This is a genomic window from Anaerococcus kampingae (assembly GCF_046365475.1).
Lineage (GTDB): Bacteria > Bacillota > Clostridia > Tissierellales > Peptoniphilaceae > Anaerococcus > Anaerococcus kampingae.
The window spans coordinates 1-57,671 of the sequence record NZ_JBGMEF010000023.1; the positions used below are offsets into that span (position 1 = coordinate 1).

Genomic DNA, 57,671 nt, shown 5'->3' on the forward strand with positions numbered 1-57,671 from the left:
CCTCCCCTTATTACGAAGATTCAATAGTATATAAATATTATTCATTATGAGATTAAGGTACGAAGAAAAATACCATATGATATTGTATCACTAAAATAAAAGACTCTTGGATAATAAGCCTCCAATAGTTTTCTGGAATAAAAAAACCAGAATTTATAAAATCCTGGTTTTCACATAAAGTATGCTAATAAAAATATTGGCGCTAGAAGTAGGAGGACGAAGGGCATGAAGACCCTCATGGCTGCTAGAAACATTGCTAGCTTGTCTCCTCTTTCTAGGTTGTCCCTATCTAGGAGGTCTTCTTTTGCTTCGATTTCCTCCCTGGACTTGCCTTTAAATCTGTCTATTGGTCTTTTCATATGGCAGATATTTCTTCTAATTCTTCGGCTTCTTTGGCTCTCTTGGCCATGTTTTTCTCATAAGCTCTTTGTTTTTCTTCTTCTGATACATCCATTAGGTGGCAGGCTATAAAGTGGCCGTCGCCATTATCTTTTAGCTCTGGCTCGAAGTTTGAGCAGATATCCATGGCGTATTCGCACCTTGTATGGAACCTACATCCCTTTGGTGGTCTTACTGCTGAAGGTATATCTCCCTCTATTACTGCTAGTTCTTGACCTTGCTCTACGTCTGTCCTTGGTATGGCTTGTAGTAGGGCTTTTGTGTATGGGTGAAGTGGGTTTGCGAAGATTTTTTCTGAATCTGCAAGCTCTACCATTACTCCTAAATACATTACCCCTATCCTGTCAGAGATGTATTTTACTACTGATAGGTCGTGGGTGATGAATAGGTAGGTTAGGTTGTTTTCTTCTTTTAGGTCTTGAAGAAGGTTGATGATTTGTGACTGGATAGATACGTCTAGAGCTGATACTGCCTCATCACAAACTATGAAGCTTGGTTTTAGGGCAAGGGCTCTGGCTATACCTATTCTTTGTCTTTGTCCACCTGAGAATTGGTGTGGGTATCTGTGAAGGAAGTATGGGGCTAGACCGCATTTTTCCATTGTTTCTTGAATATACTCGTTGTAGCCTTTTTCATTTCTAGATTTGAATAATTCGTGGCCTAGAACGCCTTCACCGATGATGTTCCCTACTGTCATCTTTGTATCAAGGGATCCGTATGGGTCTTGGAAGATCATTTGTAGGTCTTTACGGAGCTGTCTCATCTCTTCTTTTGTTAGCTCTGATAAGTCTATACCATGATCTATTTGACTTTCTAGCTCATTAAATTTATCTTTATCTTTTAGGCTTTGTCTGTAAACTTCGATTTCATCTCTTTTTTCTTGGACTCTCTTTGAGATTTCATCAAGCTTGTTTGTTAATTCTTTATACTTTGGATCTTCTGCCAAGATCTTGTCGTACTCTTCCCAAGTCCTTACCATCATTTGAGATTTTTGTTCAAATTCTTCGATGGCTGTAAAAACTTTGGCTCTTTCTTTTAGGATTTGATATTCCTCATTTAGCAGGCTTGCTACCTTGTTTAGATCATCTGATGCAAGAAGTCCTCCTGCTATCCTTATCATATTTAGGTATTCTTCTTCTATTTCACGGCGTTTGAACATGGCTTTTTCGTTGTTCATTGCCCTGTCTTCGTCTGTTTCTGCCTTTTCTAGGTCCTCATAGATTTTGTTTAACTCATCTAGTTCCTTGTGGTAATTTGGGAATTTTGATGGTATTTTTGAAATCATCTTGCCCATATATTCTGGGGCTAAATCTTCTAGAGTTTTGCCGTAGTATAGAGTTGTTCCCTCTGTTTGTTCATATATTTGTAGAAGGGTCCTACCGAAGGTTGATTTACCACAACCTGACTCTCCTACTAGACCAAGTGTTTCACCCTCATAGATATCTATTGATATAGATTCATTGGCGTGGACATATTCGCCTGGACCTCTGTTGAAAAAGCCCTTTTTCTTAAGAGGGAAATATTTTTTGAGGTTTCTTATCTTAAATAAGACCTTCTTGTCTTTATTTTCCATCTTCTTCTCTTTCCTTTCTATTTGGGTAGTGGCACCTGATTAGTTGGTTCTCGCTTACCTTTCTAAGCTCAGGCATCTCTTTTACACATCTTTCTGTAGCAAATTTACACCTATCGGCGAATTTACAACCCTCTGGTAGGTTGAGTGGGTGAGGTACGCTTCCTGGTATGATGTCTAATCTCTCGTTTCTATCTGATGTGATAGATGGGATTGAGTTTAGAAGAGCTACTGTGTATGGGTGGTTGAAATCTGTTATGTCACGTTTGAAGATAAATTCTACTGGTGATTGTTCTACGATTTGTCCACAATACATTACTGCTACTTCATCAGCCATTTGATTGATTACACCTAAATCGTGGGTGATAAAGAGGATTGATGTGCCAGCCTTATGTTTTAGGTCATTCATTAGTCTTAAGATTTGGGCTTGAATTGTTACGTCAAGCGCTGTTGTAGGCTCATCTGCTATTAGTAGCTTTGGTTCACAAGCAAGGGCCATGGCTATCATTACCCTTTGGTTCATACCACCTGATAATTCAAATGGATATTGCTTAGTTACTACGTGTGGGTTTGGTATCTTAACAGCTGCTAAGAGTTCTTCAACTCTTTCAGCTGCTTGTTTTTTATTCATTCCCTTATGGAGCATTAGAACTTCTGAAAGTTGCTTTTCTACTGTAAATACAGGGTTTAGGGAGCTCATTGGCTCTTGGAAGATCATTGAAATCTTATTTCCCCTGATATGCTCCATTTGGCTTGTATTGTATTCTGAGATTTTTTCTCCATCGAAGTATATCTCACCACCATAAATCTTTTGGTTTGATTCAAATAATTGGAGAATACTCATAGCTGTCTGGCTCTTACCAGATCCAGACTCGCCTACAAGTCCTAGGGTTTTTCCTGCGTCAACTGACAAGCTTACGTCGTTAACTGCCTTTATTAGACCACGTCTTGTAGAAAAGTAGGTATGGAGATTTTTTATTTCTAGTAAACTCATATTTTCACCTATCTTTCGTTTGCTCTTGGGTCGATTGCATCTCTTAGGGCATCACCTATAAGGTTAACTGAGAAGGATGTCAAGAATACTGCTAGGGCTGGGAATACCCATCTCCACCAGTAAGTGTTAAGTACATCTGAACTTTGGGCTGCTGTTAGCATGTTACCCCAAGATGGTGTAGGCTCTTGAACACCGAATCCTAAGAATGATAGACCACTTTCAGTTAGGAGGTTGCCCGCATAACCTATGGTCGCATTTACTATAACTATTGATAAGACGTTTGGTAAAATGTGTTTGATCATGATTGACCAGTCTTTTACACCAAGTGCCTTGGCTGCTGTAATATAATCTCTTTCACGTTCTGCAAGGATTTGTCCACGTACAAGACGGGCAAGTCCTGTCCAACCTAGGACACCTAAAAGAATCATAACCATGGTTATTCTTTGTTCTTGGCTTGCTCCTGGTGGAAGAAGTGCAGATAGGGAAATAAGCATTGGGTAGAATGGGAAGGATGCAACAATCTCTGAAATTCTCATTAGCACGTTATCAACCCTACCACCGACGAAACCTGATACCATACCTATTAAAACACCAAGTCCGATTTGGATGATTGATGAAATAAGTGAGATAATCATGGTCATCTTTCCACCGTGGATTAGTCTTGTAAATATATCACGTCCTTGGTCATCTGAACCAAATCTAAAACCATTTAGTCCCCAAGTATCGATTTTTCCATTTTCATCTACTGCATAATTGTTGAAGTAGTTTGCAAATACTTGCTTAAATTTGCCGTCTGGAGTCTTAAGCTCTCCGTAGTTTTCTATACCCCATTGGTAGATTTTTCCATTTTCATCTAGGGCTGTTAGAACTGAATCACTTGCTTGAATGTCTACAAGTTTTCCATCAAATTTTGGAACATTGTCTCCAGATAATTTATCTCTTGATGGACCCCAAACAAAAAGCTTGCCATCTTCTGTAAGGGCTGCTGCAGAGTTGGCTGTAAGAACGGCTTTTTTGACCTTTACCTTACCATCTCTTAGCTCAGCAGGCATAGCTGTATCATTTTCAGCTCCTCTTACACCTAAAAGGTCGATTGAGCCATCTTTTTTAACTACTATTACGTTGATTGTGTTTGTATCAAAGTCGACTATTTGACCTTGAATCTTTGAAGGAATCATATCCAGTCTTGATGCAAGGGTTGAACCCCATACTATAAGGTTGTTCTTATTTGTAAGAACTACTGAATATTGACTACCACCGCCAATTTTTGCAATACCCTCTTCTTTGATTTGAGCTTCTTGCATTGGAGGTGTTTTTGTTTGGTCAAAGGTCTTGTTACCCCAACCATATATTTCATTATCATTTGTAGCAACTAGGATGTGTCTATCACCTGCTGCCACATCTTTTATATTACCTTGTTTAATCTTATCCTTTATATTATCTGGAATAGTTAATACATTATCTTCGTTATTTGAACCCCAAACATAAAGGTTATTTTCTTCTGTAAGGCCTACTGCAAATGTGTTACCTATAGAAATTTTAGCCACACCTTCCTTTTCCATTTCACTAGGATAATTCATATAACCTGCTCCTGGTGATACGTTTGTAAGGTTACCTTGAGAATAGTATTGGTCAAAAGGAAGCATTTTTGATCCGACAAAGATTACAAGAACTATAGCTATAAACATAGCAAGTCCTATAACACCAAGTGGATTTCTAAAGTAGTTTCTAACTGCTACCTTGCCAGGGCTCATGATAGCTTCTTCTTTTAGCTTATCATTTTCAGGGCTCTGTTTTGGGCCGCCCTCAAGGTTAGCATTAAGGTCACTTTTTGGACCTTCATTTTCTGAATTTTGCGAATTTAAATCGCTATCCATGCCATTTGCAAAGGTAAAGCCTCTTAAGAGATAAGCTTTTAGGAAGCTAAAATAAGATTTGAATGGTTTATTTAATTTTCTATTCATATTAAGCCTCCAATTTTACTCTTGGGTCTACTAGGGCATAGGCTATATCCATTAGGAGGTTACCTAAAAGTGTAAGTATAGCATAAAACATTGATAGGGCAAGGATTACATTGTAATCTTGAGCCATTACCGCAGAAATAAGCTCATTACCAATTCCCCTATAAGAGAAGATTCTCTCTGTTATAGCAGAACCTGAGAACATTCCAAGAACCGCCCATGTCAAAGCTGTTACTACTGGAATAAGAGCATTTCTAAAGGCGTGAGAATATACAACTGTTTTTTCCTTAAGACCCTTTGATCTTGCTGTTCTTATATAGTCTTGGTCAAGAGCATCAAGCATTGAGTTTCTTACATATCTAGAAAGAGATGCAAGAGAACCTACTGTAAGGGTAAGGGTTGGTAGGGTTAGATATTTAAGCCATTCAGCGAAGGTATTTTCTCTAGGCATACCATTAGCTGGGAACATCTTTAGCCTAAAAGCAAAGAAGAATATCATAATCAAACCTATAAAGAAAGTCGGAATTGAGAGACCAACTAGGGTTAGGGTCTGACTCGTCTTATCAAAGACTCCTCCCTTCCTGGTCGCCGACCTAATTCCTATGAGCACCGAAAGCACAAAGGAAATTATTGTAGAACCAATATTTAAATAAACTGTATTTTTAAGTGGTTCAGACAAGTATTCCTTAACAGGTCTTCTAACTCTGGTAGATTCACCAAAGTCTCCCTTAAGGGTTCTGCCTAACCATCTGACATATTGTTCTGGTAGTGGCTTATCATATCCATATCTTGCTTGTAAGTTCTTATACATTTCTTCTTTTTGTGCCTTAGTAATCCTACCTGTAGTAGGTATCATCGCCTGGATTGGGTCACCTGGCATGGCCTTTGAAAAGGCAAAAAGCATGATAGATATAATAAGAGCTACTGGTATTAAGTTTAATATTCTCTTAACTATATAACGTAACATAAGTTTCCTTCCTATTCTCGCCTAGTTTCTGCTGCCTATGTATTATTACTTTAATATATTAGTAAAATGAATTTTGGGCATAGTCCTAGACCATTATAATTTATACATACAAGTTTAATATATTTAGCCATTTTTGTCAACCTTAATTTTCCTACAATCCCTTGGACTGATTAATAAAAATTCTTCCAAAAAATTGTATGCTTGTTAACAATTGACTTTTTATGTATATTTATAAAGTTTTGTAAATATTGATAATCATACTTCCTAATGAGTAATTTTTCAACATTCTTTATCTTAATTCATTGCCTATATTAAAAGGTCCACCTAGGAGTAAACTTAGTGTTTTAGTATCTTGTATATAGCATTATAAAAGCTTAGGATTGAAATATAAACTTAATATTCATGGTTTCTCCATAAAATATAAGCTAAATTCCAATCCTTTATTAAGAAAATTTTACAATGTATAATTAGATATTTTCTTCACTTTTTTTCATCCTAGGTGGACTTTATTTTATTCTAGGGTCATGGCATTGATCTGATATTCAGATTCCCAAATTGGAGTATTGATATCAAAGCCCTTAACCCTTGTTGAATAGCCTGTATGGTATTGGTTAGAGTATAGTGGAATTTCTGGTAGGTAGTCGTTATACCACATCTCAAATTTCTCCCAAGTATCTAGGTAGGCTTCGTTATCGCCTGGTTTTGTTTGGCGAAGTTTGACTGTTAGCTCATCTGCTAGAGGGTCATTTGTTTTTGTCCTATTGTCAAAGCCTTGGCTGTTGTATTGGTAGTAAGGGTCAAATGGTGTACCAAAGTCTGTTCCCATGTTGAAGGCTGTGTATTCTGCATCTTCTTTTGGGAAGTTGTAGTATTCAAGTAGGGTTGCAAATGACCCACTTGTTACGTTATATTCCATTCCTACTTGCTTAGCATTTACTGGAACTTGATTAGATATGAGGGTTGTGATTGGCGAATCATCTGAACCATATTGGTTGACTTGAAGTTTTTTGCCATTTTCATCGTACCTATAGTAATCAAAACCATCTGCATTTTTAGCAAATTCTTCATCTGCCTTTGCCTTATCCCAAGGAGTTTTACCATCTGCTTCAAACTTGTATGGGGTCTTATCAAGTAGACTGTTAGCCTCTTCTAGGTTTAGTTGGTATTTCTTAAATTCTGGATTTAGTTCAAGGTCTGCTCCTCTTTCCTTATACATCCATTGGCTGGTACCATACATACCATTTGTTACTACTCCGTAGCCGCCAGCGTAGGATTGAACGAAGTTATTTCTGTCCATTAAGTGGGCTATAGCTTGTCTTACTTCTTTATATTTTGTAGATCCCCTATCTGTTAGGAAGGTCACATTTCCGTAACCATTTCTTTCAAAGGTATTGTAACCACCTATTTTCCCTGCTTCAGCTGCTGATCTCATCTGGTCAATTTTTGCTCCGTCTGCTTCAGATTCCCAAATATCGATATCACCATTTTCTAGGAGGTCTACTGCTATTTTCTTGTTGACTGTTTGAAGGATTATATTTTTGATTGTGGCCTTATCGCCTTTGAAGTTGCCAGCATAGTTTTCATTTAGGCTTAACTTAACCATGTTGTTTTCAAAAGATTCAAATTTATAAGGTCCTTCTGTTACATTTGGTTTTATCCTGTATTCGTTGGCATATCTTAGCATTGCATCTTCTATTAATAGCTCTGTAGGGTCTACATCGCCACCTTTTCTAGCTTCAAGCTCTGCTATATTCTTGTCTAGTTCTACCTTGGCTTCTTCATATTCTTTCTTTTCTTCTTCTGTTACATCTTTTTCCGTTTCTATGAAGGACCAATTTTCCTCAAAGTCTTCCTTAGCCTTGGCTATTGATGTATCAAGGTTTTTATAATATCTTTTCTTATCCTCATCTGTTACTTGGTAGCCTTCCTTGGCTACAAGCTTTTTGCCATCTTTGGAAACTTCTAGATTTTCTGTGATGGCTGATATTGGGAATGGACCAAAGCCTCTTAGGGCTGCTTCTTCAAAGTATGGAAGGTATTCTGCATCTACTGTTGCCTTGAAGGTGTAGTCATCTACTATTTCAAAACCTGTAAATTCTGGGTTTTTGCCTGCAAAATAATCCTTATATCCTGCTACAGAATCTGAACCTACATTTGTTGAGCCTGTTACAACTTGGTATTCTGGGTGGGATGTGAGTAGGGAACCAAAGATATAGTTAGCACTTGTAATTGGTGTGCCATCAGAAAATTTTAGGTCTTTTTTGATGGTGTAGGTGGTTGTTTCTGATCCATCATCATTTTTTACAGTTTCTGGCTCTTTTTCAAGAACTGTCATGTTATTAATCCACTTGCCACCTTCATCTTGAACTACAGTAGAATAGCCATTGTTACCTTCTATACCCATTAGCCTACGAGCCTTGACATCTGTCTTGTTGTTAGTCCAACCTCCGACAAAGTCTCCATTTATCTCTTCCACACCTATTACTAGAGTATCATCAGATGTTTGCTTGTCAAAATTTCCTATATCTTGACTTTCATCACCAGCTTCTAGACCATCTCCGTTAGCATTTGTATCTTCTGTAGATGCTCCATCTACCGGAGCTTTTGTGCTGTCTGTACTAGATCCACACGCTGCAATCGTTACCATTAGGCCTAAAGCCATCATTGATGAAAAGACTTTTTTTAACTTCATTTTTTCCTCCTAAAACTAATAGGATTTTGATTTTATTTTGGAAAGGTTTTTTATATCATTAGATAATATAATTTTTTTAAAAAATTATATTTTATTTTCCCGCTTACCTTTCTTGCAAAATCCTCATTACCATGTGTTTTATACAATAATTGTAAAATATCTTCATGTTTTTGTCAAGGTTTTCCTAAACTTGTTAATCTTTGTCCTATAATTATTAATCATCTTTAAAAGTTTTACATTTTTTAATAAAATCTTATGTATTTTATTATATATTTATCCAGTATCAATGGCTTTTAAAGGTGGAGATTGGAAGCTATAATTAATTTTTATTTATAATTTTTCTTTCAAGGAAAATTTCATTATGAATAAATATTATATTGCAATAATAAAGATCTCCACATAAAAAGACAAGACTCCTAAGAGTCCTGCCTTAAATGATTTTCTTATTTTTCGATGCTCATGGCATTGATTTGATATTCAGATTCCCAAACTGGTGTGTTGATATCAAATCCTTTTACTCTCTTTGTGTAACCTGTGTGGTATTGGTTAGAGTAAAGTGGGATTTCTGGTAGATAGTCGTTGTACCACATTTCAAAAGCTTCCCAGTTGTCTAGGTATTCTTCCTTCTTTGTTGGGTCTGTTTGACGTAGTTTAACTGTGATTTCATCAGCCTTTGGATCGTTTGTCCTTGTTGTGTTGTTTGATCCTTTTGAGTTATATTGATACCATGGATCAAATGGTGTACCAAATCCTGTACCCATGTTGAATGCTGTGTATTCTGCATCTTCTTTTGGATAGTAGTAGTAATCAAGTAGGGTTGCAAATGAACCAGCTGTTACGTTATATTCCATACCAACTTGTTTAGCATTTACTGGAACTTGGTTTGAAATTAATGTTGTGATTGGAGATTCATCAGAACCGTATTGGTTTACTTGAAGTTTCTTACCATCTTTGTCGTATCTATAGTAATCGAATCCGTCAGGATTTTTAGCAAATTCTTCATCAGCTTTTGCCTTATCCCATGGAGTTTTTCCGTCAGCTTCGAATGTATATGGACTTGCATCAAGAAGTTTGTTTGCTTCATCAAGGTTTAGTTGATATTTCTTGAATTCTGGGTTAGCTTCAAGATCAGCTCCTCTTTCTTTGTACATCCATTGGCTTGTACCATACATACCGTTTGTTACTACACCGTAACCACCAGCAAATGATTGTACGAAGTTGTTTCTATCCATTAGTGAAGCTATAGCTTGTCTAACTTCTTTGTATTTTGTAGCTCCTCTATCTGTTAGGAATGTTACGTTACCATAACCATTTCTTTCAAATGTGTTGTAACCACCGATTTTACCTTCATCAGCTGCAGCTCTCATTTGGTCTATTAGTGGGCCTTCGCCTTCAGCTTCCCAAATATCGATATCGCCATTGATTAGTAGGTCGATAGCTATGTTTTTGTTTACGTATTGTAGGATTACGTGTGGGATGGTTGGTTTTTCGCCTTTGAAGTTACCAGCATAGTTTTCGTTGATGCTTAGCTTAACCATGTTATTTTCGAATCCATCGAATTTGTAAGGACCAGCTGTTACAGTTGGTTTAATTCTGTATTCATTGTATTCTCTTTGCATAGCTTCTTCTATTAGCATAGAAGTTGGATCAACTTCACCAGTTTTTCTCTTTTCAAGATCTGCTAGCTTTTCTTCTTGAGCCTTTTTAGCTTCTTCATATGCTGCTTTTTCCTCATCTTTTGCATCATCTTTTGGAGCTGGGTTGTTTTCATCAAAGTCTTCTTTAGATTTTGCTATTTGATTGTCGATATTTTCGATGTATTTTTTCTTATCTTCTTCTGTTGGCTTATAACCATCTTTAGCTACGATTTTATTTCCTTCTGGTGCTACAGCAAGGTTATCAGATACAGCGTGGATTGGATATGGACCAAATCCTCTAAGAGTTGCTTCTTCATAGTATGGTAGGAAGGATGCATCTACTGTTATAGAAAATGAGTAGTCATCAATCTTCTTAAGACCATCAAATGTGTCTTTGTCACCATTTTTGTATGCTTCATAGCCCATTAGTGGGTCATCACCGATTGATGTTGAGCCTGTTACTAATTGGTATGATGGATAGGTGTGTAGAAGTGAACCAAATAGGTAATCATCAGCCTTGATTGGTGTTCCGTCTGACCATTTTAGGTCTTCTTTAATCTTGTAGGTTGTTGTTTCAGAACCATCTTCATTTTTAACTGTTTTTGGTTCTTCTTTAAGAACGGTCATATTGTTTACCCATTGACCAGCTTCATCTTGAACTACTGTTCCATAGCCGTTGTTACCTTCGATACCCATGTATCTACGAGCCTTAACGTCCATTGAGTTGTTTGTCCAACCTTGTAAGAAGTCGCCGTTGAATTCTTGAACAGCACCTACTACTAGGGTGTCATCTGATGTTTGTTTGTCAAATGAGTCTAGTTCAGCCTTATCATCAGCTGCTTTTTCTTCACCATCAGCTGGAGTTTCAGCTTTGTCAGTAGATTCTTTTGAATCTTCTGCTTTTTTGTCAGCATCTTTTGCTGTGTCTCCACCACAAGCAACTAGAGTTGTTGCTAAGCCTAGGGCCATAAGTGATGAGAATACTTTTTTCATTTTCATAGTTTTCCCCCTAAAAAATTAAGTAACTTTTTTATAGTATAATATTTTATTCTATTAAACCGATTTTGTCAAGTTTGTTAGCGTTTTACTTTTCGCTTTTGTGAATATTTATTCTATTGCTTTGTCATGTTTTCAAGGAATTTGTTATTTATTATTGCAAGTTCTTTCATTTCCGGTTAGTTCTTTACCTAGCTAAACGCATTATTTTAAGCTTATCTTAAGCTTGGCTGGGAAATGTTATCCCCTTGAAGGAATTAGGATATTATTGAATATTATACAAGAAAATTCCCACAACAAAAGCAAGGATTAATCCTTGCTTTCGTTGTGTACTTAATTTTATTTGGGTTTTCTATTTGTTGCTATTATCTAAGCTCATTGCGTTGATTTGATATTCAGATTCCCAAACTGGTGTGTTGATATCAAAGCCTTTTACCCTCTTAGAGTAACCTGAGTGGTATTGGTTTGAATATAGTGGGATTTCTGGTAGGTAGTCGTTGTACCATTTTTCAAATTCTTCCCAAGTATCTAGATAACCTTCCTTATCATCTGGGTCTGTTTGACGTAGCTTAACTGTTAGTTCATCTGCCTTTGGATCATTTGTCCTTGTCATATTATCAGAACCTTTTGAGTTGTATTGATACCAAGGATCAAATGGTGTACCAAAGCTTAAGCCCATGTTGAAGACTGTATATTCAGCATCTTCTTTTGGATGGTAGTAGTAATCTAGGAGGGTTGCAAAGGATCCTGCTGTTACGTTATATTCCATACCAACTTGCTTAGCATTTACTGGGACTTGGTTTGAGATTAGGGTTGTGATTGGTGATTCATCAGAACCGTATTGGTTTACTTGAAGTTTCTTACCATTTTCATCATACCTATAGTAATCAAAGCCATCTGGGTTTTTAGCATATTCTTCATCTGCTTTTTTCTTATCCCAAGGTGTCTTACCATCTTTTTCAAATTTGAATGGTGTTTTATCTAATAATTCATTTGCTTTTTCTAGGTTTAGGGTGTATTTATTAAAGTCATCAGAAGCTTCTAGGTCTGCTCCTCTTTCCTTATACATCCATTGGCTGGTACCGTACATACCATTTGTTACTACTCCGTAGCCGCCTGCAAATGATTGAACATATGAGTTTCTGTCCATTAGGTGGGCAATTGCTTGTCTTACTTCCTTATATTTTGTAGTTCCCCTGTCTGTTAGGAATACTACGTTACCATAACCATTTCTCTCAAAGGTATTGTAACCACCGATTTTGCCTTCATCAGCTGCAGCTCTCATTTGATCTATTAGAGCACCTTCAGCTTCTGATTCCCAAAGATCGATGTCACCATTTTCAAGTAAGTCAACAGCTATCTTACTGTTTACATATTGAACTATTACATGTGGGATGGTTGCTTTTTCACCCTTGAAGTTGCCTGCATAGTTTTCGTTTAGGCTTAATTTTGCCATGTTATTTTCATAAGAATCAAACTTGTATGGACCACAAGAAACTGTTGGCTTTATCCTATATTCGTTGAATTCTTTTTGCATAGCTTCTTCTATTAGCATGTTTGTTGGGTCTATATCACCTGATTTACGGCTTTCAAGGTCTGCTACCTTTTTGTCATTTTCTGCCTTAGCTTCTTCGTAGGCCTTCTTTTCATCTTCACTTGCATCATCTTTTGGTGCTGGATTTTGTTCATTGAAGTCCTCATTAGTCTTAGCTATTTGAGCATCGATGTTTTCTATATATTTTTTCTTCTCATCTTCTGTTGGCTTATAGCCATCTTTTGCAACTATCTTGTTTCCTTCTTTAGCTACTTCGATATTATCAGCTATAGCGTGAATTGGGAAAGGTGACACTTGTTTTAGGAAGGCTGATTCATAATATGGTAGGTATGAAGCATCAGTTGTAACCTTAAATGTATAATCATCAACTTTTTCAAGACCTTCAAACTTGTCATCATCTCCACCCTTATAAGCCTCATAACCCTTTACAGAGTCTGCACCTATAGTAAAGGCTCCTGTTACCAATTGATAAGAAGGATAAGCGTGGAATAACATATCGAAAAGATAGTTATCTGCTGTTATAGGTTGTCCATCAGACCACTTCAAGTCTTTTTTGATTGTGAAAGTTGTTGTTTCAGATCCATCTTCATTTTTAACTGTCTCTGGTTCTTTTTCAAGAATAGTCATATTGGCTTTCCACTGGCCGCCTTCATCTTGTACCATTGTTAGGTAAGCATTATTACCTTCTGTACCTATGTAGCGTCTAACCTTAACATCGTAAGAGTTATTTGACCAAGAACCGTAGAAGTCCCCGCTCATCTCAGATGTACCTACTACTAATGTGTCATCTGCTGTTTGTTTGTCGAAGTTATCTAGTTCTGCTTTTTCATCATCAGAAAGAGCATTTTCATCAGCATCTTTAGCATCTTTGTCGTCTTTTTTATCTGCTGCTTGATCTACTGCTTGATCATCTTTCTTATCAGCAGCGTCGTCTTTTTTAGCGTCATCTCCACCACAGGCAGCAAGGGTTGCTGCAAGGCCAAGGGCCATCATGGTCGAGAATATTTTTTTCATTTTCATTTTTATTCCCCCATTTAATAACTTTTCTTGTTTAGTATTTTATCCTGATAATATAGTTTTGTCAAGTAGTGTTTTGAATTTATTTTTACATTAAGGAATAATAATGCAATTTCACTCTAAATTTTCAAGGTCTTTGCAATTAATAATGCAAGTTTTTACATTTACTTGTGGGTGTTATCAAGCTAAATCTTTATTTTTAGCCCAAGATTTATAAAATCTTCTATAAGCTTGGGTTTATTATTTCATTCTTAAATCTGGATAATATTCATGATTTTTTTTAAAAATTTTATAAAAAAATAGAGCAGATTAAAGTCAAATAGTCAACCTGCTCTATGAATATAGATTTAAGTTCTACAAAAGTTTTTTAAAGATAAAATAAATTCAATAAAAGGGGGATTTTATTTTCATCAATTGAAAGTTAATCAAAAATTTTTTCACTAATAAAAAACTAGCCCCTAAGGACTAGTCTTTAATATTATTTTTTATCTACGAATATTCTGCTTGATTTGGCTCCAACAAGTCTGTAGTATTTTACAGGTCTGCCTGAAGCATCTCCCATTCTTCCTTTTCTAGGTGTTACTCTCACTCCGTTGTCTGAGTAATTCATATGGATTATGGAGTCATTTTGTTTGTTTAAGATGAAGCCTGTATGACCACCTGCTCCTAGGGATTGACCTGGATTACCTGCTACGAATATATCACCGTAGTCGATTTCATTTTCTTTTATTTCATACATTACTTCGCCCTTTGCACCCATGGCAAATAGGGTTTCAGTATTTCCTACGTAGGCATCAGATTTTAGGAAACCTCCGTAGATTAGGGCTCTGTATACAGCTGATGAGCAGTCTGCTTGTGTTTCTGTATTTCTTCCAGCACCCATATTATAGGTCATATTTTTGTTTTTTGCTTGGAACATCCAGTCCATGACTGTGTCGATATTTCTATCGCCTTTTACTTCAAAGCCTGTTCTTCTTGCAAGACCTTTATCATCTGTGCTATACTCTAATCCATTTTGTAGGTATTTAGAATTTCTAACTAGACCATTATCATCAAAGCAATAGGTCTTGCCTTCTATATCCCAGATACCCTTTTGGATATAGCCATTTGCATTGGTATGGAAGGTTTTACCTTCGTGTGTTACCCATGCATCTTTTGGATTTGTTGCTACTCCGCGATTGTCAATTTCAAAGAATTTACCATTTGCTAGGGCAGTTTTTCCTGTAATCATTACTCCGGTTTTATGATCGAATACATAGGTGTTATTATTTATCTCTTGAACATTTTTTACAATCTTACCATCTTTGTCTGTTCTATATGTTAGACCATCTATGGCTAGCCATTCGTTCTTTGGATTTGTTACTAGTCCTGTTGCATTTACTGTGTAGTATTTGTCATTTAGGATTAGTTTTTTATTGGTTTGAAGCTTACCGCTATTGTCAAACATGTAGTCGGCATTTCCAATTTTGGTGATTCCTCTAGCTAGAGAGCCATCATTTTGGGTACGATATATCGCACCGCTGATATTAACCCATTTGTTAGGGGCTGTCTTCATTTGGCCAAGCCTATTTACTTCATAATAAGTATTTTGGGTTACTAGCTTTTGATTTCTTTGTAGGACTCCATCATTATCAAAATAGTATTTTTGATCTTTGATTTGAGTTATTCCCTTTGTTATAGAGCCATCCTTGCCATTGTAGTAGATGCTTTTGCCTACATTTAGCCATGAATTTCTAGGATTTGATAGGGACCCAGTTTTATCTGCCCTATAGATCCTATCTTTTACTTTGATAGATTCATTTTTAACTAGTTTATTATTTCTAAAGTAGTTTATCTTGCCCTTATTTTTGACAAAATAACCACTTGTGCTTGGTGCATAATATTTCTTTTCTTCTATTTGAGTTTGGCTATTATGAATAGTATTTGTAGCTTCATTGCTAACTTCGCTCTTGTTTACTTCAGGTATGCTTAAATCTGAATTATCATAATAAATTACATTAGCAAGCTTCTTAGGGCTTTGTCCAAAAATTTGATCTAAGTCATCAGAGCTTTGATCTGCTTGTTGATTTTCATCTACAGAAGGAGCTTGACTTGCCTTATCATCGACTAATTGTTTATTTTCCAGAGAGATTTCTCCATCAGAAATAGAAGCCTCTTCTGGCTTGTTTGCCACTGGCTCAATTTTAGTATCTATTTCAGACTCTGCTGGCTTTGCATCTTGGTTTTCTGCTGCCTGGTCTGTATTTGTTTGAACTTTCGTGAAATTTTCACTTGTAATAAGTTCACTATTATCAGAACTGTCAATACTCTCCTTTAAATCTAGCTTATAATCATTTTTAAACTCTTCGCTAGCGTAAGTTTTATCAGTCAATAAGAAAGCTTGCGAAATAAGAAATGATGAGGCGAGTAGGACAGTTTTATTGATTTTTTTCATTGTCTTTACCTCACTTTTTGTTACAAATAATTTACAAAAATATAGTCTTTTACTCAAATTCTATTCCTATTATATAACAAAGCGGAAAAAATTGCAACAAAAAGGTTACAAATTTGTTAAAATTGGTGATTTTTTTTCTAAAATACATAAGAACGATAAAGAAGAAGGGGCTTATCTTTTAAAACAACTTTAAAAATGGTATGATTGTATAAGAAAAACCTATCACATATTATCAAAAAATTGAAATAAAGAGAGGATAAGCATGAAAAATAAAACTTTAATCCTAGCCCTTGCCCTAACATTTTTAGTTACAGGCTGTAACAAGGCAGATAGCCCTTCTTCAAAAGTATCTGAAGAAACTATTGCCAAGGCCCTAGATAAAAAGGTTGATCTAGAAAAAGAAAAAGCAAATGAAGAAAAAACTGACGAAAAGTCTAGCGATTCTAAATTTGAAATAACCGGCAAGAACCTAAAGAAGCTTCTAACAGATATAGGAGAATTTGACCCAGCCTTTGTAAGAAAATTAGATGACGATGAGCTTATTAAGCTTTACGAAAAGGCAGAAGAGGAAAGCAAAGATACTGGATATTGGGATGTAAAAGACTTCTTCTTCCAAGAGCTTGCAAATGAAAATCCAGAAAAATCCCTCAAATTTCCACTAGATTCAGTAGAAAGCAAATATAATTGGCAGGCAAGCCAAGATGACACCATAGGCAATAAATTTGAATACGAAAGAAATACCATGGTAGAAAATGGTGAAGACTACAATGAAGTATGGTCCTACACCGACAAGGAAATGGAAGATGCCTTCCACGAGGCTTACGAAAAAGACCCATTAGCCTACTATGAAGACTATGTAAAAATGGCCTATGAGATCCTTTCTGGAGAAGATCAAGGAAACTCAAAGAATGACAAAAAATCCACCTCAAAAGAAGATGGTGCAGCAAATCCAGAAGACTACGAAAACCTACTCAAATTCGGCTCAAGCGACAAAGACTACCAAGCTCTAAAAGAAGCCCTTGTAAATCACTACGAATTTGACAAGAAAATAGTAGATAAGATACCAAACAAGGACATAGACCTAGCCTACACCAGGGCCCAAAAACGCCTAGAAGAAACTGGCTTTGGCGATATAGGACTAGTATTTGACGAACTAGGAAAATTATATCCAGGCGCATCCACAATGTATACAGGTAAAAATTAATATTTACAAAGCTAAAGACGGGGAAATCCTCGTCTTTTACTCTTCCTATTAAAATCTAACCAATCATCTTTCTAAGTTCTAAGGCATGGTAAATAATATCTGTACCAGCTTTTTTAAAAGTCATCTGCCTATAATTTTTGAATCCATTATTATAGCAAGCTTTTAAAGATCCAATATTTTCTTTAGCCACATCTGCTGATACAAATTTTCCACCCTTGGACTTGATAAATTTTTCCAAAGCTGAAATCAACTCTGTCGCAAGACCCTTGCCCCAAGATTCTTTTTTAAGAGTATAACCAATACCCCATATATCACCATCAATTATCCATGTACAAGCAGTGCCGATTATTTGATTATTTATTTTATCTAGCAAAACAAAATAAAAATCATCATCCCAATAAGAGCTATTATCAAAAATACAACTTCCAAAACAACTTCTAAGATCCTCACCATCCTTATAATAGGGATCAGCTAGGTATTTTCCAACTTCAATATTTCCCCAAATCTTTGCAACTTGGTCTAAATCTTCTAAAGTCATGTCACGAATAATTAACCTGCCCGTCTTAAATCTATACTCTGCCATCAAAATACTCTCCAGATTCTATATAGTAATATAATACCTCATAGGTCCATGCTTTTGTCAATAGCTTTTTAACCCCTGAAATACTAGTCTAATTTTAGAAAGTATTTTCACTCGCCAAGCCCCTTGTTTCTAAACCCTTGCAGCGTATATTTACTAAAAAGGGGGATTTATGATACTTGATAATATAAAAAACTTAGAAAAATACGAAAAAGTCCACGATCAGATAAAAAATATAATAACTTTCTTGAAAAATTTTGACAAAAATGATTTTAAAACTGGAAGAATTGATATAAATAATAATCTTTTTGCTTCTCTTCAGACCTATGAGCCACTTGAATCGAGTAAAAAAGATTTTGAAGTCCACAAAGACTATATAGACCTCCAATACCTAGTGACATCTTCTGAAAGAATAGACTTTGCCACAGAAGATTCTTATGGTAAGACTTATGAAATGGATAAGGACGGGGATTTCTTTTTAACAAATGATATAGCAAACTTCTCAAAACTCATCCTTAATGAGGGAGACTTCGCTATATTTTTCCCTGGCGAATTCCACAAACCAGGTTGCACCCTAGAAAAAAGTGTAGAGGTTAAAAAAATCGTATTTAAAATCAAGGACTAATAAAAAGGTGGTAAGATTTAGAAAAAATTTCTATTTATTTACCACCTTTTTTTATTAATTTATTTGCATAAGTCCCTTAGAATCTAACTCATATACCCTATCAAAGACCTCCCTTATGAAGTCCCTATCGTGAGATACAGCAATTATAGCTCCTTTGTAAGATTTAAGACTTTCTATGATTTCTGGTTGGGAAGTTGGGGATAAGTTTCTAGTTGGTTCATCTAAAAGCAAAACCTCTGCCCTATCCATATTCATCTTAGCAAAAAAAACCTTGGCTTTTTGGCCGCCTGATAGGCTTTTGAGGCTTCTTTCCATCTCTTCTCTAGAAAAATTTAAACTGCCTAGGAGATTTGAAACCCTGGTTTTCTCATCCTTACTATCTTGTTTTGCAAGGTAGGAGATGGGAGTTTCCGAATCTTTAAGGTATTCAAAATAATCTTGAGGCATATATCCTATTTTAAGATTTGTTTTTTCGAGACACTTATAAATCTCCTTCAAAAGAGTAGTTTTTCCTGCACCATTTTTCCCAATTATGCATATTTTTTCAGGTCCTACTACTTTCAGCTCAATATTTTTAGATAATATTTTTTCTCCCGCCAAAAGCTCATCCAAGTTAACATCCAAAACCACTTTTGAATTGGGAATATCGATGCTATCATCAAAAAATATTCCTATCGAATCTTCAAAATCAGGTCTTTGGGTTAAATTTTCTTTTTCCTTATCAAGCCTTTTTCCAAGCGATTTTACACTGGCCATCTTATCCTTTAGATTTTTGCCTTCTATATCATTTTTCGTAGCATTTATAGCATAGTTTACAGAATCATAGACTTTTCTGTACCTTTCTGCCTTCTTAGTAAATTCTTCCCTTTCCTTATTTGCCCTGGCATTTTGAATCCTAATTTGATTTTCTCGCTCTTTCACATACCTATCATAAGATCCATTAAAAACCGTAAATCTAGGGACTTGCCTCCTATGAACTTGTTCCAAATGAACAATCCTATTGGCGACTTTTCTTAAAAGCTCTGGATCGTGGGATACAAAAATTAAGGGGATTTTCATCTCAGCCATAAGCTTTGTGATAAAGCTTGCCGATCTGTAATCTAAATCATTGGTCGGTTCGTCAAATAAAAAGACAGTCGGCTCTTTTAAAAGTTCAAACAAAAGCAGGGCTTTTATTCTCTCCCCACCTGAAAGATTCCCTAGTTTTAATTTGCCAAAAACAAGGTCTTCATCAAGACCAAATTGATCCAAATACTTATAAAGCTTATTATAATCTAATAGGCTCATATCAAGCACTTTATTCATATAGGTCTCTACTGTCATTTCTAAAAAATTCTCATCAAGACTTTGGGGAAGATATCCAATAATTTCTTCTTTTTTGTATATTTCTCCACTTATTTGAGCGTAATTCTCAACACTTTTCCTATCAATTATTGTCTTTAAGAGAATTGACTTGCCATTTCCCTCTTCGCCAATAAGGCCGACCTTGTCTCCCTGATTTAGGGCAAAATCAAAATCCTTTAACAAGTCTCTGTCATCCTTAATTAAGTTAATTCCTAAATTTTTAATCTGCAACATATATCCTCCTAGGATGATATGCCACTTATGAATAATATTTATAAATTTTCACAAAAAAAGTCCGTCCCAAGTGAACAGACCTATTCCAAAAAGAATAATCTTATCCACAATATGGCATACCAAAACACGCCAAGGAAAATCCTCAGCACAATCAGTATTAATTTCCATATTGCTTATAAAATCATCTATACATTTCTCCTTATATGTTTATTAGCTTACTATACTAGATTTGTGAAAAAATAAAAGCTGATAGATATCTGTTTCTTAAAACAAGCAGATTTACCATATATTTGAATTAATCAATAAGATTATAAAAATATATCTCATGAATCTTTTCAAGTAATTCTTTGCTTAGAATAAATGATTTTGACTCAGCTATCACAGAATCTACAAAACAATATGGGCAGAGGGATGTGGAGTCTGGCTCATCCTCAATCCGCATAGTTATTTCCTCCGTGGAAAATATCCTACAGCAATAAAAACACCCACACTACTTAGCTTGCTTAAGAATCTTCTTGTTTGCAAATGAATTCCTGTGAATTTCTATTAAATCCATTCCTTCTCCTTATAAAACAAGACCCGAGCCTGAGCTGCGGGTCTTAGTTTGTTCTTTTTTTAATCTTCTCTATATTCTCCAGTTATTAGTTTGGATGATATCCAGGCATTATCACCTATATTTAGCCAATATCTTTCGCTATCGCTTTTTACATCATAGACGTGGTAGATTTCTCCTCTGTAGACATCTCCTATTTTCTCTGAGTTCATGTCTGCATTTGCCCTTACTTTTCCACTGTCTGTATCGATTCTGAAGGATTTGTTTAAAAAGTCTTCTGGCTTGTAGATTTCTGTGTATTGTGGATTGCCACCCTCGCCGTAGGAGTTATTTTTTCTTATTTCTTCTAGGTCGTAGTCTTTGCTTTTTTCTAGGTCACTTTCATTACGAGCTTCACTATCTTCGATTTTTCCACTTTCTAATTGATTATATATGTCTTTTATTTTTTTAGAGTTTGGAATTATTTTTAGGTAGCTTGCTGCAAGGCTTTTTGCTGTATTGTAGTCCTCATCTTCTATATAGGAATTGAGGTCTTCTACTAGTCTTTTTTCAATTTGTGATAGATTTTTTTGTGCCTTGGTGTATAGGTCGACCTCTTCTTGTGGGATTGACTTGAATTTCTCAGCTGCTTCGTTGTAGTCTTCCTTATAAAATGCATCTAGGGCCTGGTCGTATAGGTCTTGGTAAGAACTATTTTCAGCTGATTCTATCTCTTGATTTTGCTTATAAGTTGGCTTTTGGGATTTTTTGGATCCGAAAAATCCTACAGCTATTACTACTGTGAGGACTATTAGGCAAAAGCCTGCTATCAATGCGTAGACTAAGACATTTTTCTTTTCATTTTCTTCGCTGAATTTTTCTTCTTGGGCTCTTTCGTGTCTCTTAGCTCTTCTATTTTCTCCAAGCTCCTTGTTTAAGTCTTTTTTAAAGTCTTGGCCTAGTCTTTCAGTATCTCTTCTCTTTTTGATTTCTATATAGGAATCCTCGCTTGTTTTGTGGGCAGCTTTTTGTGGGTTTTCCTTATTTTCTGCCTTTTTTACTTCTTGGCCGAGTTTTTTTTCTTGAGAATTTTCTCTATTTTTCCCTATTAGCTCTTCAAGTCTTTCCTTGTTGACTAGGGTTGTTTGGCTTTTTTCTTCTTTTGCTTCCTCTAGTTTGCTGCCACAAGATTCGCAAAATTTAGAGTCTTTGTCATTTGCAAAGCCACATTTTGGGCAAGCTTTGCTGTCTTTTTTCTCTTCTTTGACTTGTGGCTTTACTTCTTCTAGTTTTGATCCACAAGATTGGCAAAACTTGGAGTCTTTGTCATTTGCAAAGCCACATTTTGGACATTTTTTAAGGTCTTCTTTGATTACTGGCTTTATTTCTTCTAATTTTGATCCGCATTTTTCACAAAACTTGGAATCTTTTTCGTTTTCATGGCCGCAGTTTTTACAAATCATAGGATACTCCTTTTCTCTACTTGGATTAGGATAATTATATCACATCTTTATTTTTTTTACTAGAAAAGACCTAGCTTACTGCTAGGCCTTTAAGATTTTAGTCTCTAAATTCACCTGTGACTAGTTTGGATGATATCCAGCCATCGCCTATATTTAGCCAATATCTACCTCCATCATCGTGTACTTCGCTTACCTTGTAGGTTTCGTTTCGGTTGACATAGCCTGCTACTCCTGAGTTTAGATTTGGTTCTGTTCTTATTTCTCCCATGTTAGCATCTATCTTTACAGTTTTGTTTAAGAAGTCGCTTTCGCTGTAGACATCTGTATAAGCTGGGTTACCATTTTGACCGTAAGAATTGGTTCTTCTTAGGTATTCCTTGTCATAGTTTTTAGATTCTTTTTTAGTATTTTCTTTTTTGTCAGTTTCTTCGTCTGTACTTTCTTCTGTGTCTTTATCAGTTTCTTTTTCTTCGTCTTTTTCTGGAGTTTCTTCCTTATCTTTCATATTAGCTCTGAGCTCTTTTATATTTTTAGCATCGGCATTTGCCTTTAGGTACTCATCAGCAAGGTCTCTTGCCTTGTCTTCATCACCTGCTTCTACTAGCTCATTTATCTTAGCTTCTACGTCTTTTTCCATGTCTGCTATTTGCTTTTGACCCTTGTCATAGAAGTCTCCTGCTGCCTTTGGTATAGCATTTAAAACCTTAAGAGCGCCTAGATAATCTTCATCTTTTATAGCTTCTTCAGCCTTAGTTAGGGCTTGTTTGTAGAGGTCTTTGTTCTCCTCTACCTTTTCTTCTACTTGGCTTGGTGACTTTTCAGTTTTATTTGAGCCTAGGTTTATGAAGTAGGAAAAGATTATGGCTGCTACAGCAAATATTAATATTCCACCAAATATCATACCTACTGTTATTAGGTCCATATCCTTTTCTTTTCTATTATTTTCTCTTCTTTTGATGACTATTTTCTCATCATCAGCCTTTTCGCTTCTTCTTTGTCTTCTTCTATCTCTTTGGTCAGATTTTTCTAACTCTTGTCCGCAATTTTCACAGATTTTTTTGCCATCTTCATTTTCGTGGCCACAATTTTTACAAATCATAAAATCTCCTTTACTATGTTCTCATATTATTATATCACAACTTAACTAAAATTATTAGTTTTTCAAGGTATTTTTTAAGATTTGCCTAAAATTTCTTTATTTGTTAATACTGTCAATATAAAAACTTAGATCTTGGACTGTTTCTAATACGCCCTTGTAGGCGCCTTTCTTATCTCTGACTGCAAAATAGCCAATTGCTATATCCTTGCCTCCAATATTTTTTACAAGCTTGAAGGAATCTCTTTTGCCTTCCTTAAAATCCTTGATAAGTCCCCTAACTATAGACTCAACTTGTGGTGGGTGGCAGGAATAGACTTCCCTACCCAGGGATGACTTTGGTCTTTTGAATAATTTTGCCCCTTGGTGATTATTGTAATAGGCATTTATATCATTTTCATCCACAAAGGTTATTTCAATCTCCATGGTATCTAGCATGGCTTCAAGCTGATCTATCCTCATCTTGCCCTTGGCAAAGTGTATATAGTTATCTTCTGAAATAGACTTACTTTCTGCTTCTTCTTTCTCATAGGCTACTAGGTCGTGGTCATAATCGGCCAAATCCTCATAAAGGATGGCTAAATCTTGGCTGGTTAAGGTATCTTTCATGAGAGGGTAGAGGATATTTTCCTCCTTGTAGGTCATCTCTTTGGCTCTTTCTAGGGATGTGTTTAAGAGGTCGTCTTTCTTTAATTTCAAGCCCTTTTTGATATTATTTACAATCTCTATATCCACTGCCCACATTACATCAGAAGGGCCCGGTTTATTGTACTTAGCCTTTAGGACTGGGTAGATAAGGTCGCCCTTTTTCTTGTAATGATTGGCTAAAATTCCTCTTAGCTTTTCAAAATCTCCGTCATTCTTTTCTAGGATTTCTTTTATCTTTTGGTTTTCCTTAGCAAAATAGGAAATAAATGGGCTATCATCATAGGATGTTTTTTCATTTTCATTTTCAGTCATCCCATGAAAAAGGCTTGAGTGAACATCGCAAAGCTTTCTAACTTCATCCTTATTCATGCCAGAAGCCAAGAGCTCTTCTTCTGCATCCATTATTTCTGCTGATGAAACTCCCTCAAAGTTTTCCCTAAAATCAGCCCTCACACTTTCAAGGTCTTCCCCAGCTGTGAGTCTTTCTATAAAGGATTTGATAAGTTTTTTCCTTTCTATGACTTCCGGATCTTGGGATGAGTCGATTAGCTCATAGCCAAGATCTTTTAGCTTATCTTCAAGATTTTCTATCTTCATCATAGAAGCTCCACGCTTTAGGCTCATCTTTTTGCCTACTGTACTTACCATTAGCGGATTGGCTAGAGCGTTAAAACCTAGGCCTATTAGGTCATTTTTTAGTTTGTCATTATCTTTTATTAGATCTGCCACAGGCATATTTATATCAATTATCATAAAATCCTCCTAATCTTACCATAATTATATCACCATAGATAATGATTATCAGTAACTTTTGTTACAAAATTTGAAATTATTATAATTTTTTTTAAAAAGCAAAGAACTCAAGGTATTCCTCGAGTTTCTTGCTTTTTATTTCTTTATTTTTTCTTGTTCTTTATTGATGCAAATAATCCGGCTAAAGATGCTGCTGATAATCCAAATAAGTAATTTAAGCTTCCTATACCCGTTTTTGGATTAGATGATTTTTTCATATATTTTCCTAATGCATTTTCTTCTTTTGATTCCTTATTTGATTTTTCTTCAGAGATTTTTTCTTCCTTATTTTCTTTTGTTTTTTCTTCCTCAGATTCTTTTACAGAATTTGCCTCATCTTCTTTCGTTTCTTCTACTTTTATTTCAGGGAGTTTTACATCTTCTTCTTTTTTATCTTTTGCTTTATTTTCCTCTACACTTATAGCTTTATCTTTTTCACCTTCTGGTTTTGATTCTTCTCGAGGTTCTTCTATATTCTTCTCCTCATCTTCTACTACATCAACCCCATCTATACCCATCAACCAGTTCCAGTTAAACTCAGTATATCTTATAACCATCTTTGTTTTTCCATCCACTACCTGGTTTGATTCATAAAGTAGGCCGAAAGTATCTTCTAAATTTGTATTTTCTAATGATGAATATTGGTATTCGCCTATATTAATATTTCTTTGGGCAACAGTTTTAAATTCAAAGTTTTTATTTTCTTTGTTAATAACTTCCATAACCTTTATCACACCATTTTTTCTTCCTCCAGGTTCAGAGTTTGATAAAATGATGTATTCCTTACCGTCTCTATCGTGTTTAACGACAGATAAATTGTTTTGGCTATAGGATTTGAAATCAACAGATCCTACACCATAATTCCAGTTTTCTCCATCATCTTTACTTATTGCATAATTAATTGTTGGATTATTTCCAGGGCTTCTCATAAATGAAACTACAGTTCCATTATTTAATTGTACAAGTTGATTTTCAGAGTTTTGTCTATTTACTAATCCGCCAAGCGAAGATTGACCATCATGGTCGTTAGGATTTGTTAATGACCTTTTCCAATTCTCTCCGTCATCAGAATAGATGAAGGTTGTAGATTCTCTATTATTATACTGACCTGGATTCGTTCCAAAATATAAAGGAAGTAGCAATCTACCGCTCTTAAGTTGCAGGCCTCTTCCTGGGGAAGAACCTAAAAATTTCATTCTATTATCTGTTTTTACTTGTGGTGTTATATCCTTAGGAGAAGACCAAGTTTGTCCACTGTCGTCAGAGTAAGTTAGCCATAAATATGGAGTTTGATGGACTTGCAAATCTGAAGAGTCTTGATACACATTTCCTAGATACTCATCACCTCTATATAAATTTCCTATCTCTGTAAACGGCTGTTTATCAGTAGTTTTTACCTTTAAATCTGTAGCTTCGCCTGCTTGGTTGAAAACTACTCCATCTTCTCTAACAGTATATCTTCTACCTTGTTTATCTTTCAACTCAAGGTAGTCATTTCCATCTATATTTACATATCCTGATCCACCTTGTGAAGACCAATATTTTCCTCCGGATTTAAAACTGTCTAGTAGCATATAAACTCTACCAGCATTCTTTCCAGTATATACTGGAGTTAATTGCATATCAATTGTGAAAGGGGCATTTTTATCAATCCCTTCTTCAGGTCTATCAACAACTTTTATCGCCGGCGAAAAATCTTTATCTCCAGGTTTTTTAATTCTAACAACAGCATCTATGTCGCCCCAATCAGATTCTGTTGATAATCTCTGATCAGCACCAGCTATGATTGTACCGTCCTTTAATTTTGCTAAAGAAGGGATTCTATAGAAATCAGAGCCTTGATATGTAGGGTAATACATATCGAAATCTTCGGTCTTAGCTTGTTTATTTGTTTTCTCTTCGATATGTTCTCCATTAGATGCAAGCTTTTCAATATCCTGCTTCAATTCTTCATACTTTTCATTTGTTAAACTTTTTTCACTACTGATTTTATCAAAATTATTCTTTAATTCATATATTTCAGGGTATTCTTCCTTTAATTTATCATCTAGCTTGATCTTATCTAACGTATACTTTATAATATTGTAATTTAATTCTTCTTTCTCAGAGTCATTCATCTGCGAAACAGGTGCAGGTATATTTTCTTCTGATAATAATATATTATCTTGATCAATTTCATCTACACCTGATTTTTCAATCGAATCTTCAGACTCTATCATTTCTTCAGCTTTTTCATCACTATCATTATCCACTAACTCATCTTTTAAGTTATTGGTGTTATTAATATTTTCTTCACTTACTTTTTTCTTTTCTATCCCTTTATCATTTAAGCTTTCTGCCGCTTGGGAGATGTTAGGAAAACATACTAAAATAGATAAACTTAGAGCACAGGCCATCATTTTCTTAGGTAACTTATTTTTTTTCACAATTCGTACTCCTTTTATTTAATATCGTTTTCATGAAAACTCGATTGATAATTATCTTGTTATTATATTATGTTATTAGAATTATATTGTCAATAGTTTCAAAGAATATAAGCTATTTAGAAAGTATTTTCAGTATTTTTTATAAATATTTTATTTCCATTATTTAATAAGTTTTAATTTAGATTTTTATAATCACAATAATATTTTTGCAATATTGAAAAACGTTTTCTTAATTTTTGACTTTCATTAACACCAATTTTAAAAGAATGATATTAAAAATAAATAAGTTCTCGAAATTATATTCTAATTTATAAACAATGAATTTTTACAAAAAAAGACCAATAAAGGATTATAAAATCCGGTATTAGTCTTTAGCATTAATTTATTTCACAAATATACAAAGCCAAATAGTTTTATACTGACTTACTACCCTATGGATTTTGTGGGGTGGGATTTCTAAGATGTCGCCTTCTTTTAATTCGACGATTTTTCCTTCTATTTCAAGCGTCGCCCTTCCCTTTTCGATTTTTACTATCTCAAGCTGGTCCTGGTCGTAATAATCTGTGGCTTGGTCAAGGGAGCTAGTTCTTAGGATTTTTATTTTATCATTTTCAAAGATTAGGTCTTCTATTTCTTTATCTTTATCGAAGTTTATATTTTCGTAGATGTTGTAGATTTTCATATTTCTCCTTAAAAAAAGCAGCTCTTAACAAGCTGCTGATTTTTTCTTTAATCCCATTAGGAGGGTCCCAATTGCAAGCCCATAGGCTAGGCCCTTGGCTAAGTCTGGGATATTTGGGTTTTGGTTTAATACTATGGCTAGAACTAAAAAGGCAAGTCCTGCCCTTGTTGGGTTTTGGATTTTTTTCATTCTGTCATCCTTTCAAATTCTATGGAGAATTTCTTGAGGATTTTCTTCTCTAGTCTTGATACAGTCATCTGGCTTATATCCAAGCTTTCTGCTATATCTACCTGGGTTCTACCTTCGTAGTATCTGAGCTCTAGGATTTGCTTTTCTAGGTCGGTGAGCCTTTCTTTTGACTTGTCTATCATATCTTTTAGCTCGATTGAGTCGAAGTTTTTGTCTTCTTCGCCGACTATATCTGCTAGGTCTATGGCATTTTCTCCCTTTTGGACCTGGTATTTCATGTCCAAGGATTGAGGAGTGTAGACCTTGCTTGCTTCCATGGTTTCTAGGATTGTTTCCTCATCTTCTCCTAGATAATCGGCTATGTCCTTACTTGTTGGAACTCTTTGAAGCTCTTGGGTTAGGGTCTTTTTGGCTGTGTTTATCTTTTTGTAGAGGTTTTGGATGCGTCTTGGCACCCTTATTACCCAGCCCTTGTCCCTAAAATATCTCTTTAGTTCACCCATGATTGTTGGGGTGGCAAAGGATGAGAAGGCATAGCCCTTTGATGGGTCAAACCTATCTACAGCATTGATTAGGCCTAGGCTTGCTACCTGGTAGAGGTCGTCTTTTTCTATGCCCTTGCCTACGTATTTATTTGATAGGATATCGACTATATACATGTGCTCTTCTATGAGCTCATCTCTTAGCTTTTTATCCCTAGTTTTTGCAAATTCTTCAAATTTCTGATTAATTTCATCCTTACGGTCTTGGCTTTCCTTAGTCATAAGTCTTCCTCATGCTTATTTTTAGGAAATCTTCTCCTGTTTCAAGGTCATCTGCTAGGGCCTTTAGAATGGCATCTCTCATTGATATTGCCTTTGGATCAGCTGTCTTATCCTTGCCCCTTACTTCTATTGATAGGATATTATCTTCTACTAGGAAGTCTATTTGTACATCTTCTTCTGTTATTTTGTAGTTTATGGCCTCGCTTACTAGGACTTTGAGGTCTTCGATTTGTTCTATATCAAAGTCAAGGTCTGAGCCAAGACCTGCCACAAATAGCCTTACAGCTTTGAGATAAAGGCTATTTTGTGGTAGTTTTATGCTTATTTTTTCCATGTCTACTCCATATTGAAGACTTCTGTTAGGTCTGTTATTTTAAAGAGCTTGTAGATGTTTTCTTTTGGGTTTGTTATTGTGGTTTTGTGGCCCTTTTCATTTACAAGCTTGTATATTTTCATAAATTGGCCAAGGCCTGTTGAATCTAGGTAGTCTAGTTTTTCTAGGTCTATGGTTAGGTCCTTGTCTATATCTCTTAGGTTTTCTTCTATGAAGTCTCTGAATTTTTCTTCAGAGTAGACGTCTAGGTCACCTTCAACTTTTACTAATAAGTGGTCGTCTTTGTCAATAATAAAGCTTTGAAACATTTTATTCCTCTTCTTCTAGTGTATTGTCATATTTAGTTACTGAAACAATCTTATCCTTATCATTGGCTAGATTTTTAAGTTTTACACCTACTGTATTTCTACCTGTTGTAGATATATCTCTTACACTTAGTCTAATCATATCACCTGTTAGAGATACCATCATTATGTCAGTATCTAAATCTACTGCCAAGCTGTCTACTAATTGACCTGTCTTTTCGGTTATCTTGTGGCATCTGACACCTTTTCCGCCCCTGTTTTGGTTTTTGAAATTGGTGAAGGAGGTCTTCTTACCGTAACCATTTTCTGTTACTACTAGAAGATAGGTTTCATCTCCTTTGATATTCATTGATACTACTTCATCACCCTTATCAAGCTTGATTGCCCTTACTCCTGCGGCTGTCCTTCCCATGCTTCTAACATCTTTGGTGTTAAATTGGATGGTCATACCGTCTTTGGTGGAGATGATTAGTTCTTCGTCTTTTTCGATTTGTCTTACTGATATTAGCTTATCGTCTTCCTTGAGGGAGATGGCTATGATGCCATTTCTTCTGATCTTAGTGAAGTTTTCTGCTTCAGTTTTCTTTATCTGACCGTTTTTGGTTTGAAGAACCATTTGGCTATCCTTGCTTAATTCGGATAGGGTCACCATTTCGGTAATTTTCTCGCCGCTTTCTAGGTTTAGGATGTTGATTATCGCTTGACCCCTAGATGTACGGCTACCTTCTGGAATCTTGTAGGCTTCTAGAGAATAAACCTTGCCCATGGATGTGAAGAATAAAAGATCTTCGTGGGTGTTGGTTGTGATTATCTTTTTGATGAAGTCGCCTTCTTTGGTATTGCCTGCTGCAATTCCCTTGCCTCCCCTATTTTGTACCTTGTAGGTGTCGATAGGAAGTCTCTTGATGTAGCCTTCCTTGGTTAGGGTTATTAGGATATCTTCTTCTTCAATTAGCTCTGTTATGTCCATCTCTCCCTCATCTGGGACGATTTGTGTCCTTCTATCATCAGCGTATTTTTCTTTGATTTCTGTCATTTCGTCGATGATTAGGTTGATTAGGGTTTCTTCAGAGTTTAGGATTGAAAGTAGGTATTCAATTGTCCTTGCTAACTCATCATTTTCTGCATTTAGCTTTTCAATTTCTAGTCCTGATAGGCGTTTTAGTTGCATATCTAAGATGGCTTGAGATTGAACATCTGTAAGCTTATATTTGTCGTAGAAGATTTTCTTAATTTGGTCATTGTCATAGGATGATCTGATTATCTTGATTATCTCATCTATGTGGTCAATGGCTATTATAAGACCTTCTACTATGTGCTTACGGTCCCTGGCCTTTGATAGGTCAAATGTGGTCCTTCTGGTTACTACTTCCTTTTGGTGGTCTACGTAATATTCGATTAATTCTTTTAGATTTAGAATCTTTGGCTCGCCTCCAACTAGGGCTAGGTTTATGATACCGAAAGTATTTTCTAGTTGGGTGTATTTATAGAGGTTATTTAGGACGATGTTGGCGTTGGAATCTCTCTTGATTTCAACTACTATCCTCATACCTTTTCTGTCTGATTCATCTCTGATGTCAGATATGCCATCAATTCTCTTGTCTTTTACAAGTTCAGCTATTTTTTCGATTAATCTTGCCTTATTTACCTGGTAAGGGATTTCTGAGATTATGATTCTTTCCCTATTTTTCTTAAAGTGCTCGATTCTTGCTACTGCTCTTTGTTTAATCTTGCCCCTGCCTGTGTGGTAGGCATCTTTTATTCCAGATTTTCCTAGGATTAGGGCGCCTGTTGGGAAGTCTGGACCTGGGATTATTTTTATTAGGTCATCTATGGATATTTCTGGATCTTTCATGTAGGCTACACAAGCATCGATTGCTTCACCTAGGTTGTGTGGGGCCATGTTTGTGGCCATACCTACTGCTATACCGTTTGACCCGTTTACTAGTAGGTTTGGAAATCTTGATGGAAGGACTGATGGCTCTAGCTCTTCTTCATCGAAGTTTGGCACAAAGTCAACTGTATCCTTGTTTATATCCCTTAGCATTTCCTTGGCTATCTTGCTCATTCTGACTTCTGTATAACGCATGGCCGCTGCCGCATCCCCGTCTATGGATCCGAAGTTACCTTGACCTTGGGCTAGGGGATATCTAGTTGAGAAGTCTTGGGCTAGCCTTACTAGGGCATTATAGATTGCAGAGTCGCCGTGAGGGTGAAATTTACCCATTACATCTCCGACTACCCTGGCTGATTTTCTGGTTGGTTTATTTGGATCAAGGCCCAGAAGTTGCATATCATAGAGGATTCTCCTATGAACTGGCTTAAGGCCATCACGCACATCTGGTAGGGCTCTTGATACTATTACAGACATTGAATACTCAAGATAAGATGTTTTCATCTTGGTCTCAAGGTCTATATTCATTATATTTTGATTTTCTGTCATTTTGCCTCCTATACGTCTATATCTTTAACGTACTTGGCGTTTTCTTGGATGAAGTTACGTCTAGGTTCTACCTTTTCTCCCATGAGGAGGGCGAAGGTGTCATCGGTTGTGGTTGATTCCATATCTTCTACTACTCTTAGGAGGACACGCCTGTCTGGATCCATGGTTGTTTCCCATAATTGTTCGGCATTCATTTCACCAAGACCCTTGTATCTATTGATCTTGTAATTATCTGCTCCAAACTCTTTGATTACCTTATCTCTTTCATCATCTGAATAAACGTATCTTTCCTTCTTGCCTACGCTTATCCTGTATAGAGGTGGAAGGGCTACATATACGTGGCCTTCATCTATTAGGTCTTTCATATATCTGTAGAAGAAGGTTAAAAGCAAGGTTCTGATGTGGGCACCGTCGACATCCGCATCGGTCATGATTATGATCTTGCCGTAGCGAAGCTTTTCTAGGTCAAATTCCTTGCCTATGCCTGTACCGAAGGCTGTAATCATGTTTTTTATCTCTTCTGAGTTTAGGACCCTATCTAGGTGGGCCTTTTCTACATTCATTATCTTTCCTCTTAAAGGAAGGATGGCTTGAATTCTGTTATCCCTACCGCCTTTGGCAGAACCTCCCGCAGAATTACCCTCGACTATGAAGATTTCATTTTCGCCAATGTCTGTTGATTGGCAATCGGCAAGCTTGCCTGGAAGGGTAGCTGAATCTAGGATTGATCTCTTGCGGGTTAAATCTCTTGCCTTTCTGGCTGCTTCTCTGGCACGTCTGCTGGCAAGGGCCTTGTCTATAATAGCTTTGGCTGGTTTTGGATTTTCTTCAAGGAAGGCTGTTAAATGCTCTGAAATAAAGGTATCTACTGCACCCCTTACCTCTGAGTTTCCAAGCTTAGATTTGGTTTGGCCTTCAAATTGAGGCTCAGATATTTTTACAGAAATTACAGCTGTAATTCCCTCTCTGATGTCCTCACCTTGGAGGTTGTCCTCGTTATCTTTTATGAAATTATATTTTCTAGCGTAGTCATTTACAGTTCTTGTAAGTGATGACCTAAGTCCTGCCAAGTGGCTTCCACCCTCTGGGGTTTGGATATTGTTTGCATAGGATAGGATATTTTCGCTATAGGCATCTGTATATTGGAAGGCAAATTCAACTTCAGTATCTTCTTGGTAACCATCAAAGTGTGGAATCATCTCCATTATTGGATCTTTATTCCTATTTAGGTAGGCTACAAATTCTGATATACCACCTTCAAATTTAAAGCTTGTTAGGAAATCTTCTCTTTTATCTTCAAAGATGATTTCTACTCCCTTATTTAAGAAGGCCATTTCCCTAAACCTATTTTCTAGGATTGTCCTGTCATAGATTGTTGTATCAAAGATTGTTCCATCTGCCTTGAAGGTTATCTTTGTACCTGTTTCATCGGTATCGCCTATTACTTCTATATCTTTTGTAACTTGGCCTCTGGCAAATTCCATCTTATAGATGTGGCCATCTCTTTTTACTTCTGCTATTAGGTATTCAGAAAGGGCGTTTACTACTGAAACACCTACACCGTGAAGACCTCCTGATACCTTGTAGGCTGAATCGTCAAACTTACCACCAGCATGGAGGACTGTTAGTACGGTCTCTAGGGTTGATTTGTGGGTTGTTGGGTGTTCTTTGACTGGGATTCCTGATCCGTCATCTTCTACACTTACAACATTATCCTTGTCTATGGTAACTTTTATGTAGTCACAACGTCCGGCTAGGGCCTCATCTACCGAGTTGTCTACTACTTCGTAGACTAGGTGGTGGAGTCCCCTCTGGCTGGTTGATCCTATATACATACCAGGTCTTAGACGAACGGGTTCTAGTCCCTCTAAGACCCTGATATTACCAGCATCATAATTATTCTCTGTCATATTTATCCTTTCTAATTCTGCCATCCTTGATATAGGATATCTTATCAGCTGACACTTCTTCTAGGCTCTTGGTGTTGGTGGCTGTGATTATGGTTTGATAGTCAGCTAGGTTTTCTAGGAGAAATTTCGACCTAGATTCATCTAGCTCTGAAAATACATCATCAAGTAAAATCACCGCCCTATCTCCGCTTATCTCCCTTACAAGCCTTACTTCGGCTAGTTTTATATTGATAATAGCCGACCTCTGCTGGCCTTGGGAGGCAAAAAGCCTGGTGTTTTTGCCATTTATTTTGATAATTATATCGTCTCTGTGGATGCCAGATTTTGTTGTTTGGTATCTTAAATCCTCATCCCTATGGGCTAAAAACTTCTCCTGATATTCTTCAAGGCTACTTGCCTTTATATCCGGTATATAATCTATCTCTAGCTTTTCAGCACCCTTGGTTAGGGCATTTTGGAAGTCATTGGCGTATTTTTCTATATAGCCTATAAATTTATTTCTTCTCTTATAAATTTTGTAGGCTTCCTTTACCAAGGACTGGTCAAAGGCATCTAGCTGCTCTTTGAAAAATGAGGAAGACCTGTTTTTTAGCAATTTATTTCTAGAATAAAGAATCTTATCGTAGTCTTTTTTGACCTGCTTATAGGAAAAATCAATGCTTGTTATGATTTCATCTAAGAGGTCCCTCCTAAGATTTGGTCCTTCCTTTATAATAAGAAGGTCTTCTGGAGTGAATAAGACTAGCTTGAATAATGATCTTAAATCCTTGTTCCTAGTATATTTTACTTCATTTACGAAAATATTCTTATCAGAAGAATCTACTTCTATCCTTACTTTTTTAAAAGAGCGGCCCTTTCTGATTATGCCAGAAAGCTCCATCCTTTCCTGGCCAAACTGGATTAAATCCTTATCCCTTAGCTTCTTAAAGGAAGTGGCATTGGCTAAGTAATAACAAGATTCAAGCAGATTTGTCTTGCCCTGGGCATTATCTCCTATAAAAATATTTATATTGTCGTTAAAGCTTACCTTTTCGTAGAAATAATTCCTAAAATTGTGTAATTTTATATCTTGTATCCACATTATTTGATTATAATCTTGTAATCATCAAAGATTACAGCATCGCCTGGATGGGCCTTTTTGCCAGCTACAAAGCAAGGCTCATCGTTAAGGATTATGCCCTCTTCTTTGATAATGGACTTGGCAATGCCGCCTGTTGGCACTAGGTTTAGGACCTTTAGAAGGTCCTTTAGTTTTATCTCTTTACTTTCAAATTCAATTATTTCCATAAGGTCCTCACTTAGCAAGTCTAACTGGTAGGACTAGGTAGGTAAAGTCCTCACCCTCATGGCTAGAGTTTGTTGGGTAGATTAGGCATGGATTTAGGCTTGATTTGAAGTTTAGCTTAATCTTTTCGCTGTCACAAGCCTTTACCCCATCTTGCATGTATTTGGCATTGAAGGCTATATCCAGACCCTCACCCTCTTGTTCTACTTCTATAACTTCTTTTACATCCCCTATTTCAGAATTTGACATGATTGTCATAACTTTCTCATCGATGCTTACTTTTATAAGATTAGCCCTGCCTGGATCTGATAAGACTTGGGCCCTGTCTAGGGCTGATGTTAATTCTCTTTTTTCTAGAACTATGGATGTTTCTGAGATGTCGTTTATTATATTTCTGTAGTCAATATAATTTTTATCTATTACCTTGCATAGCATAGTAGTGGACTCTGATATAAACATTAGGTCATTATCATTTTTATAAAGACTTGTCTTGCTGTCATCTGAAACTATCCTTGACCATTCTAAAAGTGATCTCTTTGGTATAATGTATTCTGTATTTTCAAAATCTGCTGGATAATCTAGGGCAAGCTTCTTAAGGGCTACCCTATAGCCATCAAGGGCTACCATATTTAGAGATCCTTCCTTTAATTCAAAGAGAATTCCTGTTAGGGCAAGCTTTGTTTCATCAAGACTTGTTGCAAATTCTGTTTGGTTTATGGATCTTTTTAGCTTGTCATTATCTATTTGTATAGGCTTAGAATCTGGCTTTCTGATTTCTTCCTTCTCAAAATATTCAAAGGATATAAGGTTAAAGTTTGATCTTTTGCACTTGATATTGATCTTGCCATTTTCAAGTTCAATCTTTACTAGCTCATCTGGAAGCTTTCTTATTATATTACTAATAAGGTCTGCCTTTACAGCCATTACTCCTTCTTCTATAATATTGGCTTTGGCGTAGGTTTTGATTGAGATTTCTCCATCGAAGGAAGTCAATGAGAGTCCATCCTTATCTGCACTAAAGTATATTAATTCATGGATTTGTATATTGGTTGACTTGGATACGGCCCTATTGGCAATATTGATTGCTCCTAGTAGATCTTTTTGTTTGATTTCAAATTTCATGTCTTCTCCTTAACTATTATTTAAACTTAGTAGTATTAGTAGTAGGGAGTGTATAAATGTGGATATCTTTTATTGATATTAGTATTTCAAGCTTTATTGGTGTTTATATCTTCTGAATATCTCTATGAATAAATGGCTAGTTTTCCACATTTTACACAAGAGGTTTTTGAAGATTTGTTAAAAATAACTTATCAACAGACTTATCCACAAGCTTATACACAAATCACTCTTTTATTTCTTTTATTAGAGATTCAATCTCATTTTTAATGTCACTATCTTCTTCCATCATCAGGCTAATCTTATCTATGCCGTGGATGACAGTTGTATGATCCCTATCAAAGGCATTTGCAATAGTTACTAGGCTATCATCAAGTAGCTCTCTAGCTATAAACATGGCTATCTGTCTAGGATTTACAATCTCTTTCTTGCGGCTTTTGCCCTTAAGGTCGGAAAGCTTAATATTATATTTATTTGCTACAGCCTGCTGGATATCTCCTATAGATAGCTTTTTCTTGGTATTTTTGACCCTGGTTCCTACACCCTTTATAGCATCTTCCATAGATACTTCTATCCTGCCGTCACTTTTGGCATAGGCAATGGCTGTAGAAAGGGCTCCTTCTAGGTCTCTGATGTTTGTATTAATCTCATGAGCTATATAGGAAAGGATTGAATTATCTATGATAGCTCCTAAATCTTCAAGCTTTTTTTGAAGTATTGCCACCCTTGTCTCATAATCAGGCCTTGAGATATCAGCTATAATACCGTAGTTAAACCTTGAAACCAGCCTATCCTCTAGGTGCTTGATCTCCCTTGGTGGCTTATCTGATGTTATAACTATTTGCTTGCCTGCATTGTAGAGGTCATTAAAGGTATGGAAAAATTCCTCCTGGGTCGCTTCCTTATTGGCAATAAATTGAATATCATCTATAAGAAGGATATCAACTGACCTATACCTGGACCTAAACTCTTGGTTTTTATTAGTCCTAAGGGCTGCAATCATCTCATTTGTAAACTTCTCACTAGATAGGTACATGACATAGACATCATCCCTAGCTTCTAGGACCTGGTGGGCAATAGCTTGGATTAAGTGAGTTTTGCCAAGTCCACTTGCCCCGTATATAAAGAGAGGATTATAGACCTTGGACTGCTCCCTCCTAGAAATAGTATCGGCAACAGCCTGGCTAATTGATAAGGCGTATTGGTTGGACTTGCCTTGGACAAAATTTTCAAATACATTGGCCTCTTCAAGCTGAGGTCTAGGGTAGGATTTGACCTTATCAATCCTCATCTGACCATCCCCATCGTATTCCTTGCCTAGGGTAAGGACCTTGTCATAATCATCCCCATCCTTGGCCACAACCATGACATCTAGCCTAGCTCCAATCTTTTCCTCAATAGCATAAAGGGCCTCTTGCAACTTTGGAAGCCAAATGCCATCAAAAATAAAGAGGGTATCCTTCTTAGGAATCTCTAGATAAAGGGTGCCTTCATGCAAATTTAGGGGCTTTAGTATGTTAATCCATGTATTAAACTGCTGTGAATCGGTAACATGCATTTTCATTTCATTTTTTAATTCATTAGTAATGAATTCTAAACTTCGCATATAAACCTTCCTTTCGTATTGCTTATCCACATAGATAAAAGTCTTTAAAATTAGCTCTTATATAAAAAAATAGACAGCTTATCCCCAAAATAGGGATAAGTTGTGGATAAGTCCCTTGTTGATAAAAATAATCTTGATATTTAAAGCAAAATTAGGATAAGCAAAAAAATTTATATGTAAAAAATTAATCTTATCCCCAAAATAATATTAAATTAATGCTCAAAACTTAGTTTTACCCTTACTTTTACACAAGCAATTATACCATAAACAAGCCATTAATTCAACTTATCCACAATAAGTAGATAAAAATATGGATAAGTCTCAATTTATAAAAAGATAAGCCCAAAAATCATTGTTGATATGTGGATAAGTCTGTGTATTTATTAAAATTTTGGATAAGAAAAATCAGTTTTGTCTTTATTTTAGGATTTTAAAGTCAAAATAATCACTAAAGTAAAAAAATATTCACACAAAAAAATCTCTTGAAAATTTGTGGATAAAATTTTATCAAGAATCTTATCCACAATTAATATTTATACCAAAAATCACCGGAAAAAAGAATAATTTTTAATTTACGCCCTAATACTTATGCAAATATTAAGAAAAATTTAAATAGGGTCCTAGCTTTTGAAAAATACTTATAAAAAAAGAATAAAAACCTTGACATATATGCTTATTTTCAATATAATAGTAAGAGTCAAAAATTATAGGAGGTGTAAAGATGAAAAGAACCTATCAACCAAATAGAAGAAAAAGATCTAAAGATCACGGTTTTAGAAAAAGAATGTCTTCTCCAGGCGGAAGAAGAGTACTTAAAGCTAGAAGAAAGAAAAACAGAAAAAGACTTTCAGCTTAATCTTTATAAGTAAAGAAGCTCTTGATGGAAAAAAGACTAAGCTTAAGGAAAGACAAAGACTTTCAGAAAGTCTACAAAAAAAACTTTGCATGTTATAATAGAGATTTCACAGTCCTAGTCAAAGACAACGGAACAAATACTCCAAGATTTGGTTTTACAATCAGCAAAAAAGTTGGCAAGGCACATACAAGAAATTCTCTAAAAAGAAAGCTTAGAGAGATAATAAGGCTACATTACAAAAATCTCAATGGAGTAGATATAGTAATAATACCCAAAAAGCATACCACAGAATTTGACTACAAAAAACTAAAATCCTCTCTAGGTCATGCTCTTAACCAGGCATTTAAGAAAAAAAAGATATACTATGCTAAATAAAGTTTTTATAAAAATGATAAGATTTTATCAAAAATTCATTTCTCCACAATTAGGCAGTTCAAAATGCAAATACTACCCTACTTGTTCCAATTATGCCCTAGAGGCCTTTAGGAAATACGGGCCAGTAAAGGCTTTTTTTATGTCTTTGTGGAGAATTTTAAGATGTAATCCATTTTCAAAGGGCGGCTATGACCCTGTAAAATAAAATATAGCCAGCTAATACCACAGATAAAAAACGGAGAAAATATGTTCAATTTTATAGCGATAATACTTGGTAAGCTCATGAGGTTCATTTATGATATCCTCGCAGCAAACTTCACAGAGCCAGGATCTGTAAGTTTCTATGCCTTATCAATAATCATAATGACCCTATTAGTAAGTCTTATGACAATACCAATAACCATATCAAGTCAAAAACAAGCAGAAAAAGCAAGAAGATTCAAGCCAAAAATGGATGAGATCCAAAAAAAATACGGCTATGACCAACAAGTACTACAAAAAAAGATGCAAGAACTCTACAAAGAAGAAGGCGTAGGACCAGGACTTGGAGGATGTCTACCAATGATAATCCAACTACTCGTAATAATAGCCCTCTTTAGAGTAATGCAAGATACCACAAAGTACGTATTCCCAGAAGGAGTAACCCATCTAAAAACCAACTTCTTTTGGATCGAAAACCTACTAAACCCAGACCCACTATGGTATGGTCTACCACTACTAACATCCCTATCACAATTTGGTGTAACCCTATTCTCAATGAAGACAAACCCACAAATGCAACAGCAAGGCGGGGCAATGGGATCAATGAACACAATGATGCTAGTAATGCCACTAGCTTACTACTTCTTCTTTGTAAAGCTCCCAGCAGGTCTTCCACTATACTACACCCTATCATCAGTATTTAGATTAATAATAATGGTAGGAATGCACTTATTTATGAGTAAAGATGAGGCAACAGAAAAATGAAAAAATCAGTAATCAAATCAGCAAAAACAGCCGACGAAGCTATAAAACTAGCCCTAGATGAAATAGGCAAAAAGAGAAGCGAAGTAAGTGTAGAAATCCTAGAAGAAGCATCAGCAGGCTTCTTAGGACTCATAGGCGGTAAAGATGCCCTAGTAAGAGTATCCTATGAAGAAGACATCAACGAAGTTTTAAACGACCTAAAAAGCGAAATAGAAGTTGAATCCTTCAAAGAAGCCAGCAAAGACTACGACGTCAAAGAAAGAAGCAGCTACTTCCAAAAAGAAGAAGGCTTAGAAGAAGAAAAAGAGACAATAACAGAAAAAGCTAAAAATCTAGGCGATAAAGTTACAGAAGAAGCCAAAGAATTTGGCGAAAAAGTCAGAGAAGAAGCAAAAGATTTAGGCGAAAAGGTAAAAGACAAAATCGAAGAAGCAAAAGAAGAAGTAGAAGATGTCTTTGAAGATGACAGCCAAGACGATGAAACAGAAGAAGTCGCAAGCAAAGACTACGCCCTAAACAAAAAGCGTTCAAACATCGACAACTACTACAAAGCCAAAGAGCTCTTAGAAGAAATCCTAAAAGCCATGCACTTTGAAAACACAAGCGTCATCGGCAACCTCGACGGCCAACTAATCAAGCTAGAAGCAAAAGTAGATGAAAACGACACAGGCATCGCCATAGGCAAAAGCGGATCCACCCTAGATGCTATAGAATTCATCATAAGAAAAGCCATCGACTCAAGAGCCAACAGCCTAAGAGTAAACGTAGACATCAACGGCTACAAAAAGCGTCGTGACGAAAAAATCGTAAGACTAGCAAGAGAAACAGCAGAAAAAGTAGCCAAAACCCAAAAATCATGGAACTTACGCTACATGAACTCCTACGAAAGACGCCTAGCCCACGAAGAAATCAGTAAACACAAAAACGTAACAAGTCACTCAGAAGGCCGCGAACCACAAAGATACGTAGTAGTAGACTATGTAGAAGAATAAAAATAAGAGAGAGTACTCGAAAGAGTGCTCTTTTTTTAAGGAAGGAAAAAATGGAAATAAGAAAACAAATAAAACACTACGCCAAAACCAACTACAAAGACCTAATAAAAGCCATAATAAGCCTAGAAAGCCCAGAAACAAGCGAAGAGAAATTAGAAGAAATATATAATTACTACATGGAAAATGATGAGGTAAACCTATTAAGTAATGAGATTTTGGAGAGCTTGTAGGATTTAATGCTATAGATGATTTTATAAAAATCTAAATTCTGATATAATTAATGTTAAGATGATAATTTTATTTCAGCTAGAATTAACAAGAAAGTTTTTGAACTAATTGGAGAATATTATGAATAAGTTATTTGATGAATCAGATCCAAAATCAATAGAAAATTATGCTAAAAAATTAATAGGATATAGTTTTTCAGATGTTATTTATAGTGTCTCAAATAATGAATATGATTATAACATGCTAGTTGATTATTATAAATCACCTTATGGAAAAGGGTCATTGGGTAATTTACTAGAAAGATTATATTTCTTTTATCAACCCAATAGTGATTCAAGACCAGATTTTCCGGAAGCGGGTGTAGAGCTTAAAGTAACCCCATATGAATATACCAAAAAAGGCGATATAAAGGCTGGTGAAAGACTTGTAATAACAATGATACCTTTTGATAGGCCTTTAAATAATGATATAATGCAGTCACATTTGCTTTCAAAATTAGAGTTGATATTATTTATTTTCTATTATAGAAATAAAGAACTATTAAGAACCGATTATAAAATTGGTTATGTGAATTTATTTCATATGCTTAGTGAAAAAACTAAAGAAGATTTTGAAATTATAAAAGATGATTATAAAAAAATAATAGATAAAATAAAAGCTGGAAAGGCGCATGAATTATCTGAAGGAGATACATTATATTTAGGAGCTTGCACAAAAGGTGCTACAGCTAAATCTAGTTATAGGAGTCAATATTATAGCAATATACCGGCAAAGAGTCGAGCTTTTTCTTTAAAACAATCATACATGAAATATGTTTTAAATCACTATATATTAAATGAAGTCGAAACATATGAAAGGGCTTTTGCAGAAGAAGAGATAGAGAATTCTGACTTTGAAAGCTTAGTACTTAATAAAATTAATAAGTATGTAGGTTATAAAGTTGAAGATTTATATAAAGAGTATAATATTAAATCTGGAACGAAATCTAGAAATCACTTACTTATTATGAGGCTTTTGGGAGTAAATACAGATAATGCCCAAGAGTTTGTCAAAGCTAATATTCAAATTAAAACAATTAGAGTAAAAAACAGCGGAGTATTAAGAGAGCATATGTCTTTTCCTAATTTTGTTATAGAAGAATTTATAGATGAAGACTGGGAAGAATCGGAAGTATATGAATTATTTTCTCAAACAAAATTTATTTTTGTTGTTTTTAAAGAAGATGACAATGGTGATGATATTTTGATGGGAGCTAAATTCTGGACTATGCCTATTTCAGACTTAGACAATGAAGGTAAGAAAGAATGGCGAATGTTCCAAGATAAATTTATATCTGGTATCAACTTTGAAGTAAAAGAAACCAATAATGGTGATTATAGAATAGATAATGACATACCAAAAGCGAGTCAAACAGAAATATTTCACGTTAGATTACATAGTAGTAATACTGGATACGTAATTGATGGTAAAAGGTATGGTAAGGGAAAAGATTCAGATATGGATACCTTACCAAATGGAGATAAAATGACTAAACAATGTTTTTGGCTGAATAAAGATTATGTTAAAAATCAAATTGATGATTTAATATAGAAAGAGGATAGATGAAACTTAGTGTAGTAGAGTTATTTGCAGGCGTTGGTGGATTTAGGGTTGGCTTAAATGATATTAAGTCGTTTGATTATGAAACGGGCCTTGCAATTGAAAATAGAGATTGGGATTTTGTGTGGGCAAATCAATTTGAACCAGCATATAAAACCCAAGATGCATATGAATGTTACGCAAAAAGATTTGGTAAAGAAGATGTTTCGAATCTTGATATAAATTTAGTTAATAAAAAAACAATACCAGACCACAATCTCCTTGTTGGCGGTTTTCCTTGCCAAGATTATTCTGTAGCAAGGTCATTATCAAATGAACAAGGTATAGAAGGTAAAAAAGGTGTTTTATTTTGGCAAATTAGAGATACCCTGATTGAAAAAAACACCCCTTTTGTACTTCTTGAAAATGTTGATAGACTATTAAAATCTCCTGCCTCTATGAGAGGAAGAGATTTTGCTATAATGTTAAAAACCTTGGATGATTTAGGTTATAACGTAATTTGGAGAATGATTAATGCAGGAGAATATTCTATGCCACAAAAAAGACGTAGGGTATTTATATTTGCCTTTAAAAATGATACAAAATTCTCTAAACAATTAATCGATAAGGAATTAAATGAAATTCTTAAGGATAATTTTATTAATAGAATATTCCCTATAAATATGGAAGAAAAAAATAATAAATTGATAAGATTAAAAGAATACAAAGATATAGCAGATGTTTCAGATAATTATAAAGATGGGAAATTTTTTGAAACAGGGGTTATGATTAATCAAGAAGTCTTTACAAGTGAATTAGAACCTATAAGCGAAGAAATTTATCCACTTAGCAAAGTTCTTATGGAAGCTAATTATTATAATTTAGCCGACTTATCAGCTTATGTAGTAGAAGATGAAAAACTAGATAAATGGAAATATCTAAAAGGATCCAAAAGGATTGAAAGAACTAATAAGAATGGTCATAAGTATTTTTATAGTGAAGGTTCAATGTCATTTCCTGAAGATATAAATTCACCAGCTAGAACTATGCTTACAAGCGAGGGAACTTTAAATAGATCATCCCATATAATATATGATGAAAATATTAAAAAATATAGGATTTTAACAGAAATTGAAGCTGAATTAATACAGATGTTTCCACCAAATTGGACAAATACAATGCCAAAAAGAAAAAGATATTTTATGATGGGTAATGCTCTAGTAACAGGAATTATCAATAGAATGGAAGCTGATTTAAGAGAAATAATATTAAGTGAAAATTAATTATAAAATTTTTATTAAAAATAAAAGACAAGGCAGTAGGTGCAACTACTGCCTTTTTAAATGTCTTGATTCTCATGGAGAATCGCAATCTTTCTTTTCCTTGATATTGGTCAAGGGCTTTTTTGATTTAAGAGGTGGCTTCTTTTGCTTTTATTATATATAGAGATGCTTATATTTCAAATTTTCTTCCATATGATCCAACATATTGACTTAAAAAATTAGATTTAGCTGCTAAGTTAACAAAAGATTTTAAAAAATATCATAGAGATTAATTATTACTTTTGTGCTAAAATATATCAAACTTCTCCACATGAAGGTCGTTTTCTAGGAAGTTGATGAAGTTGTTTAGCTCTTCCTTATCTTTTGGGTAGATGTTGAAGTTGAGGATGAATTTGTCATCTTTGAATCTTAGGTTGTAGCCTTTTTTGTGGAGCTTGTTTTCTTCGACGTAGGTGTCGTTTTTTTCTAGGATTTTGGAGTCTTTTGATTCTATTAGGGCGGTGTATTGGGTGTGTCTTTGGAAGATTTCTCCTTTGAACATATAGGATTGGAAGAAGACTATGAAGCCTGTGGCTATGATTCCTATGAAATACATACCTGCTCCAAAGGCCATGCCTATGATGGATGTGGTCCAGATGCCTGCTGCTGTGGTGAGTCCTGTGACGCCGTAGTTTTTGACGAAGATTAGGCCTGCTCCTAAGAATCCTACTCCCGATACGATTTGGGCTGCGACTCTTGCTGCATCGAAGTGTTTGACATCGTAGAAGCCGTATTTGGAGATTATCATGGCTAGGCATGCTCCTAGGCAGACCAGGGTGTGGGTTCTGGATCCTGCTGATTTATTTTTGTTTTCTCTTTCGGTTCCTATTATGAAACCTGATGCCAGGGCGAGTGTCATTCTTGCTAGGAGGTAGAGGTTGAAGATATATGATTTGTCCATGGTGCCTTCCTTTATTTTTTAATGAGAAAATTTTCTAATAAGAAAAGCTTGAGTTTTTGCTCAAGCCTTTTGTTTTTAGTTTTCACCTTCTATATGGTAGCCGGTGTGAGTTTTTACTGGTTCTACTGTTAGTCTAGCTATATTGTAGGCGTGGTCTCCGATTCTTTCCATGGTTGATAGGATGTCGTTGAAGACGTAGCTTGCCATTGTTGTGATGTCTAGACCTTGTTTTAGTCTCTTGTAGTGGGACTTTCTTAGCTTTACTTCCATTAGGTCAAGGGCGGCTTCGTCTTCTTTTAGCTTGTTATATTTGGCTAAGTCTTTTAGCTCGAAGACTTCTACTGCGCTTGCTATGTTGTTTATTACTAGATCGTAGATTTCATTTAGGTCTGCTACCGCTTCTTCATTGTAGGATGAACCTGATTCTAGGATTTCGTTGAAGTATTCTGCTAGGTTTTCTCCTAGGTCTGATATTCTTTCGACGTTGATTTGGACTTGTAGGTAGGATTGTAGCTCTGCTTCTATGTCTACTGGAGCCTGGTTTTGTGCAAAGTTTAGTAGGTAGGCTTGGATTTTGGTGTCCATATCGTTGACCATTGACTCAGCTTCTTTGACTGTTTGGTAGTATTTTTTGTCTTTGGTGTTTAGGTATTCCTTGCTGGCCTTGATTGTTTCTAGGGCTACTACTGATTCCTGGATGATGGCTGTCCTTATTTGATCTAGGGCTGCTGCTGGGAATTTTTCTATTAGCATTTCATCAAGTTCTAGGTTGCCTAGGTCGGTTAGGATTGAATCCTTGCCTGGTATTATGTGTCTTAAGAGCCTTGCTGTTTGGCTGATTAGTGGCAAGAAGACTACCATACCTATGAAGTTGAAGGTGAAGTGTCCTACCGCTATGGTCATGAGCTTGTTGGCTCCTATGGCCCCTGCTATGTGCTCTACTAATATTTTGTATGGGTTTAGGAAGATTAAGAAAATCAATGATACTGACACATTAAAGAGGATGTGAAAGAGTGATGTTCTTTTTGCTGATAGGGATCCTCCCAGACTTGCTAGTATTGCTGTGATACAGGTACCTATGTTTGCACCAAACATGAGGGCTAGGGCGACGTTTAGGTCGATTGCCCCTGATGCAAAGAGGGACTGGGCTATACCGATGAAGGCTGATGATGATTGGATTAGGGCTGTAAGGGCCGCACCGATTATTACTGCTATTATTGGGTTTTGGGCCATATTTGCTACTACATCTTCAAAGCCTGGCACATCCTTTAGGGCTGTGAGGGATCCTCCCATCATTTCTAGACCTATGAATAATAGGCCAAAACCTACTAAGATTTCTCCTATGTATTTATTTTTTCTTCTGGCTGAGAACATGAAGATACCTACACCGATTAGGGCTATGAAGTAGGCGAAATATCCTAGATCAAAACCGATTAAGATTGATGTGACTGTGGTACCTATATTTGCTCCAAGGGTTATACCTATGGCTTGCTCTAGGCTCATGATGCCTGCTCTTACGAAGCTTATGGCTATTACTGTTGTTGCTGATGATGATTGGATAAGTCCTGTTATAAAGATTCCGACAAAGACACCCTTGATTGGATTTGAGGTGTATTTTTCTACATAGCCTCTTAATTTTGGGCCTGCAAAGTTGGTTAGGGCATCACCCATTAGACTTATACCAAATAAGAATATGGCTAGCCCACCTGCGATTAGGTTCCATTCTAGGCTAGACAGTGACGATAATTGCATATTTCCTCCAAAAAAAATTTTGCGATTTTCGCTAAGGACTTTTGAATCTGGTCCACTAAATAAAAAATGTTTAGATTATCTTAATAAACTATACTTCTAATATATCATAATTTAGCCCTAAAACCAAAGATTTTATCAAATTTTTTGATAAGAATTCATATTTTTTTAAAAATTCTTTACAAAGGGCTTGGTTCTATGATTTATAAGTCCTGTAAATGTTGACAAATTCCTATTTTCTATTATAATCCTTATGTTAAAGACCACTAGTCAAAGTAGTGGATAATCACTAATTTTATAAGGAGGAATGATGGCAAGTACAATAGCAGCTATATCTACTCCAGCAGGGACTGGTGGGATATCAATTGTCAGAATGAGTGGGGATAAGTCCCTAGAGATTATTAATAAGATTTTTAGGCCTATTAACAATAGGCCAGTTGACCCTGATAAGGACAATAGGTATTTGCGTTATGGAAATATCGTAAATAAGGATGGGGATGTTATAGATGAGGTGATGGTGGCCTTTATGAAGGGGCCTGGCACCTATACTAGAGAAGATGTGTGCGAGATTAACTGTCACGGGTCTTTTATTTCTGTTAGAGAGATTTTAAACCTGCTCTTAGATGAGGGCTGCGAACTTGCAGAGCCTGGTGAATTTACTAAGAGGGCCTTTCTTAATGGAAGGATTGACCTTTCTCAGGCTGAGGCTGTTCTTGATATAATTAATTCGACCAATAAGCTTTCAGCAAGCCAAGGTATCAGCCATTTGCAAGGCTCTCTTAGCAAGAAGATTGAAGATATTAGAAATGACCTAAAGGAGGGCCTTGCCCGTCTAGAATATTCTATTAATTTTACTGAAGATGGGGAAGATTTGCCTGTGTCAGATATAGAAGCCTATTTGATTAAGGCTAAGGATAAGATTGATGAGCTTTCCTCTACTTCTAATAAGGGTAAGCTTGTAAAAGATGGTATAAATACGACAATTATCGGTAAGCCAAATGTGGGCAAGTCCTCTCTTATGAATGTTCTTCTTGATGAGAATAGGGCTATTGTTACAGATATACCAGGTACAACCCGTGACCTTATTACAGAATATATTTCCCTGGGAGATTTTACCCTTAAGATAAACGACACGGCAGGTATTAGGGATACTGATGATTTGGTTGAAAAAATCGGAGTTGATAAGTCAATTGACTTGGTAGATAAGTCTGACCTTATCCTTGCGATTTTTGACCTATCTAGGGATTTTGATGAAGAAGACCAAAAGATTTTAGACCTTATCAAGGATAAGAACGCTATAATTATCCTCAATAAGACTGACCTTGACCCTGTTTTTGATGAGAAAGTTTTTGATCTAAATCTACCAATCATTAGGACATCTATGACCGACCTTTTGGGTATAAAGGAATTGGAAGATACAATTAGAGATATTTTTGATACCAAGGATTTAAATAGGGAATCAGTCCTTATTACCAATACTAGACATGAAAGGCTCCTAGCTTCTGCTAGAGAAAAGCTTGCTTCATCCCTTCACGATATGCAGATGGGAGTGCCTATAGATGCTTGTGAGGTGGACCTATCTTCTGCCTATGAAGATCTGGGTCTAATAATTGGTGAGAGTGTATCAGGAGAGATAATGGATAAAGTATTTAAGGAGTTTTGCGTTGGAAAATAGAAAATATAAGGCTGGATCCTACGATGTAGTTGTCGTTGGGGCTGGCCATGCAGGATGTGAAGCGGCGCTTTCCGCAGCTAGACTTGGCATGAAGACCCTTGTCCTTACCACATCTATGGAATCAGTGGCAGATATGCCTTGCAATCCAAATATAGGTGGTACAGGCAAGGGCCATATAGTAAGGGAAATTGATGCCCTGGGTGGAGAGATGGCAATAAATATTGACAAGACCTTCATCCAATCAAGGATGCTCAATACATCAAAGGGACCAGCAGTTCATTCACTAAGGGTCCAGGCTGATAAGAGACGCTACCACGAAGAGATGAAAAAGGTCTTAGAAGATGAGCCAAACCTTGATTTATTTGAGCAGGAAGTAGATAAGATTAATTATGAAGACGGAAAAATTGTTTCATGTGAAACAGTTCAAGGGGCAATCTTTGAAACAAAGGCTCTTATAATTTGTACAGGCACCTACCTCAATGGAACAATATTAATCGGTGATTATGCTAAAGTAAGTGGTCCTCATGGCTTATCAGCAGCGACCTTCTTAAGCGATTCTTTAAGGGAAATGGGCTTTTATATCCGCAGATTTAAGACAGGAACACCTGCAAGGATTCATAGGTCTTCCGTAAATTATGAAAAGACTACAGTCCAAGCGGGCGATAGCGAAGTAATACCATTTTCCTTTATAAATGAAGGCAAGGACTTTTCTGATAGTCAGCAAGAAAATTGCTTCCTTACCTATACCACAGAAAAGACCAAGGAGATCATCATGGATAATCTTGAAAGGTCACCAATTTATGGGGGCAAGGTCAAGGGCATTGGTCCTAGGTATTGTCCTTCAATTGAAGATAAGATGGTAAGATTCCCAGATAGGGATATCCACCAAGTTTTTATCGAACCAGAAAGCCTTTCGACAAATGAGATGTATGTTCAAGGGGTATCTTCATCCCTTCCACAAGAGGTTCAAGAAGAATTTTACAGGACAATTATCGGTCTTGAAGATGTAAAGATAATGAGACCTGCCTATGCTATTGAATATGACATGATCGATACTAGACAGCTAAAGAGAACCTTGGAATCAAAAGACTATGAAGGCCTATATTTTGCAGGCCAAATCAATGGCTCATCAGGATATGAGGAAGCTGCAGGTCAGGGCCTTGTAGCAGGAATCAATGCAGCCCTTAAGATAAAGGGTGAAGATGAATTTATTCTAGATAGGTCAGATGCCTATATAGGGGTCCTAATTGATGACCTAGTCACAGAAGGAACTAACGAGCCTTATAGGATGATGACTTCAAGATGCGAGTACAGGCTCACCATGAGACAGGACAATGCCGACCAAAGATTATCCAAAAAGGGCCACGACATAGGCCTTGTATCTGATGAACGCTATCAAAAGATGCTTGATAAGAGGGCTATGATAGAAAATGAGATTGATAGGCTTAAAGACGTCCACATTACTCCAAAGGATGAAACAAACAAGGCCCTAGAAGAAATGGGTTCTACTGTTCTTAATAAGGGTCTAAGCCTATATGAGCTTATAAAAAGACCTGAAATCACCTATCAGATGACAGAAATTTTTGACCAAGAAAGGCCAGACCTTCCTAAGTATATAAAAATCCAAGTTCAAACAGAAATCAAATACGAAGGCTATATCAAAAAGCAAATGGCAGATATAGAAAAATTCAAAAAGCTAGAAGGTCATAAATTATCAGCAGATATCGACTACAGCCAAATAAAGGGCCTAAAGAAAGAATCGGCAGAAAAGCTTAACGAAATCAAGCCAGAATCAATCGGACAAGCTTCTCGTATATCTGGAGTAAGTCCAGCTGATGTTAACGTGCTTTTGATTAGACTAAAGACAGGAGAGCTTTATGGATAAGAAGTATCAAATCTATATAGACTATCTTTTGGAAGTCAATTCCCACACCAACCTTACAACAATCACTGACCCCGCTGAAATTGAGCTTAAGCATTTCAAGGACTCCCTTACAGTCATAGATTATATTAAGGAAGGCGATAAGGTCCTTGACATAGGTGCTGGGGCTGGTTTTCCTGGTATACCACTAAGGATTGAAAAGGACTTTGACCTTACTCTAATAGATTCTGTGAACAAAAAGGTCAATTTCATGAACCAAGTAATAGAAAAGCTTGACTTAAAAAATGCTAGGGCCATCCACACCAGAGCAGAAGATTTTGCCAAGGACCATAGGGAGGGCTTTGACCTTGTCGTATCTCGTGCTGTGGCAAATATGGCAACCCTATCAGAGTTATGCTTGCCTTTCGTCAAGGTCGGTGGACTTTTCATTGCCCTTAAGGGGCCAAAGGCAGATGAGGAAGTGGAAAATGCTGCCAATGCCCTAGAGGTTTTGGGCGGAGAAGTGATAAAAATGGAAAAGCTCGACCTTGACGGCAATGAAAGGGTAAATGTCATTGTTAAAAAGGTAAAATCTTGTAAGAAAAGCTACCCAAGGGGACAAAATCTCCCAAAGAGAAAACCCCTTTAATGTTTCATATGAAACAAAGGAGTCTATATGAAATTTTTAAAATCATTCCTTATTATAGTATTATTTCTAGCCTTTAATATAGTAATAGATGCTCTTACAGGTGTCTTTATTCCAGGCCTTATAGCAGTCCTAAAAACAGGAAACTTCCTACAGTCTGCTAATTATATGGTCTACGGGCTCTTGGCAGGCCAATTAGTAAAACTTACCATCCTTGCCATATATATGGATAAGCGTGATAAGACATTTTATAGAAATTTTACTCAAAGGTATATAAAAAATGAAAAACTTGAAAATCCTATAAGATTTGTAGGAATCGGCTTAGGTACAGTTGGCTTTGGTCTACTCTTAACAAATATTATAATGAAGGCCATGGAGGGTACAGAACTACTTACATCAGCCCTAAACCTTATGGAAAATGCCTTCAATGCTCAGACTAATCTTGATGGTCTAGTATTAATACTTACAGTTGCAGTTGGGGCACCAATAGTCGAAGAGCTTCTTTTTAGGGGAGTCCTCTTTGAAGAGCTTAATAGGCATGTTTCTGTAAAGACAACAATCTTTCTAACAGCATTGATTTTTAGTTTGTATCATTTTAATATACTCCAGTCCCCAAATACTTTTGTTATGGGTTTGGTACTGGCATGGACCTATTACAAGACAAGATCCATAAAGGCTTCTATTATAATCCACGCTACAAATAATATCCTAGCTTTGATTCCGATAATCGACCAAGGACTTAGTCCAATAGGTATTGGTATTTATATAATATTTATGGTAATAGGAGTATATTCACTTATAACACTTAGGCAAAAGGCCTAGGTGTTTTTTGTTTCACAAAATTAGATTTTATAAGCTTATGAAGTAAAATATAAGTATAAAAGTTTCACGTGAAACATTAAGGTGGTTATAATGAAAGCTATAATTTATTCGGTAGGTACAGAAATCCTACTAGGATCAATATTAGATACAAATTCTAAATTTATTGCAGAAAGGCTCCAGGACCTGGGCATAAATTTATATAAGATGGAAACCATTGGTGATAATCCGGATAGACTTTATCAAGGGCTTAAGGAAGCTGATGGGGCCTATGACTATATATTTATAACAGGTGGCCTTGGACCGACAGAGGATGACATTACAAGAGAAGTGGCAGTAAAAGTCTGCGGGCTTGAAGATGAGATGGTTCTTGACCCATATTCCTATGAAGAACTTAGGAGATATTTTGAAAATAAAAATAAGGCTATGGAAGTAAATAGAAAACAAGCCATATTTCCTAAGTCGGCGGTGATTTTAAGAAATACCCAAGGGACAGCACCAGGTTGCATCTTAGAATCAAAAAATAAGTCTAAGTACATACTTATGCCTGGGCCACCAAATGAGATGAGAAATATGTTTGATACGGAAGTAACACCGAAACTTGCGACTGATAGACTAATAAGGTCTATAAATTGTAAGATAGGACTTCTCGGTGAATGGGATGTGGCAAGTAGGATTTACCTAAGTGGATCTGATCCAACCATAAGCCCTTATGCCAAGACTAGCGGTGTAGAGCTAAGGATAACAGCATCTGCCCCTGATGAAAACACATTAAATGAGTCTTTGGAAAGGGGCCTAAAAAGTGTGAAAGATGCCTTCGGAGGTCTAGTTATAACTACTGATGATAGGTCTCGTGAGGCAGTCTTAATAGATGAGCTAAGAAATAATAGAGAGACAGTCTCAACTGCTGAATCAATAACTGGAGGCTTAATTGCAAGCTCTATTATAGATATAAGTGGGGCAAGCGATGTGCTTAAGGAATCCTTTGTGACTTATTCTAATGAAGCTAAGCATAGAATATTAGGTGTTTCATATGAAACAATCGACAAGTACGACGTGGTGAGCAAGGAAGTTGTAAGCGAAATGCTTGATGGACTTGATTCTGACCTAAGAATAGCCACATCTGGCTATGCCCATTTGGGAGTAGCTTATGTAGGAGTCTCCTATAAAGGAAAAAAATATATAAGGCAGGTAAAGGTCAAGGGTGAACGTAACAAGGTTAGACGTGTGTGCAAGAATAAAGCCATTGACATGAGTATTTTAATAGTAAGAGGTGTATATGAAGATTATATCAGTTTTTAATCAAAAGGGAGGAGTAGGGAAAACTACTACAGTTGTAAACCTGGCAGTAGCCCTTGCCTACCTAGACAAGAAGGTTTTAGTAATAGATATGGATCCCCAAGCTAATGCCACAACAGGTTTGGGAATAGATAAAAATAAGGTTGAGACATCTATCTATGACTTGTTTTATTTTACAAGTCCTAAAGATGATAAAGCAGAAGTGACCGAGGGTGACATAGCAGAAGATAATACTGAAGAAGAAAAGACAGTTGAAGAAAATCCAGAAGAGTCTTTAGAAAATATAGATAAGTATATAATAAAGACAAAATCAGGCGTAGACTTAATTCCTTCAGAAAATTCTCTTTCAGGTCTTGAAGTTGAGCTTGTAGAGCTTGACCCAGTAGAAAGAACCCAGAAGCTTAAGACAATTTTAGCTGCTATAAAGACCGAGTATGACTTTATCCTCATAGACTTACCACCTTCACTAGGACTCTTATCAATAAATGCTCTAGTAGGATCAAATTCTATAATTATTCCAATACAGACAGAATACTATGCTCTTGAGGGAGTAAGTGAGCTTATGAATACATTTGAGCTTGTAAAAGAATCTCTAAATAAGGACTTATATGTAGAAGGAGTCCTTCTATCTATGTTCGATAAGAGAACGAAACTTGCTTATGAAGTAGTTGAAGAAGTAAAGAAATATTTCAAAAATAGGGTCTTTATGACAATGATTCCTAGAAATGTAAAACTTGCTGAAGCCCCATCCCATGGCAAGTCAGCGGTAGAATATGATCCAAAAAGCCAGGGAGCTATGGCCTACATCAGCCTAGCTCAAGAAATATCGGAGGACGTATGAATAAGAAAAGAAGCCTAGGCAGGGGCCTATCATCTCTTATACCTGATGCTAAAGATACAAATCATGAAGGTAGGATAATAAAGGTCTCCCTTGATAAGATTAAGGCTAGGGAAGGCCAGCCAAGAAAAACTTTTGACCAAAAGGGTCTGGAAGATTTGGCAAGGTCAATAAAGGAATATGGTCTTTTAAATCCAATAAGCCTATCAAAAGCTGGTGACCATTACGAAATTCTAGCGGGAGAGCGTAGGTATAGGGCAAGCCTTCTAAATGGAGCTACAGAAATAGAAGCCATAATCAAAGACTATGAAGATAAGGATATAGAAATCTTATCACTTATAGAAAATGTCCAAAGGGAAGATTTATCTTCTATAGAAGAAGCTACAGCTTACAAGAAGCTTTATGAAACATATAACTTAACCCAAGATCAGATAGCAGAAAAGATGGGCAAGTCCAGGTCCTATATAGCAAATACTATGAGGCTATTAAAGCTAGAAGTCTCTGAAAAAGAAGCCCTAAATAAGGGTGAAATTTCATCATCACAAGCCAGAAGCCTTCTTTCCTTAAAAGATGAGGATGATAGAAAAAAAGCTCTTGAAGATTATAAAAATAAGAAAACTGTCGTAAGGGAAGTAGAAGAACTATCCAGAGCGAAGGCTGATAAGCCTAGCAAGGAAGAAAGTCCAAAAACTTTAGAAAATGAAAAGCACAAGGGTAAATACCTAGACCTAAGCAAGGATAGTAAAGATACTAAGGAAGAAAAGCTCCCAAACCTTGATCAGCTCCTCTTTGATGACTTTGAAGAAAAATTCATGGATAAGCTATCAACCAAAGTATCAATAAAGAAGGATAAGGATACTTATAGGCTAGTAATAGATTGCTATTCTATAGAAGATTTGGAAAATATTTATAAGAGGCTTGGTGAAGATGATTAATTCTTATTCGATTGAGAAACTCTTAGGAGAGATTAGAAAGCCAAGTGCCAACCCAGGCGGTGGAGCTCTTGTAATAATGATTGCTAATATGGCAGTAAATCTAATCTTTATGATGGATAAGAAGGACTACGGGGCTAAGAATGATCAGGCAAATGTTTCACGTGAAACATTAAATCATATCTCAGGCCTACTAACAGACCTTGCTGATGAGGATATAAAATATGCGACAATCTTAGTAGATAAGTGCATAAAGGAAAAAAATGTCGATGAAAAATATTTTATAGATGCTGCAAGGCCACAGATTAAGCTAAATACCATAATCTTAGAGGCTATGAAGCATTTAGGATTTTTTCTAGAAAATGGAAAGTCTTATACAATTTCAGATGGGGAGATTGCAAATATCCTACTTAAGGCTGCAATTGATGCAAGCCTACCAACAATTGATATAAATTTAAATCAAACAAATTTTAAGTATAATATAGATGAAGTAAAAAGTGAAGCGGAAAAGCTTTATGAAAAAAATCTAATTATTATAGAAAGAAGGAAATCTTGACAGGATTATATATAGGAATGGGATGCTTGGCACTTGTCGTAGTCATACAATTTGCCATGATTAAGTCCCTACAAAATAGAACACGCAGACAAAAACAAAGATATGATCACCTCCTAAGGGGTAATGATCCAGATGTAAACATAGAAGAGCTATTAAATAGGCTAAATGACCAGATAGAATCATCCCACAAGGAGCTAAAAAATATAAATAAAACAGCAGCAGATGCAAAAGACACAACAATGGGCGCTGTAAGCAATATATCTACAGTTCACTTTGATGCCTTTGAGGGCCAAAGCAGGGAACTTTCTTTCTGTTTATGTATGCTTGATAATTTTCATAATGGAATTATCCTAACTAGTCTATATGGAGATAACACTTCAAACGTCTATTTAAAGGAAGTTGTAAGCGGTAAGGCTAGGGAGGAATTATCTGAGGCTGAAGAACAGGCTTTAAAAAAGGCTAAAAGATAAAAAATAACTAGCAATTTAATATATTTTACAATATAATATTAGTAATAAAATTAAGTATAAAAATTAGGAGGACTTAATGGCACAAGTAGGTATTTTAGATCAAGCGATAAAAACTATAGAAGGAAAAAACCTTACCATTGTCTTACCAGAAGGTAAAGACGAGAGAGTTTTGGAAGCAGCTATTAGACACCAAGAAGAAGGTTTATTACAACCAATCGTATTAGGTGACCAAGGAGAAATCCAAAAAACTGCTGATAAATTAGGCAAGAGCATATCTAATATAAAGATATTAAACCCAGAAACATTTGAAAATTTCGATGAATTGGTTGATTCTTTTGCAGAAATTAGAAAAGGAAAAATAGACAGAGAAGAAGCAGAATTTATCTTAAGAAGAGATTTAAACTACTTCGGTGTTATGTTAGTTAAATCTGGTTATGCAGATGGTCTTGTATCAGGTGCAATCCACACAACAGCAGACACTATTAGACCTGCCCTACAAATTATAAGAACCAAACCTGGTCAAAAGAGAGTATCAGGTGTTATGGTAATGTTAGGACCAAACGGTGAACAATTAGTATTTGCAGATACTGCAGTAAATATAACCCTAGAAGCTGATGAGCTTGCAGAAGTTGCAGTAGAAACAAGCCACACTGCTAAATCATTTGGTATCGACCCATATGTAGCACTTTTATCATTCTCAACCCTAGGCTCTGCTCACCACGACCTAGCTACAAAGGTTGCAAGAGCTACAGCAATAGCAAGAGACCTTGACCCAGAATTAAGAGTAGAAGGAGAAATCCAATTTGACGCTGCTATAGATCCAAAAACAGCTGCTAACAAGGCACCAAAATCAGAAGTAGCTGGTAAGTGTAATGTATTTATCTTCCCAGACCTACAAGCAGGAAACATCGGTTATAAGATAGCACAAAGACTTGGCGGTTATAAAGCCCTAGGACCAATACTCCAAGGACTAAATGCACCAGTTAACGACCTTTCAAGAGGTTGTTCAGCTCAAGATGTATATGAAATAGCTATCATAACAGCAATGCAAGCATCAGAAAGAGCAAGAGAAGCAGCAGAAAGAGCCGCTTCAAGCAAATAAGAAAATATATAAGGGCAATCTTTTTGGATTGCTCTTTTTTTATAAATATTTAGAGAAGAAAGGTGAGGATTATATTTTTAGAAGAAATTAAAAACATATCCAAGTCCGTAATACCCATAGCCATCCTAGTAGTGGTCCTGAACCTCTTTGTGGGAGTGGAAACTAAGCTACTAATCAACTTTTTTATAGGATGTGTGGGAGTAATTCTTGGCCTGGGAGTATTTCTAACAGGAGTAGAGATTTCAATTTCAGAAATTGGATCTATGATGGGAGATTTTATAGCAAGATTTGATAAGATAGCAAAAGTGGTTATCTTTGGTATTTTTATTGGATTTACAATTTCAGTTGCAGAACCTGATTTGCTGATTCTTGCTAATGAAGTAACAAGTGCTGTGGGAATTTCTGCCCAAATTATTGTTATGATCATATCCTTGGGAGTGGGAATGATGATTTCCCTGGGCCTATTTAGAATATTTAAGGAAATAAGCTTATCAAATATGATGTGGGCATTATATCTTACAGTCTTCGTCCTAATGATATTTACAGATGATGTGGGTCATGCAATTGCCTTTGATGCATCAGGGGCTACAACAGGAGCTATGACCACACCCTTTATAATTGCCCTAGGCCTAGGGGTGGCATCCCTTAAGGGCGAGAGGACTGAGGATGATTCCTTTGGCCTAGTAGGTCTTGCATCAACAGG

The 57,671-nt window shown here is 36.0% G+C and carries 50 protein-coding genes (1 of these 50 running past the window's edge); 21 read left to right on the forward strand and 29 right to left on the reverse strand.

The window, feature by feature from the left end; all coding sequences use genetic code 11:
- Positions 1 to 170 precede the first annotated feature (170 nt).
- From ACCQ42_RS06835 to ACCQ42_RS06875, 9 genes are all read right to left on the reverse strand, one after another.
- The gene (locus ACCQ42_RS06835) at positions 171 to 359 is read right to left on the reverse strand and encodes a hypothetical protein (RefSeq protein ID WP_106461222.1); all 189 of its coding nucleotides are present in this window, start codon (positions 357 to 359) and stop codon (positions 171 to 173) included.
- Positions 356 to 1,972, reverse strand: coding sequence for an oligopeptide/dipeptide ABC transporter ATP-binding protein (locus ACCQ42_RS06840; protein ID WP_410035738.1), 1,617 nt, complete (start codon positions 1,970 to 1,972; stop codon positions 356 to 358). The genes ACCQ42_RS06835 and ACCQ42_RS06840 overlap by 4 nt, the downstream gene beginning before the upstream one ends.
- Positions 1,962 to 2,963 (reverse strand): ABC transporter ATP-binding protein, encoded by a 1,002-nt coding sequence (locus ACCQ42_RS06845; protein WP_106461224.1) that lies wholly within the window; start codon positions 2,961 to 2,963, stop codon positions 1,962 to 1,964. The genes ACCQ42_RS06840 and ACCQ42_RS06845 overlap by 11 nt, the downstream gene beginning before the upstream one ends.
- Positions 2,964 to 2,971: 8 nt before the next feature.
- A complete protein-coding gene (locus ACCQ42_RS06850; protein ID WP_311531074.1) occupies positions 2,972 to 4,927 on the reverse strand; it encodes an ABC transporter permease subunit in 1,956 nt (651 codons plus the stop codon).
- Position 4,928: 1 nt separating this feature from the next.
- The gene (locus ACCQ42_RS06855) at positions 4,929 to 5,891 is read right to left on the reverse strand and encodes an ABC transporter permease (RefSeq protein ID WP_106461226.1); all 963 of its coding nucleotides are present in this window, start codon (positions 5,889 to 5,891) and stop codon (positions 4,929 to 4,931) included.
- 511 nt (positions 5,892 to 6,402) lie between these two features.
- The gene (locus ACCQ42_RS06860; RefSeq protein WP_410035739.1) at positions 6,403 to 8,583 is read right to left on the reverse strand and encodes an ABC transporter substrate-binding protein; all 2,181 of its coding nucleotides are present in this window, start codon (positions 8,581 to 8,583) and stop codon (positions 6,403 to 6,405) included.
- 443 nt (positions 8,584 to 9,026) lie between these two features.
- The gene (locus ACCQ42_RS06865; protein ID WP_410035740.1) at positions 9,027 to 11,219 is read right to left on the reverse strand and encodes an ABC transporter substrate-binding protein; all 2,193 of its coding nucleotides are present in this window, start codon (positions 11,217 to 11,219) and stop codon (positions 9,027 to 9,029) included.
- A gap of 349 nt (positions 11,220 to 11,568) precedes the next feature.
- Positions 11,569 to 13,791, reverse strand: a complete 2,223-nt coding sequence (locus ACCQ42_RS06870) for an ABC transporter substrate-binding protein (protein WP_265214402.1) — start codon at positions 13,789 to 13,791, stop codon at positions 11,569 to 11,571.
- 475 nt (positions 13,792 to 14,266) lie between these two features.
- A complete protein-coding gene (locus tag ACCQ42_RS06875; protein WP_410035741.1) occupies positions 14,267 to 16,222 on the reverse strand; it encodes a peptidoglycan amidohydrolase family protein in 1,956 nt (651 codons plus the stop codon).
- A 262-nt stretch (positions 16,223 to 16,484) separates the two neighbouring features.
- On the opposite strand from ACCQ42_RS06875, the gene ACCQ42_RS06880 reads away from it, so the two are divergent.
- Positions 16,485 to 17,426: a hypothetical protein gene (locus tag ACCQ42_RS06880; RefSeq protein ID WP_311531070.1), complete on the forward strand. Its 942-nt coding sequence runs from the start codon at positions 16,485 to 16,487 to the stop codon at positions 17,424 to 17,426.
- 55 nt (positions 17,427 to 17,481) lie between these two features.
- On the opposite strand, the gene ACCQ42_RS06885 is transcribed toward ACCQ42_RS06880, so the two are convergent.
- Entirely contained in the window at positions 17,482 to 18,009 is a 528-nt protein-coding gene (locus ACCQ42_RS06885; RefSeq protein ID WP_410035742.1) for a GNAT family N-acetyltransferase, read from the reverse strand.
- Positions 18,010 to 18,178: 169 nt separating this feature from the next.
- Between ACCQ42_RS06885 and ACCQ42_RS06890 the strand changes: the two genes are divergently transcribed.
- A complete protein-coding gene (locus tag ACCQ42_RS06890; protein WP_410035743.1) occupies positions 18,179 to 18,631 on the forward strand; it encodes a NanQ anomerase/TabA/YiaL family protein in 453 nt (150 codons plus the stop codon).
- Positions 18,632 to 18,685: 54 nt separating this feature from the next.
- On the opposite strand, the gene ACCQ42_RS06895 is transcribed toward ACCQ42_RS06890, so the two are convergent.
- From ACCQ42_RS06895 to dnaA, 17 genes are all read right to left on the reverse strand, one after another.
- Complete coding sequence (locus ACCQ42_RS06895) at positions 18,686 to 20,209, reverse strand: ATP-binding cassette domain-containing protein (RefSeq protein ID WP_410035744.1); 1,524 nt, start codon at positions 20,207 to 20,209, stop codon at positions 18,686 to 18,688.
- Between the two features lie 295 nt (positions 20,210 to 20,504).
- On the reverse strand, positions 20,505 to 20,651 hold the full coding sequence (locus ACCQ42_RS06900; RefSeq protein ID WP_410035745.1) for a hypothetical protein: 147 nt from the start codon (positions 20,649 to 20,651) through the stop codon (positions 20,505 to 20,507).
- A gap of 173 nt (positions 20,652 to 20,824) precedes the next feature.
- A complete protein-coding gene (locus ACCQ42_RS06905) occupies positions 20,825 to 22,204 on the reverse strand; it encodes a double zinc ribbon domain-containing protein (protein WP_410035746.1) in 1,380 nt (459 codons plus the stop codon).
- A gap of 97 nt (positions 22,205 to 22,301) precedes the next feature.
- Positions 22,302 to 23,303, reverse strand: a complete 1,002-nt coding sequence (locus ACCQ42_RS06910; RefSeq protein WP_410035747.1) for a zinc-ribbon domain-containing protein — start codon at positions 23,301 to 23,303, stop codon at positions 22,302 to 22,304.
- A 96-nt stretch (positions 23,304 to 23,399) separates the two neighbouring features.
- A complete protein-coding gene (locus ACCQ42_RS06915) occupies positions 23,400 to 24,701 on the reverse strand; it encodes a DUF438 domain-containing protein (protein ID WP_410035748.1) in 1,302 nt (433 codons plus the stop codon).
- Between the two features lie 143 nt (positions 24,702 to 24,844).
- Complete coding sequence (locus tag ACCQ42_RS06920) at positions 24,845 to 27,166, reverse strand: sialidase family protein (RefSeq protein ID WP_410035749.1); 2,322 nt, start codon at positions 27,164 to 27,166, stop codon at positions 24,845 to 24,847.
- A gap of 382 nt (positions 27,167 to 27,548) precedes the next feature.
- On the reverse strand, positions 27,549 to 27,848 hold the full coding sequence (locus ACCQ42_RS06925) for a cupin domain-containing protein (RefSeq protein ID WP_410035750.1): 300 nt from the start codon (positions 27,846 to 27,848) through the stop codon (positions 27,549 to 27,551).
- Between the two features lie 24 nt (positions 27,849 to 27,872).
- Positions 27,873 to 28,037 (reverse strand): hypothetical protein, encoded by a 165-nt coding sequence (locus ACCQ42_RS06930; RefSeq protein WP_410035751.1) that lies wholly within the window; start codon positions 28,035 to 28,037, stop codon positions 27,873 to 27,875.
- On the reverse strand, positions 28,034 to 28,801 hold the full coding sequence (locus ACCQ42_RS06935; protein WP_106461240.1) for a SigB/SigF/SigG family RNA polymerase sigma factor: 768 nt from the start codon (positions 28,799 to 28,801) through the stop codon (positions 28,034 to 28,036). Before ACCQ42_RS06935 ends, ACCQ42_RS06930 begins: the two co-directional genes overlap by 4 nt.
- On the reverse strand, positions 28,794 to 29,135 hold the full coding sequence (locus tag ACCQ42_RS06940) for an ATP-binding protein (protein WP_410035752.1): 342 nt from the start codon (positions 29,133 to 29,135) through the stop codon (positions 28,794 to 28,796). The genes ACCQ42_RS06935 and ACCQ42_RS06940 overlap by 8 nt, the downstream gene beginning before the upstream one ends.
- Before the next feature lie 2 nt (positions 29,136 to 29,137).
- A complete protein-coding gene (locus tag ACCQ42_RS06945) occupies positions 29,138 to 29,443 on the reverse strand; it encodes an STAS domain-containing protein (RefSeq protein ID WP_410035753.1) in 306 nt (101 codons plus the stop codon).
- Between the two features lies 1 nt (position 29,444).
- The gene (gyrA, locus tag ACCQ42_RS06950; protein ID WP_410035754.1) at positions 29,445 to 31,883 is read right to left on the reverse strand and encodes a DNA gyrase subunit A; all 2,439 of its coding nucleotides are present in this window, start codon (positions 31,881 to 31,883) and stop codon (positions 29,445 to 29,447) included.
- An 8-nt stretch (positions 31,884 to 31,891) separates the two neighbouring features.
- The gene (gene gyrB, locus ACCQ42_RS06955) at positions 31,892 to 33,817 is read right to left on the reverse strand and encodes a DNA topoisomerase (ATP-hydrolyzing) subunit B (RefSeq protein WP_410035755.1); all 1,926 of its coding nucleotides are present in this window, start codon (positions 33,815 to 33,817) and stop codon (positions 31,892 to 31,894) included.
- Positions 33,780 to 34,874 (reverse strand): DNA replication/repair protein RecF, encoded by a 1,095-nt coding sequence (gene recF, locus ACCQ42_RS06960; RefSeq protein ID WP_410035756.1) that lies wholly within the window; start codon positions 34,872 to 34,874, stop codon positions 33,780 to 33,782. The genes gyrB and recF overlap by 38 nt, the downstream gene beginning before the upstream one ends.
- On the reverse strand, positions 34,874 to 35,080 hold the full coding sequence (locus ACCQ42_RS06965) for an RNA-binding S4 domain-containing protein (RefSeq protein ID WP_106461245.1): 207 nt from the start codon (positions 35,078 to 35,080) through the stop codon (positions 34,874 to 34,876). Before ACCQ42_RS06965 ends, recF begins: the two co-directional genes overlap by 1 nt.
- A 7-nt stretch (positions 35,081 to 35,087) precedes the next feature.
- Positions 35,088 to 36,200 carry a DNA polymerase III subunit beta gene (gene dnaN, locus ACCQ42_RS06970; RefSeq protein ID WP_410035757.1) on the reverse strand — a complete coding sequence of 371 codons (1,113 nt, stop codon included), beginning with the start codon at positions 36,198 to 36,200 and terminating at the stop codon, positions 35,088 to 35,090.
- A gap of 223 nt (positions 36,201 to 36,423) precedes the next feature.
- A complete protein-coding gene (gene dnaA / locus ACCQ42_RS06975) occupies positions 36,424 to 37,803 on the reverse strand; it encodes a chromosomal replication initiator protein DnaA (RefSeq protein WP_410035758.1) in 1,380 nt (459 codons plus the stop codon).
- 721 nt (positions 37,804 to 38,524) lie between these two features.
- Here dnaA and rpmH point away from each other — a divergent pair.
- The 8 genes from rpmH (at position 38,525) to dcm (ending at position 44,081) form a co-directional block, all read left to right on the forward strand.
- A complete protein-coding gene (gene rpmH, locus ACCQ42_RS06980; RefSeq protein ID WP_037326218.1) occupies positions 38,525 to 38,659 on the forward strand; it encodes a 50S ribosomal protein L34 in 135 nt (44 codons plus the stop codon).
- A 24-nt stretch (positions 38,660 to 38,683) separates the two neighbouring features.
- On the forward strand, positions 38,684 to 39,034 hold the full coding sequence (gene rnpA, locus ACCQ42_RS06985) for a ribonuclease P protein component (RefSeq protein ID WP_410035759.1): 351 nt from the start codon (positions 38,684 to 38,686) through the stop codon (positions 39,032 to 39,034).
- Positions 39,024 to 39,239 carry a membrane protein insertion efficiency factor YidD gene (yidD, locus tag ACCQ42_RS06990; RefSeq protein ID WP_234025866.1) on the forward strand — a complete coding sequence of 72 codons (216 nt, stop codon included), beginning with the start codon at positions 39,024 to 39,026 and terminating at the stop codon, positions 39,237 to 39,239. Before rnpA ends, yidD begins: the two co-directional genes overlap by 11 nt.
- 41 nt (positions 39,240 to 39,280) lie before the next feature.
- Positions 39,281 to 40,000, forward strand: coding sequence for a YidC/Oxa1 family membrane protein insertase (locus ACCQ42_RS06995; RefSeq protein ID WP_106461250.1), 720 nt, complete (start codon positions 39,281 to 39,283; stop codon positions 39,998 to 40,000).
- Positions 39,997 to 40,992 carry an RNA-binding cell elongation regulator Jag/EloR gene (jag, locus tag ACCQ42_RS07000; RefSeq protein ID WP_410035760.1) on the forward strand — a complete coding sequence of 332 codons (996 nt, stop codon included), beginning with the start codon at positions 39,997 to 39,999 and terminating at the stop codon, positions 40,990 to 40,992. Before ACCQ42_RS06995 ends, jag begins: the two co-directional genes overlap by 4 nt.
- A gap of 50 nt (positions 40,993 to 41,042) precedes the next feature.
- Positions 41,043 to 41,222, forward strand: coding sequence for a hypothetical protein (locus ACCQ42_RS07005; protein WP_106461252.1), 180 nt, complete (start codon positions 41,043 to 41,045; stop codon positions 41,220 to 41,222).
- Positions 41,223 to 41,340: 118 nt separating this feature from the next.
- Positions 41,341 to 42,810, forward strand: coding sequence for a Sau3AI family type II restriction endonuclease (locus tag ACCQ42_RS07010; RefSeq protein ID WP_410035761.1), 1,470 nt, complete (start codon positions 41,341 to 41,343; stop codon positions 42,808 to 42,810).
- A gap of 11 nt (positions 42,811 to 42,821) precedes the next feature.
- A complete protein-coding gene (gene dcm, locus ACCQ42_RS07015; protein ID WP_410035762.1) occupies positions 42,822 to 44,081 on the forward strand; it encodes a DNA (cytosine-5-)-methyltransferase in 1,260 nt (419 codons plus the stop codon).
- 286 nt (positions 44,082 to 44,367) lie between these two features.
- Here dcm and ACCQ42_RS07020 read toward each other — a convergent pair whose 3' ends face one another.
- Both ACCQ42_RS07020 and ACCQ42_RS07025 read right to left on the reverse strand, forming a co-directional pair.
- On the reverse strand, positions 44,368 to 45,021 hold the full coding sequence (locus tag ACCQ42_RS07020) for an MgtC/SapB family protein (RefSeq protein ID WP_410035763.1): 654 nt from the start codon (positions 45,019 to 45,021) through the stop codon (positions 44,368 to 44,370).
- A gap of 75 nt (positions 45,022 to 45,096) precedes the next feature.
- Positions 45,097 to 46,773 carry a Na/Pi cotransporter family protein gene (locus ACCQ42_RS07025; RefSeq protein ID WP_106461256.1) on the reverse strand — a complete coding sequence of 559 codons (1,677 nt, stop codon included), beginning with the start codon at positions 46,771 to 46,773 and terminating at the stop codon, positions 45,097 to 45,099.
- Between the two features lie 307 nt (positions 46,774 to 47,080).
- Between ACCQ42_RS07025 and mnmE the strand changes: the two genes are divergently transcribed.
- The 11 genes from mnmE to ACCQ42_RS07080 form a co-directional block, all read left to right on the forward strand.
- Positions 47,081 to 48,445, forward strand: a complete 1,365-nt coding sequence (mnmE, locus tag ACCQ42_RS07030; RefSeq protein ID WP_265237342.1) for a tRNA uridine-5-carboxymethylaminomethyl(34) synthesis GTPase MnmE — start codon at positions 47,081 to 47,083, stop codon at positions 48,443 to 48,445.
- Complete coding sequence (gene mnmG / locus ACCQ42_RS07035) at positions 48,435 to 50,330, forward strand: tRNA uridine-5-carboxymethylaminomethyl(34) synthesis enzyme MnmG (protein WP_410035764.1); 1,896 nt, start codon at positions 48,435 to 48,437, stop codon at positions 50,328 to 50,330. The genes mnmE and mnmG overlap by 11 nt, the downstream gene beginning before the upstream one ends.
- On the forward strand, positions 50,323 to 50,955 hold the full coding sequence (rsmG, locus tag ACCQ42_RS07040; RefSeq protein WP_410035765.1) for a 16S rRNA (guanine(527)-N(7))-methyltransferase RsmG: 633 nt from the start codon (positions 50,323 to 50,325) through the stop codon (positions 50,953 to 50,955). The genes mnmG and rsmG overlap by 8 nt, the downstream gene beginning before the upstream one ends.
- Before the next feature lie 27 nt (positions 50,956 to 50,982).
- Positions 50,983 to 51,774, forward strand: coding sequence for a CPBP family intramembrane glutamic endopeptidase (locus ACCQ42_RS07045; RefSeq protein WP_410035766.1), 792 nt, complete (start codon positions 50,983 to 50,985; stop codon positions 51,772 to 51,774).
- 90 nt (positions 51,775 to 51,864) lie between these two features.
- Positions 51,865 to 53,073 (forward strand): CinA family nicotinamide mononucleotide deamidase-related protein, encoded by a 1,209-nt coding sequence (locus ACCQ42_RS07050; protein WP_410035767.1) that lies wholly within the window; start codon positions 51,865 to 51,867, stop codon positions 53,071 to 53,073.
- Complete coding sequence (locus tag ACCQ42_RS07055; RefSeq protein WP_410035768.1) at positions 53,051 to 53,911, forward strand: ParA family protein; 861 nt, start codon at positions 53,051 to 53,053, stop codon at positions 53,909 to 53,911. Before ACCQ42_RS07050 ends, ACCQ42_RS07055 begins: the two co-directional genes overlap by 23 nt.
- Positions 53,908 to 54,843, forward strand: a complete 936-nt coding sequence (locus ACCQ42_RS07060; RefSeq protein WP_410035769.1) for a ParB/RepB/Spo0J family partition protein — start codon at positions 53,908 to 53,910, stop codon at positions 54,841 to 54,843. Before ACCQ42_RS07055 ends, ACCQ42_RS07060 begins: the two co-directional genes overlap by 4 nt.
- Positions 54,836 to 55,396 (forward strand): cyclodeaminase/cyclohydrolase family protein, encoded by a 561-nt coding sequence (locus tag ACCQ42_RS07065; protein WP_410035787.1) that lies wholly within the window; start codon positions 54,836 to 54,838, stop codon positions 55,394 to 55,396. The genes ACCQ42_RS07060 and ACCQ42_RS07065 overlap by 8 nt, the downstream gene beginning before the upstream one ends.
- Positions 55,393 to 55,866, forward strand: coding sequence for a DUF4446 family protein (locus tag ACCQ42_RS07070; protein ID WP_410035770.1), 474 nt, complete (start codon positions 55,393 to 55,395; stop codon positions 55,864 to 55,866). The genes ACCQ42_RS07065 and ACCQ42_RS07070 overlap by 4 nt, the downstream gene beginning before the upstream one ends.
- A 76-nt stretch (positions 55,867 to 55,942) precedes the next feature.
- The gene (gene pta, locus ACCQ42_RS07075) at positions 55,943 to 56,968 is read left to right on the forward strand and encodes a phosphate acetyltransferase (protein ID WP_410035771.1); all 1,026 of its coding nucleotides are present in this window, start codon (positions 55,943 to 55,945) and stop codon (positions 56,966 to 56,968) included.
- A gap of 62 nt (positions 56,969 to 57,030) precedes the next feature.
- Positions 57,031 to 57,671: the start of a DUF1538 domain-containing protein gene (locus ACCQ42_RS07080; protein ID WP_410035772.1), read on the forward strand. Its footprint extends 745 nt past the window's final position; only the first 641 of its 1,386 coding nucleotides appear in the window; its start codon is at positions 57,031 to 57,033; its stop codon lies off the right edge, out of view.

What these genes read in the sequence shown, in the direction of transcription:
- ACCQ42_RS06835 (WP_106461222.1), bottom strand. Translation starts at nt 359, where the DNA reads ATGAAAAGACCAATAGACAGATTTAAAGGCAAGTCCAGGGAGGAAATC.
- ACCQ42_RS06840 (WP_410035738.1), bottom strand. Translation starts at nt 1,972, where the DNA reads ATGGAAAATAAAGACAAGAAGGTCTTATTTAAGATAAGAAACCTCAAA.
- ACCQ42_RS06845 (WP_106461224.1), bottom strand. Translation starts at nt 2,963, where the DNA reads ATGAGTTTACTAGAAATAAAAAATCTCCATACCTACTTTTCTACAAGA.
- ACCQ42_RS06850 (WP_311531074.1), bottom strand. Translation starts at nt 4,927, where the DNA reads ATGAATAGAAAATTAAATAAACCATTCAAATCTTATTTTAGCTTCCTA.
- ACCQ42_RS06855 (WP_106461226.1), bottom strand. Translation starts at nt 5,891, where the DNA reads ATGTTACGTTATATAGTTAAGAGAATATTAAACTTAATACCAGTAGCT.
- ACCQ42_RS06860 (WP_410035739.1), bottom strand. Translation starts at nt 8,583, where the DNA reads ATGAAGTTAAAAAAAGTCTTTTCATCAATGATGGCTTTAGGCCTAATG.
- ACCQ42_RS06865 (WP_410035740.1), bottom strand. Translation starts at nt 11,219, where the DNA reads ATGAAAATGAAAAAAGTATTCTCATCACTTATGGCCCTAGGCTTAGCA.
- ACCQ42_RS06870 (WP_265214402.1), bottom strand. Translation starts at nt 13,791, where the DNA reads ATGAAAATGAAAAAAATATTCTCGACCATGATGGCCCTTGGCCTTGCA.
- ACCQ42_RS06875 (WP_410035741.1), bottom strand. Translation starts at nt 16,222, where the DNA reads ATGAAAAAAATCAATAAAACTGTCCTACTCGCCTCATCATTTCTTATT.
- ACCQ42_RS06880 (WP_311531070.1), top strand. Translation starts at nt 16,485, where the DNA reads ATGAAAAATAAAACTTTAATCCTAGCCCTTGCCCTAACATTTTTAGTT.
- ACCQ42_RS06885 (WP_410035742.1), bottom strand. Translation starts at nt 18,009, where the DNA reads ATGGCAGAGTATAGATTTAAGACGGGCAGGTTAATTATTCGTGACATG.
- ACCQ42_RS06890 (WP_410035743.1), top strand. Translation starts at nt 18,179, where the DNA reads ATGATACTTGATAATATAAAAAACTTAGAAAAATACGAAAAAGTCCAC.
- ACCQ42_RS06895 (WP_410035744.1), bottom strand. Translation starts at nt 20,209, where the DNA reads ATGTTGCAGATTAAAAATTTAGGAATTAACTTAATTAAGGATGACAGA.
- ACCQ42_RS06900 (WP_410035745.1), bottom strand. Translation starts at nt 20,651, where the DNA reads ATGCGGATTGAGGATGAGCCAGACTCCACATCCCTCTGCCCATATTGT.
- ACCQ42_RS06905 (WP_410035746.1), bottom strand. Translation starts at nt 22,204, where the DNA reads ATGATTTGTAAAAACTGCGGCCATGAAAACGAAAAAGATTCCAAGTTT.
- ACCQ42_RS06910 (WP_410035747.1), bottom strand. Translation starts at nt 23,303, where the DNA reads ATGATTTGTAAAAATTGTGGCCACGAAAATGAAGATGGCAAAAAAATC.
- ACCQ42_RS06915 (WP_410035748.1), bottom strand. Translation starts at nt 24,701, where the DNA reads ATGATAATTGATATAAATATGCCTGTGGCAGATCTAATAAAAGATAAT.
- ACCQ42_RS06925 (WP_410035750.1), bottom strand. Translation starts at nt 27,848, where the DNA reads ATGAAAATCTACAACATCTACGAAAATATAAACTTCGATAAAGATAAA.
- ACCQ42_RS06930 (WP_410035751.1), bottom strand. Translation starts at nt 28,037, where the DNA reads ATGAAAAAAATCCAAAACCCAACAAGGGCAGGACTTGCCTTTTTAGTT.
- ACCQ42_RS06935 (WP_106461240.1), bottom strand. Translation starts at nt 28,801, where the DNA reads ATGACTAAGGAAAGCCAAGACCGTAAGGATGAAATTAATCAGAAATTT.
- ACCQ42_RS06940 (WP_410035752.1), bottom strand. Translation starts at nt 29,135, where the DNA reads ATGGAAAAAATAAGCATAAAACTACCACAAAATAGCCTTTATCTCAAA.
- ACCQ42_RS06945 (WP_410035753.1), bottom strand. Translation starts at nt 29,443, where the DNA reads ATGTTTCAAAGCTTTATTATTGACAAAGACGACCACTTATTAGTAAAA.
- gyrA (WP_410035754.1), bottom strand. Translation starts at nt 31,883, where the DNA reads ATGACAGAAAATCAAAATATAATGAATATAGACCTTGAGACCAAGATG.
- gyrB (WP_410035755.1), bottom strand. Translation starts at nt 33,817, where the DNA reads ATGGCAGAATTAGAAAGGATAAATATGACAGAGAATAATTATGATGCT.
- recF (WP_410035756.1), bottom strand. Translation starts at nt 34,874, where the DNA reads ATGTGGATACAAGATATAAAATTACACAATTTTAGGAATTATTTCTAC.
- ACCQ42_RS06965 (WP_106461245.1), bottom strand. Translation starts at nt 35,080, where the DNA reads ATGGAAATAATTGAATTTGAAAGTAAAGAGATAAAACTAAAGGACCTT.
- dnaN (WP_410035757.1), bottom strand. Translation starts at nt 36,200, where the DNA reads ATGAAATTTGAAATCAAACAAAAAGATCTACTAGGAGCAATCAATATT.
- dnaA (WP_410035758.1), bottom strand. Translation starts at nt 37,803, where the DNA reads ATGCGAAGTTTAGAATTCATTACTAATGAATTAAAAAATGAAATGAAA.
- rpmH (WP_037326218.1), top strand. Translation starts at nt 38,525, where the DNA reads ATGAAAAGAACCTATCAACCAAATAGAAGAAAAAGATCTAAAGATCAC.
- rnpA (WP_410035759.1), top strand. Translation starts at nt 38,684, where the DNA reads ATGGAAAAAAGACTAAGCTTAAGGAAAGACAAAGACTTTCAGAAAGTC.
- yidD (WP_234025866.1), top strand. Translation starts at nt 39,024, where the DNA reads ATGCTAAATAAAGTTTTTATAAAAATGATAAGATTTTATCAAAAATTC.
- ACCQ42_RS06995 (WP_106461250.1), top strand. Translation starts at nt 39,281, where the DNA reads ATGTTCAATTTTATAGCGATAATACTTGGTAAGCTCATGAGGTTCATT.
- jag (WP_410035760.1), top strand. Translation starts at nt 39,997, where the DNA reads ATGAAAAAATCAGTAATCAAATCAGCAAAAACAGCCGACGAAGCTATA.
- ACCQ42_RS07005 (WP_106461252.1), top strand. Translation starts at nt 41,043, where the DNA reads ATGGAAATAAGAAAACAAATAAAACACTACGCCAAAACCAACTACAAA.
- ACCQ42_RS07010 (WP_410035761.1), top strand. Translation starts at nt 41,341, where the DNA reads ATGAATAAGTTATTTGATGAATCAGATCCAAAATCAATAGAAAATTAT.
- dcm (WP_410035762.1), top strand. Translation starts at nt 42,822, where the DNA reads ATGAAACTTAGTGTAGTAGAGTTATTTGCAGGCGTTGGTGGATTTAGG.
- ACCQ42_RS07020 (WP_410035763.1), bottom strand. Translation starts at nt 45,021, where the DNA reads ATGGACAAATCATATATCTTCAACCTCTACCTCCTAGCAAGAATGACA.
- ACCQ42_RS07025 (WP_106461256.1), bottom strand. Translation starts at nt 46,773, where the DNA reads ATGCAATTATCGTCACTGTCTAGCCTAGAATGGAACCTAATCGCAGGT.
- mnmE (WP_265237342.1), top strand. Translation starts at nt 47,081, where the DNA reads ATGGCAAGTACAATAGCAGCTATATCTACTCCAGCAGGGACTGGTGGG.
- rsmG (WP_410035765.1), top strand. Translation starts at nt 50,323, where the DNA reads ATGGATAAGAAGTATCAAATCTATATAGACTATCTTTTGGAAGTCAAT.
- ACCQ42_RS07045 (WP_410035766.1), top strand. Translation starts at nt 50,983, where the DNA reads ATGAAATTTTTAAAATCATTCCTTATTATAGTATTATTTCTAGCCTTT.
- ACCQ42_RS07050 (WP_410035767.1), top strand. Translation starts at nt 51,865, where the DNA reads ATGAAAGCTATAATTTATTCGGTAGGTACAGAAATCCTACTAGGATCA.
- ACCQ42_RS07055 (WP_410035768.1), top strand. Translation starts at nt 53,051, where the DNA reads ATGAAGATTATATCAGTTTTTAATCAAAAGGGAGGAGTAGGGAAAACT.
- ACCQ42_RS07060 (WP_410035769.1), top strand. Translation starts at nt 53,908, where the DNA reads ATGAATAAGAAAAGAAGCCTAGGCAGGGGCCTATCATCTCTTATACCT.
- ACCQ42_RS07065 (WP_410035787.1), top strand. Translation starts at nt 54,836, where the DNA reads ATGATTAATTCTTATTCGATTGAGAAACTCTTAGGAGAGATTAGAAAG.
- pta (WP_410035771.1), top strand. Translation starts at nt 55,943, where the DNA reads ATGGCACAAGTAGGTATTTTAGATCAAGCGATAAAAACTATAGAAGGA.